Raw genomic sequence first — 57,671 nt, 5'->3', positions numbered from 1 at the left:
ATCCATGGGATGGCCGTACACTTGAATGGGCAACTCAATCTCCTGTACAACATTACAACTTCGCGAAACTTCCTGAAATCAAAGAAGCTGATGCTTTCTGGTTCATGAAAAAACGCGGAGAAACAGTTATACCAGCAGCAGAAGATATCAAACCAATTCACATGCCAAGTAACTCTGGCGTGCCTATTATTGCGTCTGGATTCTTCGGTCTTGCAGGTTTTGCATTAGTATTTAGCTGGTTCTGGCTTGCAGCAATCGGTGGTATTGGTATTTTAGCTTGCTTAATCTATCGTTCATTCGATTATGACGATGGTTACTACGTAAGTGTTGATGAAATTAAAGAAACAGAACATATAGCATGAGAGGTGAAATGACATGGCGGCTTTAGATAAAAGCTTACCTTTGGAATATCAATCCGAACAAAGCAGATTGAACATCCTAGGATTCTGGATTTTTCTTGGGGCTGAAATTATGCTGTTCGCAACACTTTTCGCCTCTTATCTAGTCCTTGCTGGTCGTACGGCAGATGGCCCAACACCAGCGCAACTGTTTGAACTTAAAACGCTTTTAATTCAAACATTACTACTTTTAACAAGTAGTTTCACATGTGGTATCGTAATTCACGAAATGCGTAAGCATAACCAAAAAGCAATGCTTGGATGGTTCATCCTTACATTACTTTTAGGTGCAGGCTTCCTATTCTTTGAAATTGAAGAATTCATTTTGTACGTTGGTGAAGGCGCAACAATTCAAACAAGTGCTTTCCTATCTGCATTCTTCGTTCTTCTTGGAACGCATGGTGCCCACGTAACAGGCGGTATCATTTGGGCAACTTGTGTTATTATCCAAATTTTAAAACGAGGTTTAACACCAGTTACAGCTCGTAAAGTATTCATTATCAGCTTATACTGGCATTTCCTTGATCTTGTTTGGGTCTTCATTTACACGCTAGTTTACTTGAACGGGATGGTGGCGTAAATGGGTCAAAATAACAATCAAGCAAACGGGCACGCGCATAGCGGATTCCCTTGGTCACACGTTTTCGGATTTATTTTATCGCTTGCATTAACGTTTCTAGCGTTATACGTGGCACTTTATACAACCTTGCCACTTTCAACAGTCTTAACAACTATTATCATCATGGCTGTTGCGCAAGCTTTATTACAATTAATTATGTTCATGCATTTAAAAGAAGGAGAAGGAAGAGTTCAAATTCTTACAATGATATACAGTTTCTTCGTTGCAACTGCAACAGTTGGTTTAACTGTATGGATCTTCTTCTCAATGTAATGTACATGAAAAAGACTGCTGAGGAATCTCAGCAGTCTTTTTTTATTCTCCTCCCCTATTACATCCACATTACGGAATTAACAACAGAATCATGAAAAATATACTTATTATGACAAATGTTAAGAAAACTCTTTCTTTATGAAATCGAATCCATATGCGTTGCTTTTCTACCTATTATATGGCTAAATAGGTACTATATTTATTTGAAGGGAGAGAACGCAATGGAACATCATACTTCTGTTCTATCACTTATGGTTGTCGTTGCAATCGCGTTTTTCGTTCCCCTTTTGTTACAACGCTTTAAATTAAAAGCACTTCCTGTCGTTGTTGCAGAAATTATCGCAGGAATCTTTGTAGGTAAAAGTGGATTTAACATCATTGAGCCAGATATGTGGCTTCAAGTCTTATCAACACTAGGATTTATCTTCCTAATGTTCTTAAGTGGTCTAGAAATTGACTTTTCGATCTTTAAACAAAAAGGGAAAAAGAATACGACAAACGAACCAAACACATTCCAAGCAGCAAGTATTATCTTCTTCTTTATTTTCATCTTATCTTATGCCCTATCATTACTATTCGTATGGCTAGGATTTGTAGATAATGCAATGTTTATGACTTTAATTATTTCAACAATTTCTTTAGGTGTTGTCGTACCAACATTAAAAGAGAATAACTTAGGAAAAACAGCAATTGGACAAATCATTTTACTAGTCGCGGTTATTGCAGACTTAGTTACAATGATTTTACTAGCTGTATTCGTCGGATTAAATTCCGAAAGCGGCCAAAGCATGTGGCTCCTTCTCCTTCTATTCGGCGCTGGTATTGTTATTTACTTCATTGCAAAACGCTTTAAAAACATTCCATACTTAGATAGCTTAAAAGCTGGTAGTGTACAAATTGATACACGAGCTGTTTTTGCACTCATCTTAATATTAGTTGGTTTATCTGAATCGGTTGGGGCAGAAAACATTTTAGGCGCCTTCTTAGCAGGTGTACTCGTATCGTTATTATCACCAAATGAAGATATGGTAGAAAAACTTGATTCCATCGGATATGGTTTCTTCATCCCTATTTTCTTCGTAATGGTTGGTGTAAATCTAGAAGTTTGGTCTATTTTCAAAGAACCTTCAAGTATGCTAATGATTCCAATATTAATTGTAGGGCTATTTATCTCAAAACTATTACCATCACTCGTTTTACAAAAATGGTATCCACGTAATATCGTACTCGGAAGTGCCATCTTATTAACATCAACACTTTCTTTAGTTATTGCGGCTGCACAAATCGGTGAAAAATTAGAGATCATTAGTCCAAGTTTATCAGCTTCTCTTATTTTAAGTGCTGTTATTACTTGTATTTTTGCACCTATATTATTTAAAAAGATGTTTCCAAAAGTAGAAACACCAAAACCAAAAGTATCTATTATTGGTGCGAGCCGAATTACCCTTCCGTTATCACTTGATTTAAAACGCGAGGACTATGACGTAACACTATATATGATACGCCAAAACAAACTAAATGATGAGGAAGCGAAATCTCATGACTTCCCTATCGTTAAACTTGATAAAATGACAATTGAATCATTAACTGAACAGACAGCCTTTGATGCAGATCGTGTTGTTGTTGCAACAAGCGATGATGAGCAAAACTTATTATTAGCAGAACATGCAAAAGAGCTAGGTGTTGAACATGTCATTGCGAGCGTAGAAGATCCTCTTCTACAAGAAAAAGCAACGCAAGAACATATTGCAGTATTCTCAACAATTAACTCTACACGTATTTTATTACGTGCCCTTATTGATAAGCCAAGTCTCGTTCGTTTAATTACAACAGCGAATGAAACAGTACGTGAAGTTGAACTGCGTAGTAATACATATAACGGTGTTGCACTACGTCGCCTTCCGTTTTTAGGTGATGTACTCGTCATTCAAATTTATCGCGGTAATAAAGCATTAATCCCGCATGGTGATACGAGACTACAACATGGTGATACATTACTTGTAACAGGTTCAAAAGAACATATCGATACATTGAAAAGCATATTAGAATAGAAAAATGCCCCTCATATAATTGAGGGGCATTTTTTTAAAGTTCCATATGGTAAAATGTTACTATCACATATTATGGGGATGGATCACATTATGTCTATTGCAACTTTAGCTCTCTTATTATTAGCGGAAGTACTCGTTGCCATTATTCTAATCGGTGTTAGCATTGAAATTTGTAGTTACGGCTGGAAAAAATCCAATGGAGTCAAATACACTTGTCTCTTGCTTTCACTCCTTCTTGGAACTGCTAGCATACTCGGGCTTTTCGCCGCACCTGCCTATTTTTTTATACAACTAACAGAAAAAGGATTATAAGAAAGGATGTTAATATGATTACGGTAAAACATATTGATGGATCTGAAACTTACGTATTACGTCAAAAAATTTTGCGCCCAAGTCAAACATTAGCAGCTTGTAAATATTCTTCCGACTACGAAGCAGACACCTTCCACTTAGGCGCTTTTTCAAATGATGAACTGATTAGTATCGCTTCCTTCTCAAAAGAAATATACCCTGACTTACCAGCTGGTAGCCACTATCGACTACGTGGAATGGCAACATTACCAAACTTTCGAAACAAACGCGCTGGAAGCTCCCTAATCCATGAAGCCGAGACAATTTTACAAGAACGTAACGCAAATATTTTATGGTGTAATGGCCGAATTACTGTAGCTGACTATTACAAACGATTAGGTTTCCACGAACACGGTGAAATCTTTGAAATTGAACCGATTGGCCTGCATAAAGTTCTGTATAAAAAACTATAAGAAAAGCTTTCCTCAATGTAGGGAAGCTTTTCTTATAGTTTAATCTTCACTTTTTATCTTTTTCATATATATGTATATAAATAAACTAGGAACTAAAAAACAAGCAAACATAATAAGTGCTGTTATACTAATTTCCTTTATCGAAATATCTGGTGTTACAATGATACAAATAGCTAAAATCCCAATAACAACCCCTACCGGAATTAATAGTAGCTTCATGAAATAACGACGCGATACTCCCCCTGTATGCTCATATACTTCCACTGAATTTTTTAAATTTAAAAAGTTAATAACTACGATCCCGCCCATAAATACCATTAATAAGTCCGAAACACTTTCATATCCCGCCCCTTGCAAGACATAGCGGTAAAAAACAATACATAATATTACGATATTTTGTAAGATGAAAGCTAATCTAATGTGTTTTAGTCCTTCAATCATTAAACGTTCATCTTTCACGATTTTCACCTTATCACTCCTTTTCCTCCCAAAATAAATCATTCAATGTTTTATCTACCGCATAACAAATTTTCAAACATAAATCTAAAGACGGATTGTATTTCCCCTTTTCAATTAAACTAATCGTTTGCCTTGTAACACCTACTTTTTCTGCTAATTGTTGCTGTGTTAAATCTAACTGAACACGCGCGACTTTTATTTTACTTACAGCCATTCATGTTCCTCCTTCGCCCTTATTGTAACATATATATTCCATTAAGTAATTTATATTTTACGTAATTAATTTGATTTTCACCTTATTATACACAAAAAAGGAGCCTCTCATCAGAAGCCCCTCTCCCAATATATTATAAAAATAAATGACATCCAAATAAAATTGTAAATAAGTATAGTAACGGATGTACTTCCATCCCTTTCCCTTTCACAATCTTTAAGACTGGATACACTAAAAATCCAATTGCAATTCCATTCGCAATACTTGATGTTAACGGAATACCTACGAAAATTAAAAATGCCGGCAACGCATCTTCAAACTCATTCCAATTAATATCTCGAATGCTTTGTGCCATTAAACTACCTACTATAATTAATGACGGAGCTGTAATAGCAGCTACACTTGATAAAGACGCGATAACAGGACTGAAAAATGCCGTTATAATCGTTAAACCAACAACTACAATACCTGTTAATCCAGTTTTACCACCTGCAGCAATACCAGCTGACGACTCAATCGTCGCTGCTGTTGGGCTTGTTCCAAAGATAGAACCTGTCGTTCCGCCAATTGCATCTGCGATAAATGCTTTACCAAAACGTTTCTCGGTATTATCTGTAATTAAACCTGCTTGTTTAATTAAACCAAGTAATGCACCTGTCGTATCAAATAAAAGCACGAGTAAAAACGAAAATACAACACCATATAATCCGTATTCAACTACATCTGAAAATGCATTGATTGGATTGGAAACGATAATTCCTTCTGGTAAATGAGGCATCGCAACAATTTTATCGGCAAACTTCAGTTGCCCTGTAAAGAAGGCGATAACTCCCGTCACAAGCATACTAATAAATAATGCACCACTCACACGTAATGTCATTAATACCGCCGCTAAAATTAAACCAATTAAAGTTAATATAACGGCTGGAGAATGAAAATCACCAATCGTAACTAAATTAGATGGATGATCCACGATAATTCCAGAAAGGCGTAATCCAATAAAAGCAATAAATAGCCCAATTCCACCTGCAATTGCATGCTTTAAACTATCAGGAATTGCGACAATTAGCTTCTGCCTAAATGAAGTGAAAGATAATAAAAGAAAAATGATACCTGTTACAAATACTGCTGAAAACGCAATGACATACGTAATCCCCTCTGCTTGTTGAACAACAGAATAAGCAAAATATGCATTCATTCCCATAGCTGGAGCAATAACAATTGGATAGTTAGCTAAAAACGCCATACATAGCGTCCCAATAACTGTCGCAATAATAGTTGCCGTAAAAGCTTGATCAAATGGTACACCTGCATCAGATAATATTTTCGGATTGATGACAAGAATATACGCAAATGTAAAAAAAGTTGTGATGCCAGCTAAAAGCTCTTGCTTCACAGAAGTGTTATATTTTTGTAATTGAAACATGCTTATGTACCCTTCCTACATCTGAATTATTATTACACATTCTTTTCTTACTAGTATGTGAGAAAATATAATACTTAATCTTAACAATCAATAAAAAGAAGAGTCAATATATTCTCTAATAGTGAGAATTTTAAGTTTAAGTCTGACAAGTACAGATGTAGTACAGTTAACTATGTTTATTTTTGTAGCATAACAGATGAAAATGTTTTATAATTTGAAATAGTTAAATATTTAGTAAACGCATTCAAATATCGTTCACTCTACAAGGGGGATTCTTCTTATGCAGCACACAAACAAATCTGGAACTTTAAACCGCGGTTTAAAAGAAAGACATATTACTTTAATGTCACTCGGTTCAGCTATTGGCGTTGGACTATTTTTAGGATCCGCTTCTGCTATTAAACTAGCTGGTCCTTCTATTTTACTAGGCTATATGATTGCCGGACTCGTTATTTTTTTCATTATGCGAGCACTTGGAGAAATGGCAATTGAACAGCCTGTTGCTGGTTCTTTTAGTAAATATGCAAATGATTATATCGGACCACTAGCTGGCTATATTACCGGTTGGAACTATTGGTTCTTATGGGTTGTTACTTGTATGGCTGAAATTACGGCAGCAGGAATTTATATGCAGTACTGGTTCCCAGATATTCCACGCTGGACTTGGGCATTACTCGCTCTATTATTAATGAGTGCTTTCAACTTCTTATCCGTAAAGGTATTTGGAGAACTTGAATTTTGGTTTGCTCTCATCAAAATTGTCACAATTATCTGTATGATAGTAATTGGAGCTGGCATTATTTTATTCGGATTTGGAAATGGTGGTATCGCTACTGGTATTTCAAATCTTTGGTCACATGGTGGATGGTTCCCTAATGGCTTTTCTGGATTACTACTCTCCATGCAAATGGTATTATTCGCTTATTTAGGAGTTGAACTAATCGGTGTTACAGCTGGTGAAGCTCAAAATCCAAAGAAAACACTCGCAAAAGCAATCGATAACGTATTTTGGAGAATCTTAATCTTCTACGTTGGAGCATTATTCGTGATGATGGCAATTTACCCGTGGAACGAACTTGGTGAGAAAGGAAGCCCATTCGTATTAACATTCCAACAAATCGGTATCGCAAAGGCAGCGGGTATTATCAACTTTGTTGTTTTAACAGCTGCACTTTCTTCTTGTAACGGCGGTTTATTTAGTACAGGCCGTATGCTATTTACATTAGCACAACAAAAGAAAGCCCCTGAACGATTCGGCCGTTTAAATAAAAACGGTATCCCAAGTCAAGGAATTGTAGCAACAGCAATCGTTTTACTTGTTGGTGTTATATTAAACTATCTTGTTCCTGCAAAAGTATTTACATGGCTTACTAGCATTTCAACTTTCGGCGCAATTTGGACTTGGGGCATTATTTTAGTCGCTCAAATTAAATTCCGTAAAGGCTTGCCAAGTGATAAAAAGGACAAGCTAACATATAAAATGCCTTTACATCCATTAAGTTCATATTTCTCACTCGGTTTCCTCGGACTTGTACTAGGTATAATGGCTTATTCGGAAGATACACGAATCGCATTAATTGTAGGTCCGATTTGGCTTATCGGCTTAGCTATCGTGTATTACATAAAAGGGTTTCATAAAATTGATGAAGCACCTAATTCAAAAATAAGTTAAACCTGTGATCTCTTCCTATTTACTAGGAAGAGATTTTTTCATTATTCACATAAATATTTATCAACTAAATTAACGTTATTTTTACATTATTTAATATTTTCTATCTTTCTTTCCTAAAAAAAATAGATTACATTATGAAAGCACATATATTTATTATTAGGGGGATTCTTCTATGAAGAACAAAAAATGGATTACATTTTCTTTAGCAGCAACAATTACACTAAGTATAGGAGCTTCGTTCATTCCATCTACTTATGCCGAAAGCTCCGCAGATCCGGCTCCTGAAATCGCCGCAAAAGTTGTAAATCAAAACAATGGGAAGAAAGTATTATTTGATAATACACACGGTCAAACGGCTGGAACAGCTGACTGGGTTATTGATGGCGGCTTTTCTGACTTCGGAAACGGCATTGCCCAAAACGGATATCATGTAAAGGAACTCCGTAAATCAACATCTATTACGTACGAAGATTTAAAAGATTACAATGTATTTATCGTTCCAGAAGCAAATATTCCTTACAAAAAATCTGAACAAGACGCAATGTTACAATATGTGAAAAATGGTGGAAGTATTTTCTTTATTGCCGATCATTATAATGCAGATCGTAATAAAAATCGTTGGGACTCTTCTGAAGTATTCAATGGATATAGACGCGGTGCTTGGGATAATCCGGCAAAAGGAATGTCAAACGAGGAAGTAAATTCACAAGCTATGCAAGGAGTAGAAAGCTCTGATTGGCTAGCTGATAACTTCGGTATTCGTTTCCGCTACAATGCAATTGGTGATGTTGCAGCTAAAAATATCGTGTCACCTGAACAATCATTCGGAATTACAGAAGGAGTTTCATCTGTAGCAATGCATGCTGGTTCTACTCTAGCAATTACAAATCCAAAACTAGCAAAAGGACTTGTTTACCTTCCAGAAAACCCGTCAAAATGGAATAATGCCGTTGATAGTGGTGTTTATAATGGCGGTGGTGTTGCAGAAGGACCTTACGCTGCAATCGCAAAAGTAGGACTTGGAAAAGCAGCCTTTATTGGGGACTCTTCTCCTGTTGAGGATGCATCGCCAAAATATGTTCGTGAAGATTCTGGTCAAACAAAGAAAACTTACGATGGTTATAAGGAAGAAAACGATGCGATCTTACTAGAAAATATCGTAAATTGGTTATCGAAGAAAGAGACATTTACAAGCTTAGATCAAGTTAACGGTTTACAGCTTGATGCACCTACAGCTCTACAACCATTCGAACAACCAAGTTTATCAACAGAACCACAACCAGAACCTTGGAGTGCGCCAAACGCAGGTTACCAATGGTTCAATACAAATACTTTTAAACCAGGTTCATACGGTTATAACGGTGCGGTAACAGCAAACGACTACGTAGTTACACACCCTAGCACTCTACCAAACAATGAAGTGTTCCAAATAAAGATTCAAGTGAATAACTTACTACCAAATACAACTTACAACAACTATTCTTTAGGTATATTCACTACTGGCGGTACACAGGTAGCAAAAGTTCAAAATGCAAACGGCACTTGGCCATCTACTTTCGGATATAGTAATGCATTTTCTTTCACAACAAACAGCTTAGGTTCTGCTGAAAAAATTGTAAATGTGCAAATCAATCCAACTACAACTGGACAAGCAACACTTCGTCTACGCCAAAACACAACAGCGAAATATAATGAAGCTGTCACGATTAACAAGCAATAATGAAAAAGGCAATCCGCATATGGATTGCCTTCTTTTCATTTCTCTTCTTTTGAGAAAAACATTCTTGAAATAACGATACCTATACTACCTACTATTAAGAATAACACTGCCCTGATCATCATTGATACTTCTGGTAAGTCTAGAAGGAATAGCTTCCCTATCGTTACGATTAATACGACTAAGCCGGCATACAATATTTCATTCATATTTTTATTCCGTCCAAGCCAAACTGCAAATAATGCATATATCATCCATAATAACGATACCGAAACACTAATTATGCTTCCATCTGTAGATAAAACCTCACCGATTCTCGTAATTGTAACGAATACAAGAACCATAAATGAATAGAGCGCTATAGAATAAACATATTTTCCAAAACTTATTAACACTTCTTTCGATTGTTTCATGCAGTAATAAAATGTCCCTATTAAAATAAGGTGAGCAACAAACCCCGCTGAAATAAATTGATCAAACGGACTAAAGATCGTTTGTATCATTCCAATCGCGTAAATCGTTGCACTAACATACAATTTTATCTGTTGTTTTACTTTAATAGCAGTCATCATCCCTAGGAAACCTTGCAACAATAATACGATCGCTGCATTCACTAAACTGTATTCATATAAAATTGCTAAACTAAATGCTCCCATGGCGAAACCAAATAACAGATTTGTAAATGTAGAATTTCTATTCTTCCTATATTCAAATACAAACATAACAGCATGCACAAGTGCACTAATGATTAATCCCCATGTTGTGAATTCTGGAATTTTTGCAATGGCTAATATAAAGAAAACGGCATTCGCACTAAATATCGCCAAGCGTGGTTCTAATATAAAACTTCTCTCCGTAAACATATGCCAAAATAATAGTAAATGAATCAAGCCATAAACAAACGTTAATTGTATTTGCAAATTCTCTACTAACATTGACATAACCGCAAAGAAAACAAAAAGGACAATTGCAGCAACAGCATAAGAAATCATATATAAGTACTTATAACGATTTTTCAAGGCATACCATAATAAACTAAGCGTTAATATCGTCTCATATCCAAAGAAAATGTACGAATTAGGAGTCGTACTATTTAACAAGAATGGCACGAAGAACGCTCCGACTGCTACGAAAATAGTAAGATATTCCGATTGATATCTTTTCGCTAAATAAATGCCTAAAATAACCCATACAATATTACAAATAAACGCGACACTTGCTGGAATGAATCCATATAAATAATGTGCCGCAAACGTCGTTAAAACAATACCCGTAATACTTCCTCCAGCTAACACTAACCCTAACGCTTGCCGCTCTCGTTTAATTTGAATGTCCCCTATATAATACAAACCGATAGATAGGGCGATACCAAACACAATTCGTATCGCTGGTGTTAATAAACCAGCATCTACCCCTGCTTTAAATAACCAAATAACCCCGAGTAACATAATACCGACAAATATGCGCGGCAACCATGTTTGGCAAAACTTAATAATATTGAATGGTTCCGGTTTAAAAGCAGATATATTGACTTGTTTTTCCTCAATTTCTTGCATGGGCTCTTTAATTGCAACTACACTTTCTTGTGATTTTTCATCCACTATCGTTTCCATGTATACTTTCTTTTCCTTACGAACATGTTGCTGAGCGTTTTCTACTTCTATTTCTCTTTGTTTCGCTTTCAAGTCAGAAAGTGCTTCTTGCATCGTTTCTATTGCCGTTTCGAGTGCTTCTATTTTCTTATCCAAATCTTCCTTCATACGCTCCCCCCTCATCATCCTTTCGAAACCTATATATTACCAATTACCTTTATCATACTCTTAGTCTATTCATTTTCAATACTATTTTTCCCAAAAAAGAAAGGTGTTTTCCGAAATTGGAAAACACCTTTCTTTTATTTCTTCTTATTTATAGCGATACTAACAATTACACTAGGGCAGGAACCTACAAGTGCTGAAGCAATGACACTTGGCCATCTACTTTTGGATATAGCAATGATTTGCTAAAATAAATTATTGCTTTTCATGTATACAAAAGCCTTTTTACCTGCTTATCTTTTATCAATTTTTGCAGCAATTCGATTTCCAATGAATTGGACAGACTGGACAAGAATAACAAGCATAAGTACTGTAACTACCATAACGTCGGTTTGAAAACGATAATATCCAAACCGAATTGCTAAATCACCAATACCGCCTCCCCCGACAACACCTGCCATCGCAGAATAAGAAATAAAACTTACTGTTAAAACCGTTAAGCTTAATACAAGACCCGAACGTGCTTCAACGAGTAATACTTTCCGTACAATTTGAAGCGGCGTTGCTCCCATTGCTTCCGCGGCTTCAATTACTCCTTTTGGAACTTCACGTAATGCCTGTTCTACAAGTCTTGCAAAATATGGAATTGCCGCTACTGATAAAGGAATCGTTGCTGCAATTGGACCAATTGTTGTTCCTAATATCGCTCGTGTAAGAGGCACAAGAGCCACTAATAATATAATAAATGGGAATGAGCGGATAATATTTACAATCCCGTTTAAAATACGATGAACAATGTTCTGTTCCAGAATTTGTCCTTTACTTGTAAAATATAAAATAACACCTAAAGGAACGCCTAAAATAATTGCGGCTCCAACAGAAAGTCCAACCATTAACAATGTTTGCAAAAGTGATGTCCCAATCTCCGGAAGCAATGGGATAATGTTATTGAACATGTGCAATACTCCCTTCTTGCTCTACACCTAATAAGAGTTTTGCAATTTCTGATGTTGGTTTTAATTGTTGATCATACAAATCAAATGATTCCACAACTTCTCCCTCTTCCATAATTGCGACTTTATTACAAATTTGTTTAATGACATTCATTTCATGTGTTACGATTACGATTGTAACGCCTAATTCTCTATTGATTTTTTGTAAAAATTGCAAAATAGAAAGTGTTGTTTTCGGATCAAGCGCCGATGTCGGTTCGTCACAAAGTAGTACTTTAGGATTATTTGCTAATGCACGAGCAATTGCTACCCTTTGTTTTTGTCCGCCACTTAGTTGTGAAGGGAAATGATGTGCTTTATCACTTAAACCAACAATCTCTAAACATTCCCTTACACGATTTTCTCTTTCTTCTTTCGAAACTGATTTTAGCTCTAATGGTAAAGCGACATTATCTAATACATTTTTATTATGAAGAAGATGAAAATGCTGAAATATCATACCAATCGATTGTCTTGCCGTTCGCAAATCTTTCTTAGATAACTTTGTTAAATCATTTCCGTTCACAATAATTGCACCTGAATCTGGCTTTTCTAATAAATTCATTGTACGTAACAATGTAGACTTTCCGGCACCACTTAATCCGGCAATCCCGTATATATCATATTCTTCAATTTGCAAAGAGACTGATTTCACCCCGTGAAATAAACCTTCTTTCGTTTGAAAGGTCTTATTTACATCACGTAACGTTATCATTTCACTCACTCCTTTTCACTCGATTTAAAAGCATCTTCCGCCAGTAACGAAAACGTTACATCATCCATAGGAGGATTGTGCAAACCAGCTCGAACATTCAAATAATAGCGGTGTAATGGATTTGTTTCAGATAAGCTTTTAGCCCCTACAATTCGCATTGATTTATCAACAACTGATATCGCTGTATTTGTCGCAATATATTTTGCTGCTGCTAGTTCCGCTTGTAATGATTGTTTATCTTCTACATCGTCATATTTTTTTGCGATTTGATATACAAGCGTACGAGCTTGCAAGAGTTCTAGCTCTAACTCTCCTACTAACCTTCTAACATTAGGAAGCAAACTAATCGGATGAGTTAAACTATTCGGTTGATATGATTTTGCAAAATCAATTGCATAATTTCTTGCGGCCTGTGCAATTCCTAAATAGCATGCTGGTATATGAAGTAACCATCCAATTCCTTTTGGTTTCGTCTTTGAATCCTTTATATCAGTTAAACACTTATCAGCAATCTCTACATTTTTTAATACAAGATCATGACTAGCGGTTCCACGCATCGCAACGCTATCCCATGTTTCTTCAATAAAAACGCCGTTTTCATGTCTTGGGATTACAAATTCTCCAATTTCTTCGCGCCCTTCTATGCTGGCTGATATGATGAAATAATCAAGTACAGGAGCCATCGTTGTAAAAGTTTTTCTCCCGTTTATTATCCACTTATCACCTTTTTGAACAGCTAACGTTTCTGGTTTTCCACCACGCGTAGGACTCCCTGTATTTCGCTCTGTTGCAGCTCGGTTAAAAAGAGCACCCTTTTTTACTTCTTCACAAAGCCAGGAAAACATGTCAGGTTTCCACGACCGATTTTCAGCAAGTTCCTTAATAATTCCAAGATGCCACCCAATTGATAAAGCTGTCGCACCATCTCCTTCGGCAATCTTTTCTTGAAATAAAACAAAATCATATAAAGAAATAGACTCTCCTCCAACATCTTTTGGGAGCGTTAGTTTTGTATAGCCAATATCCTGTAAATCTTTCATATTTTCAAAAGGAAAAGAACCAAGCTCACTTAGCTGATGCTCTCTTCCTGCAAACTGTGGAATTAACTCCTTTAACTTCTCTAACACAAGCAGTTGTTTTTCTGTTTCTACATACGAGATTGCCATATTGAAGCCTCCTTTTACTTTAAATAATCAGGTAAAACAAAACCGTTAAACTGTTCTTCAGATTCAATCATTTTTTTAAATTCTGGTGAATGATATGCCTCAATTAAATCTTTAACAAATGCTTTCTCTTTATCCTCATCACGAACGGTAACGATGATTCGGTGTTGTGATGGTGTTTTTTCTAATTCAAGTGCCTCTTTTAATTTATGTCCTGATGAAATAACAAGATTTCCGTTAATAATACCGTAATCTAAATCCTTCATAGCTCGTGGAATTTGCGGCGATTCAAGTGGAACCAGTTTGAAATTTTTCTTTTTATACGTCACGTCTTTTTCAGAAATCGTTAAAATATTTACATTGTCCTTTAACTTCACCCAACCAATTCCTTCTAAAATTCGTAATGCACGCTCTAAGTTAACAGGATCATTTGGTACTCCTATTTTCATACCATCTTCCAAATCATCTAGTGATTTATGTTTTTCAGAATATACACCTTGAGGTGCTGATGGGACTTGTATTACCCCTTTAATTTTCGCATTATTTTCTTTTGCGTAAGATTCCATAAAGGCAGTACTTTGAAATATGTTTGCATCAATATCTTTATTTGTTAACGCTGGATTTGTTTCGTTTGGTGAATTAAACTCAACAATTTTAACTTTATACCCCTTTTTCTCTAAGTACGGCTGTACTGCTTTTTTCACTTGATCACTATACGGACCAGGTGTAAATCCTAAACTAATTTCTTTTTGATCCCCCGTTGATGTTTGTGTGCAACCAGTAATAATAAACAAACTACATACAATACTTACAAGTGCTAAAAATAAACGCTTCATCTCTTTTCCCCTCCTAATAAAAAAACAACCTTACATATAAGAAGGTTGTCGTTTTCCCCTCTTATCTACTCGGAATTAGCACCTTGTCATTTTTCAGGTTGCTGAAGTTTCATTGGGCCGTTCCCTCCACTTCTCTCGATAAGATTATATTGAATTGTTCTTCCTATTGTGTCACTATTCCGATAAAAATACAATGTTTTTTTACGTTTTTTTCCACATGATGTAGAGCAACGCATCCCAATAAAATATATTAATCCTACAGGAAAAAGACTTCTGTATCATTCCAACCTAGTAAGTTGTTACACGCACATACACTTTTACCAATTGTTTTACTTTAATAGCAGTAACATTAGTCTATTCATTTTCAATACTATTTTTCCCCAAAAAAGAAAGGTGTTTTCCGAAATAGGAAAACACCTTTTACTTATTTCTTCTTATTTAAAACAACACTAATGATAACACCAATACAAGCACCTATAATAGCTGGAACAATCCACCCAACACCTTCTGTATAAAAAGGAATGTATTTCAATACTGACGTCCACTCATTCATCATTACATTTTTATTAAAAATATCAATTGCACTAAATACCGCTACAGTCCCAACGGTTACTGTATATACGTATACATACTTTCCAATATACTGATGGAATAACCCTAAAATAATAAGCGTTAATGCAACTGGATAAATAAATCCAAGGATCGGTACTGATACTTTTAAAATTTGCGTTAATCCTAAATTCGCTAAGAGCATACTAACAAAACTTAGTATAAACGCCCAAATTTTATAAGATACTTTCGGGAATGCACTTGCGAAAAATTGACTACAAGATGTAACGAGTCCGATTGAAACACATAAACATGCGATAGTAAAAATAAGACCTAATAAAACGACTCCGCCTTGTCCAAATAATACCGTCATAACTTGTGATAACACTTTCGCGCCATTATCAAACGTACCTAATGAACCACTAATTGAACCAACATACCCAAGGATGACATAAATAATAGATAATAAAAGACCTGCTCCAATACCAGCAATACTCATATATTTCGCTAAACCTTTATCACCTTCAATACCTTTTTCACGCAGCGCATTGGCAATCACAATACCAAAGATTAAAGCCGCTAGCGCATCCATCGTTAAATATCCGTCTAAAAACCCTTGGAACATAGGAGCTTGTCCATAGTTTCCAGCAGGTTCTTTCACACTACCTACTGATGTAAACATGCTTTTTATAAAGATAAGAGCAATCATACCTAATAATAACGGTGTTAAAACCTTTCCGAACAACCCCATTAATTTAGACGGTGATAAACTTAACCAGTACACAATACTAAAGAAAATAACCGTGTAGCATAATAAAACTACGCTTCCCGCTTCTGGGAAGAACTGACCTGGCCCCATTTCAAAAGCTAAACTTCCTGCACGTGGGATACCAAGACCTGGTCCAATAAATACATACACGATACACGGAAAAATAATGGCAAATGAAGAATGAACTCTACCCGCTAACGTTTGAAAACTTCCCGCTTTCGCAATAGCAATAACTCCCAATATAGGAAGACCTGTTGCTGATATAATAAACCCTACTAATGAAATCCACACATGTTCTCCTGCTTCATAACCAAGAAAAGGCGGGAATATAAGATTCCCTGCTCCAAAGAACATTGAGAATAACATAAGACTAATAAGTAAAATTTCTTTTTTCTGTAACAATTTCATTTCTTTCCCCTTCTTTAATTTCATCTTCCATGAAATCAATTTCACATATAAAAAAAGTGCAATAATCCGCTTCCTTACAAAGAAAACATAGTCCATAGTCTATCACAAAAGAAACGCTCCTTCTATAGCTATCCCTCTTTTCCAATTTCTTCTGAAAAATCAACCTTTATTGACTTATAATAGTTAATAAGGTAAAATATTAAATGTACAAAATTATTAACTTTGTTTTTGTTTGTGTCAGGAGGAAAATAACATGGAATCAGCGATACAACTAGAAAGAGAACAACAAAGAAAAAAGAAACATCCTCCAGGTTTATACTTACTCTTCTTTACAGAAATGTGGGAAAGATTTAGTTACTATGGATTACGAGGATTATTAACATTATATTTAACGACAGCTTTAGTAAGCGGTGGTCTTGGGTTTAGTCCCGCATGGGCACTCTCTATTTACGGATTTTATACTGGAGCCTGCTATTTCACACCAATGATTGGTGGATACTTAACAGACCGTTTTCTAGGTAAACGAAAAGCGATCACAATTGGTGGTATAACAATGGCAATCGGTAACCTTACACTATTTGCCTTGCAAAACCAATTAGGCTTATACCTCGGATTAGCGCTTATTATTATTGGTAATGGATTCTTCAAACCGAACATCTCTACACTGGTTGGGGAATTATATGAAGAGAACGATCCAAAACGTGATAGTGCGTTTACCATTTTCTATATGGGTATTAACGTCGGGTCATTTTTAGCTCCACTCGTTTGCGGATTTTTATCAGAAAATTTATTCAAAACAACAGTTGATGGAGTGGTACATTACGGATTCCGTTACGGTTTCTTAGCCGCTTCAATCGGAATGATCATTGGACAAATTTTATTTACAACACTATCAAATCGCTTCCTTGGTGATATTGGTAAAAAACCAACTCGCGATTTGCAAACAGCTGCTGGACAACCATCAGTAGGAGATACACCGTTAACAAAAAAAGAAAAACAACGTACCGCAGTTATCGTCATTTTAACATGCTTTGTTGTCTTCTTCTGGGCTGGCTTTGAACAAGCCGGTAGTTCATTAACATTATATACAAACAAATTTGTAGACCGCTCTGTGTTCGGATGGGAAGTTCCAACATCTTGGTTCCAATCGGTCAATCCATTATTTATTATTTTACTTGCTCCAGTCATTTCAGCATTATGGGCAAAACTTGCAACTAGAAAAAAAGGGGACTTAAAAATCCCAACAAAAATGGGACTTGGTATGATCCTACTCGGTATCGGCTATATCATTCTCGTTATGGCTACATTAAAAACAGGTAGTGATGAACATAACATTACAGAAAAAGCAAACCTACTATTTATCGTCTTTACGTATCTTTTCCATACGTTAGGTGAGCTATTCTTATCACCTGTTGGACTATCAATGGTTAGTGCACTCGCTCCAGTAAAACTTGCTTCTTTATTAATGGGTGTATGGCTAGCAAGCTCAGGAATCGCCAACATTTTAGGCGGACAACTTGCGAGCTTTACAACTTCACTTGGATATTCTGAAGTATTTATAGTAATTGGAGCTGCCGCGATTGTCTTAGGTTGTGTTTTATTATTAATTTCTAAGAAATTAGTGAAATGGATGGAATAAAAAAAGATGAGGAATTTCTCCTCATCTTTTTTTATTCTTTCTTACCCTTTTCTATAGCTTGCTCATACAGCTCTTTATGTTCTTTATATTCACTTGGCACGAAATTTTTATAGAAGAATGAAAGCCAGCTATCTCCCTTTTTATATCCTTCTTCTCGAATTTCCGTTGCCTTTTTATTTGATTTAAATCCTTCAACAAACCATTTCTTTAATGATTCATTCTTTTCATACTTAGCAGGAACTTTCAAATCATAGTTTTCAAATGCATACTTATAGCCAGCCTTTTCTACTGCCTTTTTTGTAGACTTATAGCCTTTTTCATACGCGGTTTCATATGCTTTCACGTATGCATCTTTATCACTATTCCCAGGATTCTTTTCTGCTAACTCTTTACCAGCCTTTTCCCCTAGTTCCGCTTGCTCTTTTTCAATTTTTTCCGTTCTTTCTTTATTTCCTACTTTGAATCCCTCTTCAAAGTTTGGTTTAAACTCTGGGGCAACTTGTCTATCGTCCATTACCTCTTGTGCTAACCCCTGCTCTTTCCCTTTTTCAAAATGCGTTTTTTTCTGTTCTTCTAACGACCATACCGCAGCATAAGCAGTTGTAAATGCTTGTTTATATGTATCCGATTTTCCAGCTACATGTGCTTCTGCAGCATTTTTACCAGCTTTAAAATCAGTTTCTCCATTTTTTTGGCCTTCAAGTTGACCTTTTTCCATATCAGCTTGGCGCTTAGCTTCTTCTTGCTTACGCGCCTCTTCTGCTTTTCTTTGTTCCTCAGCTACACGTTGTCTCTCTTCTTCAGCTTTACGCTGCCTCTCTTCCTCTGCTTTACGCTGTGCTTCGGCAGCACGTTGCTTTTCAACCTCAGCATTGCGCTGTGCTTCTGCTTGTCTTTCAGCTTCTACAGCGCCATTATTATTTTGGCTAGGTGCTGGGCTCGTTGCACCACTACCAGAAGCTGGTTTATTATGATAATGATATTCCCCGTACTGTAATCCCCATTTCTCACAATTTGTACGACACGTATGTCCACCATTAGCATCTGTACGCCCTGGATGCGCATAAGCTGAAATTGGAGCTATCAATAACGCTATACTTGTTGTTAAAAGAAGTTTCTTCACCTGTTGTTTCACTGTTGTTCCTCCCAAAATCTAGAATTCTAACTTTATTATACATAAATAGAAAAATACTTAAATACCAACTAAAATATTCTATTATTTCTCAAGATTAGTAAAAAAGAAGGTCAACTCTTTAAAGAGTTGACCTTCTTTTTTATTTCTTCGCCTTCGTTCCTACTAAATCACCAGCAACAACATAACGCTTAGAATTATCCTTCACAGATACACATGTAATAAGCGTTATCTCATCTTTCCCATGATCCTCTACAACTTCCCACTTATCAGGAGTTACTTCAGATACACCCGTAACTGCATACTCATATTCATTTTCATTATCATACAAATAAATTTTATCGCCCTTTTTCAAAGAGGCTATATCACTAAACAAAACACCTTTTTTAGACATGTTATGTCCTGCTAGTGCGTAATTCCCTTTTCCCATTACTTGATTTTCTTTTACTGTCGCTGCACCTGATAATAGGTTTTTCTCAGTAGAAGATTTTAAAACAGGGAGCTCTACTGAAACACTTGGAATCGAAATACGGCCAATCACTTGTTTCTTATCTAATGATGCATTCGCTACTTCCGCCAAGTCTGGTTGATTAATTTTTGAAGCATCTACAAATTCCGTCTCATGCTTTTCATAATCCATCTTTTGAACAGCCTGTCCATTTTCAGTCTGTTTCTTTTCAGCCTGATATCCATCATAAAATGGCTTTCCGATTAAAACACCACCTACAACAAATAGAAGGATCGCTACTATACTATAAATTCTTTGCTTATTCATATACAATTCCTTTCCGTTACAAAATCTTACTCTATATAAAATGATAAGATAATATTGCTGTATGTACAAGTGTAAGCTTAAAAAGAAACCTTCTTGCTAATGCAAGAAGGCTTTTTTTAAGCTAATTTATTTCTGTATAGGGATATATGGAAAACTGTCATTTGAATAAAGAAAATAGAAAATAGAATATATAACGGGTATCCAGGAAGGTATTCATTAATAATAGGTGAAAAGGTTAAAAATCCAACTGCACAAGGTAATACAAACCATAATGATACAAATGTTGTTCGACAGGCTTTATCGGTAATCGCTTTTTCACGCTCATCTTCTAGTGGAAATAATAATGGATACATCCAAAAAGATAAATTCTTGTATTTTTTCTTTTGAATTCTATAAAAAATTGTAACTATAATAGCTCCAATAAATAATAAAATAAATGGTACTCCATTAAACCATACTTCAAATGGAAATTTCTCGTTTTTAATTATATCTGCTAATTCTGTAATCACACTATAAAATTCAACAAATGTCCAGCATGCTAACGCAGTATAGAGTACATTTATGATATAAGAAAAACCAATTCTATTCATCCTCTTCCCCCTCCTTATTTAAAACAAATACATCTTCCATCTTTAGCTCGAACACATCACAAATCGTAAGTGCTAATAACAAAGAAGGAACGTAATCTCCTTTTTCAATTGCAGCAATTGTTTGTCTCGTTACTCCAACCTTTTCTGCTAATACACTTTGCGAAAAATTAAAACGAGCTCTTAATTCTTTCACTCTGTTAAAAATGGTCAATTTTACCACCTCTCACCACCATTGTATGCCATCCTTAACAAAATGTAAACTCAACTTAACATTATTCTCACAAAAAAATCCAACTTTACAAATTGTAAAGTTGGATTACGTGTTAATTTAAAATAGTTAATTTAACATTTTTTCTGCCCCAATTACTAGATGAAGCTTTATCAGGCATTAAAACATCGATTTTGTGACCTTTAATCGCGCCACCAGTATCTGCTGCAATTGCTTCTCCATATCCTTCAACATATACACGAGAACCTAATGGAATAACAGATGGATCCACCGCAATTAATTTCATTCCTGGGTTTGCAGTTAGATTATAACCTTTACCACCTGGGCCCCATGCAGAATATACTTGTTGACCTGGTCCATAACCATTTTCAGCTGGGTCTGCTGTATAAGCTGTTGCATGTACATAAAGTTCTTTTCCACCAGCAGCTGGTTTAGAAGGTTGTGCAGGTTCTACCTTCGAATTATTATTAGCAACAGGTTCAGCTGGTTTATTAGCTTTTTCTCGCTTTTGCTTTTCTGCAATTTCTGCTTGCGCTTTCGCTAAGGCCTCTTGCTCAGCCTTTGCAGCTGCTTCTGCTTTTGCACGCTCTTCTGCTGCAATTCTTGCTGCTTCTTGCTCACGAGCAATTGTTTCTTGCACTGCCTTCATATTTGACTCAATTTTAGCTTTTTCTTCTGCTGCTAAATTAAGTTGGCTTGCAATCTGATTATATTTAGCTTGAACCGTTTGTAAGTTATCTTGACGCTTTTTCAAGTTATCTTGCAGTTCAGCTTGTGCTTTTGCTAATCTTTGCTTGTCTACTACTAATGATGCTTCTTTTTCATCAATTGTTTTCTTATCCTCTTCAATTTGACGAAGATCTTGTTCTTGTAGACGTAAAATTTCTTTATCTGCTTCTAGAATAGTAGTAACTGCATTCATACGTTGTATGAAATCTGCAAAGTTTTTTGACTCTACTACAACTTCTACTACTAAACTTGTATTTGAACTGTTTTGAACAGAAATCATACGTTTTCTCATAATATCCTTACGAGCAAGGACTTTATCTTCTAAAACGACAATTTCTTCCTTTTTTTGTTCAATCTGCTTATGTGTTTCATCGATTTTACGTTGAATAGCAGCTTGATCCTCTTTATTTTTTGCAATTGTATTATTTAAATTATGTAGTTCGCTTTCGATACCTTGAATTTCTTTACTAACAGCTTGCTTCTCTTGCTCTTTCTTCTGCATATCTGCATCGTTTTGCTGCAATTGCTGTTGCATGTTGTTAAGTTTCTCGTCGTTTGACTCTGCTTTTACAGCGACTGTACTAGAAAGACCGATAATTCCTGCTAATACTAGACTACTGATTCGCTTAAAATAGTTCATAATCCGACTCCCTTCTTATACAGTTATACATGATTTATTTTACAGTTTGTTTACAATACCATTAAATACAGTTTATTTTTCATGACGAAAAAAAGGGAATTATGAATAAAATGTAATAGATTCTTAAATATTTAACAATTCCTATATTTATAAATTATAAAAGATGCTAAAATCCAAATATAGAGAAAATATAACTTCCAAAGGCGGTTGAATGAAATAAAATGTTTACTCAAAAGAAAACACTCCAACATAAAATTGAACAATTAGAAAATCGTATACATGAGCTAGAGACAGAATTAAAACAAAAAGATATTGAAAAACGAGAAATAATTTCCACTATCCACGATCGTGTACAAAGCGTCGTCCAAGAGCATCAACTTGTAAATAACCAACACCATACACTTCAAAATTTAGTTCAACAATTAAACTCATGTTTTGAAAATGTTTCAACACGTACAACACATTCCAATGAATTGAACAGTGAAATGTTACAAAAAGAACATAGCTTAATTCAGTCTATTGAAGAAATTATTGACTGCTCTAATGAAGGAAAAGAATCTGTTCACCGTTTACTTATTGTTATTAATAAATTAGGTGAACAATCTCAGCGTACATCTAACAGCATGAATCATTTAAGTGAACGCTCAAAAGAAATTGAGCAAATTGTAGAAGTCATTCAAAACATAGCAGCGCAAACAAATCTACTAGCGTTAAATGCAAGTATCGAAGCTGCACGTGCTGGAGAGCATGGTAAAGGCTTCGCTGTTGTTGCCAATGAAGTAAGAAAACTAGCAGAAAGTACGGCAGAGAGTACAAAAAATATCGGCAACTTAACGAAAAAAATTCAAGAAGAAATTGAAAAAGCATACGAAAACACAAAGGATAATTTACATTTAGTCGATGAGGGTGTCGAAATGAGTGCCGATACAAACGCTAGAATCGAAAATATTTTAATCATGATTCAAACGTTACAAAATGGTGCTACAAATGTTATTCAAGCGATTGAAAACCAAAAATCTTGTAATGACGATATATTACGAGAATTTGCACATACACAACAAATGTTCCAAAAATTAAATACTACTATTATGAGCCATATTCATGACGCTGAAAAAATCGATGTTCAATTGACTACAAGTCTTCAAGAAACAGCGGCTTCTCATTAATAATAAAGTGAAACTTTAATCAGTGGGGGTTTTCTTCATCCCCCACTGATTATTAGTTGAACCAATCGGACTTTTATGGGCAGTTGATCCCCCACCTAAATTCTTTGCTTTCGCTGAATTTTGAGGTGGGGGTCTTACTGCCCATTAAAGCGGGATAAAAATCCCCTATAGCGCTATAGGGGATTTTTACTATATTCCGAATATTTTTTTCTTCCCAATATTCATCCATATCTTTGTTATAATGGAAAAGTTGTTTCTTTATACTAATTAACAAGGAGGATGTTATGGAACAATTTTACTACATTTTAAAATATTTAATTCTTGGTTTGTTCCAAGGACTAACAGAACCAATTCCGATTTCTTCAAGTGGTCACCTCGTTTTAGCACAACATTTGCTAGGACTAAAAATAGAAGGGTTTAGCTTTGAACTACTTGTTAATTCAGCTTCATTATTAGCTGTATTACTTATTTATAGAAATGATTTAATTCGTCTAACGAAGAATGGTATATCTTATATATTTACAAGAGCAGAAGATACAAAATCAGATTTCTTCTTTATTATTTACCTTGTAATTGCCACGATTCCAGCAGGTGTTATTGGTGTTTTATTTAAAGATTACATCGATCAGTACTTAAAAGGTGTGAGAATGGTTGGGATTTCCCTTCTCATTACTGCTGTCGGCCTTTGGATTATTAGAAACTTGCGTGGACGTAAAAATGATGGCGATCTTTCTATGAAAGATGCAATCATCGTCGGATTAGCACAGGCTTGCGCACTAATCCCTGGGATAAGCCGATCTGGTGCCACAATCGTAGCAGCGATGTTACTTGGTATGAAGCAAGAAACTGCTCTTCGCTTCTCATTCTTACTATACATTCCAGTTAGCTTAGGTGGTTTATTACTAAGTATTACAGACATTGCAAACGACCCAAATCTAGACACGTTATTCGTACCATATGTCGTTGCATTCATCGCAACATTTATTATGACGTATATTTCGTTAAAATGGTTTATGAACATTATGGCAAAAGGAAATTTAAAATATTTCTCCTTCTATTGTATTATCGTAGGTGTACTTACTATTATTTTCTTGTAAGGCGACGGCTTTTACGGGCAGCCCCGTCCACCTAACTTCTTTGCTTTCGCTGAATATTGAGGTAGGGGGCTTACTGCCCGCAAATATCGGGATAAAATAAACTTACAAATTTGAAGCGAGTCATTCTATTAATATAGAACGACTCGCTTTTGTATAATCCGATTAAAATAAAACCTATCATTATAAGAGAATTCATCTAGTATGCCCCCTCTTACCTTTGTCATAGGATAAGATAAGAGGGCTTTCTTATGCATAAACTTTCTTTTCTTGACAATACAAACGAATAACATGCTTATTTTGTTGAAATACATCATGTGTTAAGCGAATAATAATAAAGTTTCGTTTTATTTGATTGTCATGAACAAAAATCTGTTCCCCCTCCTGAAAATGCCATGCACTTTCAAAAGTCGTAATATGCCCCCCACTTACAGAAAACAGCTCATATTGCATCTCTTATACCCTCTCTCAATTTATATAATCATAATATCTTTATATTAAACTTAGTATAGCTTAATCCCTCTAAAGTTTGTAATTTTTTCTATTTTAAACTATTATAATTTTGTTTTAAATTCTTTTTAGCGCTATAATGATAAACGAAATTTCATTGAAAGGAGACTTCATTTTGACTGCATATTTATTTCCAGTAAAAACAGCTTTTATTTTATTTCCTATTTTAGCAATGTTTCTCTTAATCCCTTTTTTAATATTTAATTATCGAAAATACGGTTATTTAAATAAATGGCGCTCATTTATTTTATACTCATTATTACTCTACTTATTAAATGCCTATTTTCTTGTTATTTTGCCATTACCACAAACGTACGATACTTGTAGCCTACAACCGGCTAATACACAGCACATGCAACTCTCACCATTTTATTTCATACAAGAGATTAGCAATCATACATCGGCAATTTTAACGAAACCAGCTACTTATTTCTACTTATTAAAAGAATCTGCATTTTTACAAGTTGCATTTAATGTTCTATTAACCGTTCCATTCGGTATTTACTTACGTTATTATTTCCGACGTAGTTTATTACAAACCATTTGCATTTCTTTTTGTTTTTCACTATTTTTCGAACTAACACAAGTGACTGGGCTATATGGTATTTATAATTGTGCCTATCGCTTATTTGATATCGATGATTTGTTTTTAAACACACTAGGTGGCGTAATTGGTTTTATCATTGCACCGATATTTACGTACTTCCTTCCGAAAGCGAGCGAATTAGATAGTCATATTGATTTAGAAACGAAACCAGTTGGATTCGTTCGTCGCCTGATTGCGATGCAAATTGATTGGATTTTCTTATCTATCGTTGTACCTGTAATTAAAAACAAAGGAAATTCTATCTTCCTTTCTAATATTCAATCTTACACCAATATGTACGAACTCATTTTCATTACGTGTTCGATCTTTATTTACTTTATTATCATTCCATACTTTACGAATGGAAAAACAATTGGAAAAGCATTGCTTCGCATTTATGTGAAAGGAAAGTCAGATCGCATTACAATGAAGGAATTATTCATCCGTTACGGTATATTCTATTTCATTTTAGGTGGAATCAATTATATTCTTTCTAGTAGCTCTATCTTAAATCTTACAGAACCTTTAGTATTACTAGTTATAGTATTGTTCCAATTCGTCATTAACGGCCTATTTATTATCCATGTTTTATTACATGTATTTAGCCGTGATAAGTTACTATTTTATGAGCGCATTAGTCAAACAAGGCATGCAATTATACTAAAAAAAGCTGACAAATAATTATTTGTCAGCTTTTTTTCATACTCATAAATAACTTTTCTGCGTAAGGATTTAAAAACATTCCCATTTCATCTAGCGACTTCCTCACATGTAAAAACGAATGAAATTCTGGATATATATGTTGTAATTGCTCATACGATAAAGTATGCATTTTCCCCCAATGCGGGCGCCCTTCATATTTCAGAAAGATCTTTTCCACTTCACCAAAATAAGCTGCATATTTCATACCTTTATACATATGAACAGCGATATAAGCTGAATCTCTTCCGTGCGCTGGACTCAGCCATATATCATCACCTTTCACATAGCGACATTCAATTGGAAAATGCACCTTATACTTTTTCTTTTCAATAAGTTTTGAAATCTCCTCTACAGCATCCCTCATATACTTCGATGGGACACTATACTCCATTTCATAAAATGGAACCGTACGTGATGTAGCGAACACTTCATAGCTTGGTCCAATTATTTTTGTGTTTGGTACAGCCTTAGCTGATAATCGACTTACCCTTTTACTTATGGAAGGGAACCATTTACAGCCTTTAGATAATAAAGAGAACATCCTATTTTCCAGTAACTCCACCTTTAGTTTATGCCATTTCAAATCACTTTCTTTACTCATTGTTTCATTTGTAAACTTCACTTGTACCTCCTCTGAATAAGGAAAGACAAAAAATTCAAAGTGACGATTCTTCTTATATTCTTCTAGCTTGTTCATTACAGTAGATAATGACTGTTTTTCACTTTCATAAACGAGCGAATACGCTGGAATAACCTTCAATTTTATCTTCACAATTATACCTAGCATCCCAAGCGACAACTGAAATGCTTTCCAATATTCGATGTTTTCGGTTTCTGAACACACTATACTCTCTCCTGTAGATAAAACTGCCGTAATCTCCATAACTTGTGTCGATAAACTCCCAAAAGTAACACCCGTCCCATGAGTTCCCGTACTAATCGCTCCTGCAATAGATTGTGAATCAATATCTCCTAAATTTTCTTGCGCATAACCTTTCTCTTCAAGTAACTTCCCTAAATCATGTAGTTTTGTTCCTGCCCATACTTCGACTGTCATATTCTCTATATCAACATCCATAATCCCTTTCAGTTCATCTAACGAAACTAAAATTTCTTCCGTTTGCACAAGAGGTGTAAACGAGTGTCCGGAACCGACGACACGAATTTTCTTTCCTTTTTTTCGTGCAAGCCCCACAACTTCTACTACATCTTGTATACTTTCTGGGTACATCGTATAATGCGGCGTTCCTTCTACATTCCCTGTCCAATTTCTCCATTTTTGTCCCTTTATAGAAAGCATTGACCATCCCCCCGATATGTTGAATACTCCCCAACGATTTCTCCTTTTTTAACACGATATAAAAAAGGAAACCGCTCACATAACTCTCCAGCTTTACTATGGCGAAACAAGATGGAATCACCTATATCTACTCGTTCCTCACCGTTATAAAAAATTGGTGTTTGTACCTCACCGGCACCTTCTAAAGGTAATAGTTTTGCACCATTCGGTCTCCAAACCTCAGGCTCTTTATCTTTTCCAACTGCCCCTGAAGCAATGTACCCACCACCGAGGCAAGTATAAATAGACAGGTCTGGTTTACGCACAACTGGTAAAGCAAATCCGACAGCTGGCTGAAATTTCACTTCTTTATAGTAATCAAACAGTTTCGGCGAATAAAAAGCAGAGCCTACCGTAATCTCTGTAACTGAATTATCTTTCTCAGTTGTTTTTATACTTCCTGTGCCTCCTCCATTTACAAATCTTAGATCAATACCTAGGTTTTGTATTTCTTTTACGATATGTCCTCTTCTTTCTTTAACTTCTAACACCGATTTCTTCTTTAAATACGAAATCGCTTTACTTTTCATCCATTGATTCGGTATATGATCCCCCACCCCGGCAATTTGAGCTTCATATCCCATTACACCATCTAGTATTAAATATAATGAATCCTTCACCTTTTTTACTATTTTCAAAGCGCCCTGTACATCTTTTACCGGAGATCTTTTTACACCAAAATGAAATTGAAAAAAACGACTACTCATATCAATATCCAAACAAACACGAAAACAGCCTTGAGACTTCTTCGCAATTTTTTCTAAATAAACAATATGCTCTTCACAATCTACCATACAAGTTATAACGAGCCCTTGCTTCGTCAGCAGACTAATTTCATGTAAAGCTCTTTCATCATAAGCAGGATACCCTAGCAATACATCATTAAATCCTTGTTCAATTAAAAATAAAGCTTCTCTAGGTGAAAAGCACATAATACCTTGAAACCGATTATTTGCAGCTAAAATCTTTTTCATAATCGGAACGGAGCGTAATGATTTACTCGCTATACGAATATTCTTATTTCCACTTAACTCTGTAATCGATTGAATATTTTCCTCTAAAGCCACTTCATCTAAAAATGCACACGGTAATGGAACTTCCTTAAAAATTCCTCTATCCACATTCTTCTCTCCTCTTCTACATATGTCTTATACATATTGGAAAGAAAGTTTGAATTTCCTCTTACAAAATAAAAAAGTTTCTTCATATTAAGAAGAAACTTTTTTCAGGACTACTTCATAGAAATAATCGCCTCTACTGGATAATGATCCGAATAATCATCATACGTATATTTTTTGAACCATGATGTAACAGACCACTTTGGCGATTTCACTTGTAATACTTTATTCTCTACATATGATGGAGTTGCATGTTCTTTACTTGTCATGATGTAGTCCAAATGTTCCGCAGGGCTATCGGGATAATTGTATTTCGCAATGCTATTTGTCGTTGCATCCCAAGTTGCTGTATGTCCAGTATAAGATGGTACAGAAGCGTTCAATATTTTAAACATAGATGCATACTCTGAATCACTCTTATTCTCTGCATTTATTTTATTTACGTTCATATCACCACCAATTAAAACATACTCGTTATTTGGTATATTTTTATTTTTAATAAAACCTTGAATTTCTTTTAACTGGTTTGTACGTACAGATGCCGGTGAAGTTTTTCCACACATACTATCTTCAGCCTGCAAATGCGTCCCAATTACATGAACGAAACGATCATCTTTCTTGATTTTCGTGTATACAAATCCTTTATTTGACAAATTATCTGGCCCGCATCCTTTTGTAAATACATATTGAATCTTTTCAACGATCGGCCATTTACTCACGATTGCAACGCCCCCATCTTCAGGAGTTGAAGATGAATAGTTCCCTAACGTTTTATCCCATTCATTTCCGTTACTACGACCTAGTACCGCTGTTTGATTCGGATATTCTTTCTTCAAGTTTCCTAATAAGCGATTTGAAGCACTATTATCAAACACTTCATTTAATATAACAACATCTTGATTCTTTATATAATCCGCTGCCCCAATTAAATCAGCACGCTGGCTTTGTCCCCAGTTCGGATATAAGTTTGTTGATAGCATGTACACATTATGCGTCATTACCTTTAATGTATTATTTTCATTTATGGATACATCCGCTTGAGCAGGAGATCCGCTATATAAAGCTCCTAAGCCAATGCCAAAGCTAAGTACACCTTTTAGTAATCTGCTTTTCATATTTCATATCCCCCATGTGTTGTATAGTAATAAAAAGGCCAAATGCTCTATTTTGACATTTGACCTTCTTCAAAGACTTAACGATTTCCGTACGTATCAAACCAAAGCTGAATATATCCAGCAGTTACACGTTGTGCTTCCATTAATCGCTTACCAGTCGTTGGTGTAACTTCAGCACGCCATTTATCCGCATAACTTTGTGATACAGCCGCTTTCACAAACCAACTTTTCGTATTACTATTTACAATACCAGAGTAATCTTGCTTCGCAGCTACTGCCGCTCCATGAATCCATTCTTCTGGATTCATACCTTTCCAATTCCAATATCCATTTCCGTCCGTTACTTTATAATTATCTTTAATTGTATCTACAAAGTTTTCATATTTAGAATGGAACCCTTGTGGATACGAAAGATTCGTAAAGTTTGCCGCATGCATTGGCTGATTTACATCTCCTAAATAATGAAGAGATAGTCCTAAATAGAAGAATGCTTGTTTCATATCTTTATTTTTGTAAGACTCACCAGCTAATTTAAAATATTTATTTCCTGTTTCTTTCGCCTGTTTTGCAAGTCCAACATATGTTTTCCCAGTATCAGGATCATAGAAATGAGAAGTAAATGTACTATTATCATAATAAGGATTTTCATAATCAGCAGCATAAATACCTTTCTCTAAATCTGTACGCCATGCATTTAATAGCGCTACTTCATCTTGCCTTACAAGAGTTGTATTACGAGACATAATATCAATAGCACGGTTTACAATCCATAAATGAGAATTTACACCTTCTGAGTGTGTATCTTCCGCAGACCAATACTGAGTAATAATTGGTACATTTCCTTCATTCTTTTCATGTGCAAAAGCTACATTTTGTAATGGTGCTACTAACGTAATCGCAGCTGCTAAAGCAAGAACTTTCTTTTTCATATGAAATCCTCCATTTTATAATTAAGTTATTGTAAATATTTTGTTAGGATCCTACGACGTCTTTCAGTTAACCTATAATTAGAATATCCCACCTTTCACCGAACTTCTATCATTTAATCAAAATATGCAAATGTTCATATCATTATACCTTTATACATAGTGAACGCAATGAATGAATGAATGAATGAATGCACTTACATTGTAATAAAGTATTATTAAGCTACTGCAAATACTTGTCTAAAATAATGTAAAAAAAGAGTAAAGCAATTAATGCTTTACTCTTTTTTTCTCTTCGATAGTATACTTGGCAATTGCACGTTAACTGCCAACTTATGAATAAATCCAAAAACTAATCCGATCCCGATAAATATGTATAATATCGTAAATATCTTTCCAAAGTCAGTTTGAGGACTGAAATTTCCATCCCCAACAGTAGTAAGGGTCACGACGCTAAAATATAAAGCATCAAGAGGACGTAATCCCTCCACTGTGCTATAAAAGATCGTACCAGATATTAAAGTTAGAATTGTTAATACGAATAACACTTGAAATTCTTTATCTTTCCACGCTCGTAAACAAGCTTTTAACATCCGTTTCAATGTCAACATAAATGAAAGCATTAAACTTCCCCTTCCAAACAAAATACCTTTAGTTAAAGGAAAGTCTATCACCTTTCTGTATAGAAAAAAAGTAGCCCTCTTCTATTTCTAGAAAAGAGCTACTTTTTACTATTCTCTACTATTTAGGTGAAACAAGAATTTTCACTTGTGTTTTATCTTTTACAAGTGCTTCAAATCCTTCTTCAACAACTTGATCCACTGTGATTTTTTTCGTAATTAATTTCTCTGCTTGAATTTGGCCAGAGCTAATTAATTTAATAACAGCTGGGAAGATATGGCGGTATCCAAGAATACCGATAACCTCTTTTTCTTTTAATACAAGGTTATTCGGAGTAATTGTTGCATCTTTTTCCCATACACTAACAATTACAGTTTGTCCTTCGAAGCTTGTACTTTCAATTGCTTGACGAAGTACTACTTCAACACCTGTTACTTCAAAGCTCACATTTACACCTAAACCATTTGTTAAGTTACGAATTTCTGCTAGTACATCTTGAGTAGCTGGATTTAATACATAATCCGCACCTGCTAATTTTGCTAACTCTTGACGTTCTTTAGAAAGTTCAACTGCAATAACAGGAGTTGCTCCCGCTGCTTTAGCTGCTTGAATAACAAGAAGTCCAATTGGACCACAACCAAATACTGCTACTGCTTCCCCTTCTTTTAATTTACTTTGACGCACTGCATGAACTGCTACTGCTGCTGGTTCTACAAGTGCACCTTGTTCATACGTCATTTCATCAGGAATATGGTGAACCATATCTTCTGGTACTACTGTATATTCAGAGAAACCGCCGCCATCTCCGCCAAGACCATGGAAAACAAGTTGTTCACAAACATTGTAATGTCCATGTTTACAAGCTTCACATTTACCACAAGAATAAATTGGTTCTACAACGACGCGATCTCCCACTTTATGAGAAGTAACGCCTTCACCGATTTCAACTACCTCACCGCTAAACTCATGACCTAAAATAACTGGTGCTTTTACATGTGTTAATGGGTGCTCTTCTGTTGGAATAAAAATAGGTCCTGCTAAATATTCATGCAGGTCTGTCCCGCAGATACCACACCATTTAACTTTGATCTTAACTGCTCCTGGTCTTACAGTTGGTTCTGGTACTTCTTCTACTCGTACATCACGTTGATTATGCCAAAGTAATGCTTTCATTTTATACATCCCTCTCTATGTATATACTTAACCTGGTGAAGTTTACAAATCTATTATAATACTTCTATCCATATATTTCAAAAAAACAATCTCATTTCCACTAAATTTTAACAAATAATGTTCAATATTTTGTCACTTTGTACTTTTTTCCACATCTGTTAATTCAATTTCATTGCGGTTGAAATTAGCATTATGCCATAATAGCATAGGAGAGGTGAATATCGCTTGAAATATTTTATTTACTTTATTGTTATCGTAGCGTTTCTAGATACATTTTCACAATTACCTATTATGAGTACGTTCGCTCAAAGTCTTGGAGGATCTCCTCTTATTATTGGGCTAGTTGTCGGTATGTACTCATTCGCTAATATGATTGGTAATATTATTGCTGGCGCTGCTGTCGATAAATTTGGTGCAAAAAAAATACTTTATATAAGCATGGGACTTACGAGTTTCATAGTCTTGTTATACACCGTTGTTCAAAGTGGTGAACAACTATTAGTTGTGCGCTTTATGCACGGCTTTAGTGACGGATTTTTAATTCCTGCTGCCTTTACGTTTTTATCAAAACAAACAAATTCAGCAAGACAAGGTAAGGCAATGGCTCTATCTGGCGCTGCTGTTGGAACAGCTGCAATTGTAGGCCCTGCTTTCAGTGGTATTATGAAAGCTACTGCTGGTATAGAGTGGGTATTCATTACCATTTCTATTTTAATGGTCCTTGGTACAATCGTATCTCTATTCTTCTTACCAAATAACGTATCAAGAAAAGATACATCAAGAACGCAAATGATGAACAAAGAAGATATGATTGAACTGTTAAAATCAGAGCCGTTATTGCAAGCATACATCGGTGCTTTCACATTAATGTTTTCACAAGGAATTGTCACATATATGTTACCAGTAAAAGTTGAGGCATTAGCGCTTAAAGCGTCTACTACAGGTATGATGTTAAGTGTATTTGGCATTACCGCTATCCTCTTCTTCTTACTACCAACAAATCGTATTTACGATCGATTTAATCGTTCAAAACTAATGTTGATTGGTATTGCCGTTATGGCATTAGCACTATCTTTACTCGGATTATTCACAACAAAAGGTATGCTCTTTATCGTTATGATGATTTACGGTATTGGATTCGCTATCCTTTTCCCATCGATAAATGCATTACTCGTTGAAAATACGACAGATGATAAACGCGGAAAAGCATTCGGATTGTTTTATGCTTTCTTCTCATTAGGAGTTGTTGCTGGCTCCTTTACAGTCGGAGCAATTGGAGCATCACCTAGCGCTAGCTTCGTTATCGGAAGTGCATTCTTAGTAACATTTGCTGGAATGATTTATGTCCGAAGCAAAATAAAAGACAAAGGCAAAGTAAAAAAGACAATGATAGGCTAATTCCATCATTGTCTTTTTTTCGCCTAATATATTACTTTTGTGTATAACTAAGTAATACTGTAAATAAGCTTATGTATAAAATCAATACTACCTTCTTCCTTTAAAAAAGAAACTAAATAAATACCGACGATACTTCGACAATTTCCTCGGAAATATTTCTTTTCCCCACATAATTTGATAGACTACATGTGAACAAACACTTGTATTTCATAAACTAAGATAATAACTTACTGTACAAATTAAAAAGCACAATCTTCATATGAAGATTGTGCTTTTATGTTATTAACGTTTAATCCATACAGCGCCTGCTGATTTATCCTCTGCTTGTCCAACAACTTGGAATTTAAGTCCAAGGTTTGGAACTTTTCTTCCCGCATCAGCAATTTGTTTATTACTGTATACTTTTGAATCATCAAAAGTTGTCACACCTTGTAATCCAGAATAATTAAACTGTCCGCGTGTTAACGAATTTGCACTCCATGCTGGCGTTTGATCAAATGAAAATGCAGCGTCCGCAATTTGCATGCCTGTATTACCGTATGCTGGTTTCCCATTTAAATTACCAACAAACGCTTCTGGATGAGAGTCGACAACCCCAAGGAAGCCTTCACCTGGATGCACCCCAACCCAGTTATCTTTAAAACTATCATCTGCATACCAAACGACAAGACCTGTATTATACACTGGACCTTTTCCTGCTTTTAATCCATTATCTGATCCCGCATAGTTTCTCCATTCTAAATAATAATAATGAGGTTTTTTCTCTGTCCCATCAGAAACAACGAATCCATTTAACTTCATTTTAGACGGTCCTTCTACATCATCAGAAAATACTACTTGTCCATCAACTGTTACATTTACATCATCCATTGCGAAACCTTTATATGTTAAAGCTGGATCGGTAATATAGTCAAATTGCAGTTTCACTTTCTTTCCTTTAAATTGACTTAAATCGTATGATTTATCAATCCACTTTCCATCTGTTGTATCTTTATCATCTTGTACTATCTTTTCTCCTAATCTATCAATCAATGTTTTCGTTCCATCTTCTGTTACTGCATGCACTTCGACAAAATCACACTCTGCTTCTAACTCATAATTTGCTTTATAATCAAATTTTGCATTTGTTCCTTTTGTTAAATCAAGGAACGGTGTTTCTAACGTTGTATGCATATCATCGCCTCTTGTACTATAATATGCATGCTTTCCAAATTCCGGTTTAATCGTTTCTACACTCTTACCTGGTAAGTTAACACGTACAACGCCTGGACGATTAGATTTCGTAACACTTTGATCAATATATGTAGGAACGCCTACACCACGCTTAATTTTATCGTAATCTACTTCTAAAATTTTTGCCCAGTTTCCACCCATATTTTTTTGCAAGAAGTCTTTATTTTGTGGCGAAAAACTAGTTGGCTCTGTTCCTGCAATTTTCCCTGTCCAACTACCTCCGCTCATTAATGACCAAGCTTCGACAGGTGAACCAGTTCCAGTATATTTCGTGTCATATTCATCCGGTAAGCCAAGGTCATGTCCAAATTCATGCGCAAATACACCTACTGCTCCATCTTCTGGTTCAATTGTGTAATCATGCGCTGTTACTTTTCCACCAAAGTAATCTACATTTGATTTTGTACCTTCAATCGCTACTGGATCTACCGCTAATTTTGAACGGTGTGACCAGATTGCATCATCACCTAATTTTCCGCCACCTGCCTCTTGACCAACACCAGCATGGATTACCATTAAATGATCAATTACACCGTCAGGCTCATTTTGATTTCCATCACCATTTGTATCATATCTATCGAATTGATCAAATTGAGATAAATCTAACCCTTTCTCAGCAGCTGCATGTAAAGCTTCTTTCACTAAATCACGTGCACCTTTTGGACCTTTGTTATCATGACCACTGTTACCATCAGCACCGTAGTCAGATGCTTTCCCTGGAACAGTTAGCCACTCAGTTACATATCCATCTGTCGTATAACTACCGCCAGACTGCTCTTCGTAATATTGCTTAAATGTTTTTACTTTCGAACCGTCAAATAATGTGTATGGTTCATTACCAAATAACATCTTTTGATAATGCTCTCTACTAAAGTCTTTCGAATACATATAACCTGGTGTTTGATCAATATTATTATGTTTATAATCACTAAATTCAACGAGTAACACTAGTACTTTATCAGTTCGAACAGATCCCTTATATGGAGCTTGCTTTGCCTTAGATGTTGGAACTTGCCCATTCAATTGTTTTTTATTTGGTTCTGGCCTTTGCTCAGGGCTAACATTTTTTTCAGGTTTCTTTACCTTTTCCTTTTCTTCCATTTTTTTCTCTTTTACTTTTTTCACGAAATCAGATGCCTCTTTAGCAGTATCAGCTGGAAGAATTTCTTTATTTGCCTGATCCCCTTGTTTCTTTTCAATATATTTCTCTACAGCCTTTTTCGTCTCTTCTTTAGAAGATGCTGGATTAATTGTTCCTCTTTCTTTCAGAGCTTCCGCTAAACGATCTTCTTGAATTAAATTGTAATCAATTGGTGTTGTAGACACATTATCTTTCTCTTTTGCTGGCGTTTCTGCGTATGCTAATGGAGCACTCATTACAGATGTGCATCCGATAATTGCCGCAATTGCTAATGACGATAACACTTTAAATGGCGCTTTTCTTCTCATTCCATTTCTCTCCTTTTATAAAACTTAAAATTCAGATAAATAGTTGCATTTTTGTCGAAATCCCTGTTTACTACCTCCCTATATAAAAAGGCATAATTCTATAAACGTTAAACTTTCTGTTATAGAATCATGCCCTCCAGTTTTCTGGTCAGACCCTCTATCTGTTTATCCCGCTTTAACGGGCAGTAAGACTCCCACCTCAAAATTCGGTGAATGCGAGGAAGTTAGGTGGGAGATAACTGCTCGTAAAAGCCCGATTGGTAAAGGCTAATAATTAGTCGGTGGATGAACAAAGCCCCCCACTAATTAAAGTTTCACTTTATATCAAAATATAAAAAATAAAGAGTGATTTGTATATATTAAATAGTTTATATAACAAATTTAAAAGACAATATGCAAAATTGCATGAAAATTCTTTTAAAATACAAAAAAAGAATCCTAGTCAATTAAACTAGGATTCTTGATTTTCTATTATTTCTCTTGTGTTTTTTCCCAATCAGCTAAGAATTTCTCAATTCCTTGATCTGTTAATGGGTGCTTCACTAATGAAGCAATTACGTTTGCTGGGATTGTTGCAATATGTGCACCATTTAATGCTGCGTCAGTTACGTGAACGCTGTGACGTACAGATGCTGCGATGATTTCTGTTTCGATTCCGTGAATTGCAAAGATTTCTGCGATTTGGCGGATTAAGTCCATACCGTTATGACCGATATCATCTAAGCGACCTAAGAATGGTGAAACGTATGTCGCACCAGCACGAGCTGCAAGTAATGCTTGAACTGCTGAGAATACTAATGTAACGTTTGTACGAATTCCTAAGTCAGAGAATGCTTTTACTGCTTTTAAACCTTCAGTTGTCATTGGTACTTTTACAACAACGTTTGGAGCAATCTTCGCTAATTCTTTTCCTTCTTCAATCATTTTATCAGCTTCTAAGCTAATTACTTCTGCGCTTACAGGTCCTTCTATAAAGCTGCAAATTTCACGAATACGCTCATGGAAATCTACGCCTTCTTTTGCTACAAGTGATGGGTTTGTCGTTACTCCAGCTACTACGCCTAATGCATTTGCCTCTTTAATTTCGTTAATGTTTGCTGTATCAATAAAAAATTTCATTTGTTATTCTTCCTTCCTAATTTTCAATTTATATTTATTTGTTTTTCTTAATAAGCTCTAATTCAATCGGAATAGATTTGTCCACTTTTTTACCTTGCGTTATCTCTTTTGCTGTTTGCATCGCCTTCTCCCCGATTAATTCCGGTTTTTGAGCAACTGTTGCAGCCATACGCCCATCCTTAACCGCCTTCACAGCATCTTCTGTTGCATCAAATCCAACAACTACTACATCCGTTTTTCCAGCAGATTTCAATGCTTCAAGTGCTCCTAATGCCATTTCATCGTTATGCGCAAATACGGCTTTAATATCACCATTTGCTTGCAAAATGTTTTCCATAACAGATAATCCTTTTGCTCTATCAAAATCAGCCGCTTGTTTGGCAACTACTTTTAAAGACTTATCAGCTACGTTATGGAATCCTTTCCCGCGCTCACGAGCTGCTGAAGAGCCAGGGAGCCCTTCTAACTCCGCAACGTTTGCTCCCTCGCCAACTAATTCACGAATATAATCACTAGCCATTTGACCACCTTCGATATTGTTAGAAGCGATGTGAGAAACAACTTTACCTGCATTCGCAACGCGATCTACTGTAATGACAGGAACATTCGCGGCATTTGCCGCACTGACTGCTGAAGCAACAGCATCTGAATCGGTTGGATTAATAACAACTACATCGACACCTTTTTGAATTAAATCTTCAACATCATTTGTTTGCTTTGCTGCATCATTTTGCGCATCAACAGCAATCAATTCAATGCCGCTTTCTTTCGCTTTCTTTTCTGCACCCTTTTTCAAAGTTACGAAAAAGGGATTATTTAAAGTTGAAACCGAGAATCCAACTTTAATAGTTTTATTTCGACCTTTATCGCTAGAATCCTTTGCCCATTCTGGCGGTTCCATTGAACAACCAGCAGTAATGACCATAATACATGCAACGAGTATAAGTAACCATTTCTTCATGAACTGCCCCTCCATTACGCTTCTTTTCGACGATCAATTAATACAGCTAGTAAGATTACAAGTCCTTTTACAACTTGTTGGAAGAAAGAAGATACACCTAATAAATTTAAACCGTTATTTAGTACACCGATAATAAGTACACCGATAAATGTACCAACAATCCATCCTCTTCCTCCAGAAAGACTTGTCCCTCCTAATACAACTGCTGCAATTGCATCTAATTCGTAAGAAGTACCCGCAGTCGGCTGTGCAGAATCTAGTCGTGATGTTAAGACAATACCTGCAAGCGCTGCCAAAATCCCGGAAAGACCGTAAATCATTACTTTAATTCTCGTAACATTAATACCTGATAATGCTGCTGCTTCTTCATTTCCACCAATTGCAAATGTACGACGACCAAATGTCGTTTTCTTCAAAATGAAGTACAGTACTGCGAAAGCGATCATCATTGTAACAGCTGGTACGGGAATACCAAGAAAATAACCGCGGCCAAACATTTGGAACATTAAATGATCACCAAGACCAGTGATCGGACGTCCGTCCATATAAACAAGCGTCAACCCACGAAAAATAGTCATTGTTGCTAAAGTTGCAATAAATGGAGCTACCTTTCCCTTCGCAATGATGATACCGTTTACAATTCCCATTACAAGACCTGCTAATAATCCAACTGCCATTGCAAGAAACGGATCCATGCCACTTGCCATCATTCCAGCAACAAGTGCACTTGATAATGCTAAAATAGAACCTACCGATAAGTCAATACCCCCTGTTAAAATTACAAAGGTCATTCCGAATGCAATGAGTGCATTAATCGATACTTGGCGCAGTATATTAAATAAATTTGGAATTTCAATAAATGTCGGATTTAAAGCTGTAATTACTACGATAATTAACACTAAACCGATTAAAGAACCAAGTTGTTGTAATACATTCCCCTTCTTAGCCATATCTTACTCTCCCCCTGTAGCTAGTGCCATAATAGACTCTTGTGATGCCTCATCTTTCTCTAAAATACCTCCGATTTTCCCTTCATGAATGACAAGAACGCGATCACTCATTCCTAAAACTTCTGGAAGCTCAGATGATACCATAATAACGGCATCGCCTTGCTCGGTAAGCTTATTCATAATAGAGTAAATTTCTTTTTTCGCTCCAACATCGACACCTCTCGTTGGCTCGTCTAAAATGAGTAGTTGCGGATGAATACCTAACCATTTCGCGATTACAATCTTTTGCTGATTTCCACCAGAAAGAGATTTCACTGCTTGCTCTCCGCTAGATGCTTTCACATTAAGAAGCTTCATCATATCCTCTGTAAACTGCTGTTCTAGTTCGTTACTAAGGACACTTCCCTTTGAAAGACTTTCTAAATTCGGTAACGCTAAATTTTCTCGAATTGAGAAATCTAACACTAATCCTTCAGACTTTCTATCTTCTGTAATGAAAGCAATTCTTTGTCTAATTGCATCTATCGGACTATCAATCTTTACTTCTTGTCCATTTATAAAAATTTGCCCAGAATCTAACGGTTCATATCCAAATATCGCTTTCATAATATCTGTGCGGCCAGCTCCCATCAAACCAGCTACACCAAGGATCTCACCTTTTCTTACTTGAAACGAAACATTTTCAAATTTCCCCTTTTTCGTTCCATTACGCATTTCAAAAATCACTTCGCCAATTTGACTATTTCGTTCTGGGTAGCGTTCACCAATGCTGCGCCCCACCATCATACTCACTACTTCGTCAAATGACGTTTCTGGAATTAACCTCTTTCCTACGTATTCTCCATCACGTAAAATCGTAATGGCATCACATATTGAGAAAATCTCTTCCATGCGGTGCGAAATGTAGACGAATGAAACACCTTCTTTACGCAGCTTGTTTATCACTGTAAAGAGCGTTTCAATTTCACGATCTGTCAGTGCTGCAGTAGGTTCGTCCATAATAATAACGCTCGCGTTCGTCATTAAAGCTTTCGCAATTTCAATAATTTGCTGTTGTCCAACCGACAGCTCTCCTGCTAACATAGCACCTTTTACATGTAATCCTAACTCCGCTAGTTGCTGCTGAGTAATTGCATTCATTTGGCGAGTGCGTAAAATGCCTGTTTTACCGTACATTAACTCTTTACCGAGAAACATATTTTCAGCTACTGTTAAATTCGGTAATATGTTTAGTTCTTGATGTATAAATGCGATTCCGTACTCTTCAGCTTCTTTTGCATTTTTAAAAGTTCGTTCTTGCCCATCGATCGTGATTGTTCCACCATCTCTTTTGTATACACCTGTTAAAATCTTCATGAGCGTTGATTTACCCGCTCCATTTTCCCCCATCAATGCGTGGACTTCCCCTGTTTCAATCATAAACTGTGCCTTCTTCAAAACAGGATTGCCATTGAACGCCTTTGAAATGTTTTTCATTTCAATATGCATTCTCATCACTTCCCTTTATTAAAAAATCACGCCTGCATGTAAAATTACATTGGCATAAGGCGTAGCCTCGCCTGTACGAATAATCGCCTTCGCTTTCTTTGTATGCTCTTTAAATTGTTCATGAGATACATATTCAAATGCTGGCTCTATTAATTTCAACTCGATTTCTTTATTTACTTCCGCATTATTGTTAATGACTTCTTCTGCTAACGTCACTTTTTCAATTGCCATATCATCAGCTACCACTTGCAATACATCTAAAAAACTTGGTTTTCCAATCTCAACGGCTAAATCAATTCGCTTTACTCCGTCAGGAATCGGTAACCCGCAGTCTGCGATCACAATTGTATCTGTATGCCCAAGTGAAGCAAGGACTGATGCAATCTCACTGTTTAATACACCGTGCTTTTTCATCCGACAATCACCTGTACTTCACGTACTTTATTTCTCGTTGGCATACCACCTTGCGCCCCAAGCTTCGTTACAGAAAGACCACCAGCAATATTTGCAAAACGAATTGCTTTTTGAAGTGTTTCTCCTTCAGAAAGCGCAACTGCTAGCGCACCATTAAATGTATCACCAGCTCCAGTCGTATCTACTACATCAACAGCAATGCTCGGAACATGTACAATCCCCGTACCATTATGGAAGCGTACACCGTTAGAACCTTCTGTCATCAATAGTTTATTTGGATATTTAGCTAATAAATCTTCAATTGGTGATGTGAAATCATCTAATACGATGCGACACTCATGTTCATTTGGTGTAATATAAGTTGCCTTTTCTAAAATATCTTCTGATAATACTTGCGCTGGCGCTGGATTTAACATAACTGGAATATTATGCTCCTCACAAATAGCCAATACATATTTTACTGTTTCAAGTGGAATCTCTAGTTGAAGAACAACCATATCTGCTTTTATAAGAAGATCTTTAGAACGATCTACAACCGACTCATTTACAAGAGCATTCGCTCCTTGCACAACAACAATACTGTTATCCTCTTCTGCTAAAACGATATGAGCAATTCCTGTCGCCGTATCTGTAACCGGTACCACATAGTCGATAAAAACGCGTTCGTTCTCTAAATTTTTCCTAACGACAGTTCCATAATTATCGTTTCCTACCGCGCCAACCATCGCTACATTTGCGCCTAATCTTGCTGCCGCAACTGCTTGGTTCGCCCCTTTTCCTCCTGGGATTGTATGAAATGCTTCACCAATTACTGTTTCTCCTGCTTTTGGTCTTTTTTTTGAAACAGCCACTAAGTCCATTGAAATGCTACCTACTACTGCAATATTCGGCATCTGTTCCATCTCCTTACTTCGTTGTATTTCTCTCTATAATTTCAATCGGTAAACGATAGTGTTTCTCTTCTAACGGACTACCTTCCATCTGCTTTAACAGTAATTCTGTCGCAATTTTCCCCATTTCATAAATGGGTTGTGCAACCGTTGTAATAGACGGATACATCATTTCAGTTAAAGAAATTCCATCAAATCCGATAATTTGCAAATCATCTGGGATAGCAATGCCCTTTTGCATTGCTGCTTTTACGATACCAATTGCAATTAAATCGTTCCCTGCAACAATACCATCAATATGTGGGTATTCTTCTAATAATTCCATTGCTACCCGTTCACTATTAACTGGATCAAATGTACTCTCTGCAATCATATATGAAAGATTATTTTGCGTAATAACATCTATAAAACCTTCAAAACGTTCATTCGCTGTACTCACATCACGAGGTCCACGAATATGTGCAATATGTTTGCACCCTTTATCTAACAATAACTTTGTAGCAGCCTGACTCCCCGCATAGTTATCTGCATACACAGTAGGTATACGTTCATTAAACATACGGTCAATCGCAACGACTGGAACTGATAAATTCATGTAATTAACACTATTTTGTGGATTTGTTGCTACAATAAATCCATCCACATTATTTTGCCTAAGTACATCAATATATTGCTTTTCTTTCTCTAAACTCTCATCAGAATTACAAAGTACAACTGTGTACCCTTGCTTATGCGCTACATCTTCTACGGCACGTGCAACTTCTGGAAAGAATGGATTCACGATATTTGGAACAACTAAGCCAATTAAACGAGATTTTTTATTATACAGTGAACGCGCTACCGTACTAGGCTTATAATCTAACATCTCAATTGCACGCTCTACCTTTTTTAACGTATCCTCGTGAACATATCCATTTTTATTTAACACTCTGGAAACGGTCGCAACAGATACTCCCGCTAATTTTGCAACGTCTTTAATCGTACTCATGCTCTTTCCTCTCCATTTCATGTAACCGTTTACAGAAAATAATATAACGCATTTCGAAAAATACGTCAATCATTTCTCATTAAAAAGCTTTTAAGGTTATACTCAAAAAGCATCGCCCTAAGGCGATGCTTTTTCATTACGAATATGATACAGTTTGTTCTTTTTCTTCTACAGCAGGCTCTTCAGCACCTTTTTTACGATCAGACAGTTTAATTTTCTGTAAGAAAATCGTAAAGATAGCACCTACTACGATGAATACTAATCCTGTTAAAAATACAGTATGCAGCGAGTCTACTAACGAACTTTTCAAGATTGGTACAATGCTATTAGAGAATGCTTCTGGCATTTGTTTTAATGCCTCAGGACTAAATAACATTGAATATAAACCTTGTGGGTCTGTATGAATCATATCTTTAAATTTTGTTACCATTTCTCCCGCTTCTTTCGGGAATGTATCTAATACAGGTACTAATTTATTTGTTAATGTTGTACCTGAAGTGTTATTCATAATCGATCCTAAAATTGTAATACCAAATGTTCCCCCAATTTGACGGAAGAACTGACTTGATGATGTTACGACACCAAGATCTTTTTTCGGGAAGCTTTCTTGTAACGCCAATGTTAATGTTGGCATAACAAGACCCATTCCTAAACCGATAATCATCATATAAGAAGTTGCAGTAAGCTTCGTTGTGTGCATATCCATCGTTGTTAATAACCAGAATCCACCGGCCATAATAAGCATCCCTGTAATAATTTGTGGTTTTACCCCAACCTTTAATACAAGTTGCCCACCAATAATACTCATCACAATCATTGTAATCATCATTGGCGTCATAATCGTTCCTGATTCAGCTGCACTTACTCCTACGATACCTTGCATAAAGAATGGTACGAACATAATAGCACCGAACATTCCGATACTCATAAAGAATCCAATCGCATTCAGTATTGTAAATGTGCGATTTTTAAAGAAATGCATCGGTAAAATTGGTTCTTCTGCTTTCGTTTCAACAATAACAAAGCTAACAATACCAATTAGAGCTAATGCAAACAACCCGATAATTTGCCAAGAATCCCACGCGTAATCTTTTCCACCAAACGTTAACGCAAGTAATAAGCTTACAACACCGAGAATCATCGTAAAGATTCCAGCGATATCAATTTTAATTGGTCCCGTTTGTTTATGTGATTTTAATCCCATTGCAATAAAGATTGTCGCTAAAATACCAACTGGTAAGTTAATGTAGAATACCCATCTCCAGTTCACCGCATCTACAATCCAACCACCAACTTGTGGTCCAATTACAGAAGCAAGACCGTATAATGCCCCAAAAATCCCTTGCCATTTCGCACGTTCTTTTCCTGAGAACATATCACCGATAATAATCATTGCCATTGGCATCATAATACCGCCACCAAGACCTTGAATACCACGGAAAATAATTAATTCTGTCATACCATTTGCCATACCACATAACGCCGAACCAATCATGAAAATAACTAGTCCTGTTATATATACGTTACGACGACCAAGTAAATCCGCTAATTTACCTGCAATTGGTACAACTGTCGTTGATGTTAACATATATGCAGTTGTTAACCATGTCATTAAGCTTAATCCGCCTAGATCACCGACGATACGCGGCATTGCTGTACCTACGATTGTTCCATCTAACGCAGCAAATAGCATCGCGATTACTAAACCAATTAACAGCAACTTTCTATTTATATTGTCTTGTTGCTCCATGTAATCTCCTCAATTCCTCTTAGTTATTCTCTTTTTTCTCTTGTGTCCCGCAAATAATTGTTTCTAACTTCTCAAAGAGACGTAACAAATCTTCTCTTTCTTGTAATTCTAAGTGTGAGAAATATTTTGCAATATGCTCATTGCGAGCTGTCATTGCCTCTTCCACCCTAGCTTTCCCCTTTTTTGTTAACTCAATGATGACAACACGACGGTCATCTTTGTCGTGATAGCGCTCTACAAGCTCTTGGTCAATTAAGCGATCAATCATCACTGTAATTGCACTAGGCTTTACATACATCTTTTTTGCTAATTTTGTCGCCCTTGAAGCTCCATAATGATCTAAAATCTTTAAAATATAAAACTGCGGTGGTGTAAGTCCTGTTGCTTGCATTTGTTCTAATAACTCCGTCTGCATTTTCTTTCCAATCGAAAACGCAAGAGCTTGAATTTTATCGATATGCGTCATATCATTTGGCATGTTATCCACCTCTTATTTAAACAATAAAATATTTAACGTATTTAAATATTAATCCCACGAACAAAATCCGTCAACACTTTTATTCATAAAAACGTTTACATTTCTGTCACAAAGTTGTATAATTTTCGACGAAGTTAATATTGACAGTCACGGAGAATCGGAGTATACGGCTATGAATCATAAAAAAGGAAACTTTTTTATATTTCATGGCCTTTTTGCATTCTTCCTGTCTTAAAACGCTTTTAATTTATTAGGGGAGGATTTTCATTTTATGTTTTTCACACAATTATTTAAACCTGCGCCCCACGCGGAACGCTTACCAGCTGATCGTGTTGATAGCGAATACCGTAAATTACGTTTACAAGTATTCTTAGGTATCTTCATCGGTTATGCAGGTTACTACTTTGTTCGAAAAAACTTTTCACTAGCAATGCCATATTTAATCGAACAAGGATTTAGTAAAGCGGAACTTGGGGTTATCCTTTCAGCAGTATCAATTGCTTACGGATTAAGTAAATTTCTTATGGGTATCGTATCCGATCGTTGTAATCCTCGCTACTTTTTAGCGGCTGGGCTATTTTTATCAGGTATCATTAATATTATTTTCGGCTCATTTTCTTTCATTACAACAAGCATCATACTCATGTTTGTACTTCAATTTTTAAATGGATGGGTACAAGGTATGGGCTGGCCACCTTGTGGTCGTACAATGGTTCACTGGTTCTCTGTAAGTGAACGTGGTACAAAAATGTCTATTTGGAACGTCGCTCATAACGTCGGCGGCGCACTTATGCCTTCCCTCGTTACATTAGGCTTATATTTCTTTGCAAATGACTGGAAGAGTATATTTTACTTCCCAGGTATTCTTTCAATTTTAGTTGGGATTTATGTATTAATTACGATGCGTGATACGCCTCAATCTTGCGGATTACCTTCTATTGAGGAACATACTGGTGAATACCCATCAGATGAAAAAGTGAAAGATCGTGAACGTGAACTTTCAGTAAAAGAAATTTTATTTAAATACGTGTTAAACAATAAGTTTTTATGGTATATCGCTATCGCTAACGTATTTGTTTATTTCGTTCGTTACGGAGTTGTAGACTGGGCTCCTACTTATTTAGTAGAAGAAAAAAGCTTTACTCATAGTAGCTCACGTACCGCTTATGCGCTATATGAATGGGCTGGTATTCCTGGTACGCTTCTTTGCGGATGGATGAGCGATAAACTATTTAAAGGACGCCGTGCACCTGCTGGTATTTTATTTATGGTCGGTGTATTCATTGCCGTTCTCGTTTACTGGCTAAATCCTGCTGGTAATCCAATGGTTGATAGTATCGCACTGGTTTCAATTGGATTCTTAATTTACGGACCTGTTATGCTAATTGGTCTTCATGCGCTTGACTTAGCACCAAAGAAAGCTGCTGGAACTGCAGCAGGCTTAACTGGATTCTTTGGTTACCTAGGTGGTGCTACTTTTGCTAGCGCAGCTATGGGCTTTATTGTAGATGCATTTGGATGGGACGGCGGGTTCATTTTATTACTTGCTTCTTGTGTACTTGCAATGTTCTTCCTTGCTCTTACTTTAAACACAGGATCGACAAAAACAAAACAAGCTTAAACAAAATATAATATATAAATAAAGAATAGCTCTTAGCGTTTATATACATGCTAAGAGCTATTCTTTATTTACAGCACTTTTCTTACTATTTATAACAACCAATTCCTTCCCTACTATAAAATTAGAAAATTTGATGAAACACCTTTATTAATACAGCTAACGTAACAGATGTAGCAAATCCCCCTAAGCAAATTAAGCTTACCCCTTGACTATATGATAAATTTTGAAATGATTTCATTACTTCCATCCTCCCTATCTCCCCTTTGATACTTTTATTTTACCAATGGGAAAAATTTCATAACATCGATTTTTCTGACACCTAACTTACAAATTTGTAAGTTAGCAATTTTTTTTAAACTTATATATTTAGTATGTCCATACACTCTCCCTTTATACGTCAAAAAAGACCTCGAATTATATCCAGGTCTTGCTTTCGCTACTACATATTTCACTCAATTTATTTTACAATCATCACCGGGCATTTCACACGCTTTGCTATTTTATGACTTACGCTACCAAGTACCATTTCTTGCAATGTATTTAACCCTCTACTCCCAGCAACAACAAGATCTATATCCCCTGTATTTACATACTGAACGATTGTATCTCCAGGATCACCGTGTAGAATCGTAATTTTGTAGGAAATGTTCTCTTTCTTTAATAAACCCTCAATCTCTTTTAATTTATCTTTTCGACTAGCGGATATTGTTTCTAAATCCGTTTGTCCTTGTATAATATCCGACTTTGCCGTTCTATTATCTACTACGTACACAACTTCAACATTTGTTTCTTCGTTAAATTTCGCAATATATGTTGCGTGCTCTGCTGCTCGAAGTGCATGTTCAGAACCATCACATGCTAATATAATTTGTTTATACATATGCTGAATCCCCTTTTCGTTATCCTACTCGTATTATAATACAAAAGCCCCCTTTTTTGTCTTTCAAAAAAGAGGGCTTACACATGAATATAAAATTAAAAAATTGTAGTTCTTTAACCAGCAATTCTTTTATTATAAATAGCTAAATTTGTAACAAGTTTTGCGCTACGTTCATTTAATCCAGTTATACTTACTTTCACACCGCTTTGCTCATACTTCATGATAACTTTATCTATTGATGCCACTGCTGAATCATCCCATACGTGTGCATGAGTAAAGTTCATTTCAATTTCTTTTACATCTTCATTAAATGAAAAATTATTTATAAAGTCTGCTGTAGATACAAAGAAAAGTTGACCATGAATTTCGTATATTTTCTTATTTTCAATATATAAATGTTTCACGTGAATCTTTGCCATATTGAATGCAAATAAAACTGCACTAATTACTGTTCCGATAATTACACCTAATGCTAAATTATGTGTAATTAGGACAATCACAACTGTTACGATCATAACAAATGCGTTTCCTTTTGGTACTTTATGAATCGTTGTTACAGAGTTCCAATCAAACGTTCCGATTGAAACCATAATCATAACCGCAACTAAAGCTGCCATTGGAATATGAACGACATAGTCACCTAAAACGAATAGTAATACGATTAAAAATCCGCCCGCTACAAATGTTGATAAACGACCTCGTCCACCTGATTTAATATTAATAACAGATTGTCCAATCATTGCACATCCTGCCATTCCTCCAAAGAAACCCGCCACGACGTTCGCAATACCTTGCCCACGTGCTTCCCTATGTTTATTACTTTCCGTATGCGTCATATCATCTAAAACTGAAGCTGTTAATAATGACTCTAGTAAACCGATAATTGCAAGCATAACTGCGTACGGTAAAATAATCCCTAATGTCTCTAATGTAAATGGCACATCAGGAATACTAAAAAACGGTAACTCTTTCGGTAAGCTTCCCATATCCCCTACTGTTTTCAACTGTAATCCGCTCATAAGTGCAATACCCGTCACAATGATAATTGAAATAAGTGTAGACGGAACAGCCGTCGTAATACGTGGAAATACATATATAATTGCAAGCCCTAATGCGACAAGTGCATACATTTGCCAAGTTGCATTTTTAAAATGCGGCAATTGCGCTGTAAAAACTAAAATTCCAAGTGAATTTAAAAAACCACTCATAACTGATTTAGGAATAAACTTCATAAATGAGCTCAGTTTGAACACACCAAAAATAATTTGGACAATACCGGTTAATATTGTCGCGGCAAATAAATATTGCAAACCATGATCTTTAACGAGCGTTACCATTAATAATGCCATTGCACCTGTGGCAGCTGAAATCATCCCTGTTCTTCCGCCAACAAATGAAATAGTAACTGCAATACAAAAGGCTGCGTATAATCCAACGGTCGGATCCACGCCTGCAATAACGGAGAACGCGATCGCTTCAGGAATTAAGGCTAAAGCAACAACAATCCCTGATAATACGTCCCCTTTCACGTTGGAAAACCAATCATTTTTTATCGTTTGAAACAAAATACCACTCCTCTACTCTTTTATCATTTGATTTTCTCCATAAGAAAATCTAGCCGACTGCACGAAGGCTATTATATAACGAGGAGAGATATTTTTGCTATGTAAAAGTTTCCTAAAGAAAAAACGCTACCTTAGCAGCGTCTTCTCTCATTTCATTAATGTCCACCATGTCCTTGACCACTTTCTTGCACAATCTCTAATCTCTCATCTAGTATACCTTGTGTTTCAAATGAAATATCACCCGTACTTCCTAATAAGAAGCCGTGATTATACGGTCCAAGTGTTGGATCATCTTTAAACTTCGGTTGAATACTAGCGAGGAAGTCATACACTGGTTGTGAAGCTTTTCCTTCTTCTAACAATACAACAGGCGCGTGTTTACCCATATGTGAAAAGGGTGCTCCAGCAATTGCTAAGTCTGGCGTTTTGTTTGAAACAAATGACACACCATGACCGGGCTTTTTAAACCCCCACCCAAATTTCGTCTTTTCATCTTTAAATTTCGCAAATGCAATAGAATTTTCTGTTGGAGTCTCTCCACTAATACGCGTTACTTTTCCGTATTTACTTAACTCTTTTTCCACTTCTTTTGAAATGATTTTTTCTGGTCCTAATACATATATATTTGCTTTATCTTTTCTCATCTTTAATGCCTCTATCGTAGACTCTGGTACTTTATTTTTCTCTACATATAAAAGTGGCTCTGGCATATGAGAGATCCAGTTTGCAGCCGGTGTTGTGTATAAACGACCTTCCTCTTCGGACGAGCCGATAATGATGCTATTTGGATAACTTCCTGTTATATCGGCGTATTCTTTATCAACCTCTTTTGCAAATATAGATGCATCTGTTTCTTTTATTTGTTTTATTTTATATTCTTTTAATTGTTCAAGAGCAGCTGTCCCTACATCCCCCATAACCATAATTTGTGTTCCATCTTTCGTTCCGAGCGGATTTAGTCGTTTTATTTCTTTTAACGTCATTTCAGGTACCCGTTCTTTTTCTATAAATAAAATCGGTCCGTTATTCGGATGGTGAATAAGATCCGCACTCGCAATCCCTAATTGCCACTCGCTTACTGGCACTAAAATAACTGCGCCTGGCTGATTCTCCTTATGAGTTGCTGGCCATATCGTTTGCGAAGTTAATACTGCCATTTGCAGAGGGTCGTTTGTATTTAATCTCGTTACATTTTTTAAACTTGTCGTTAATACATCATTCGATGCACCTTCGTTTATTTCTTTCGGCGCAGTTACCTCCTGATTCATTTTCATTTCCTTTTTCTCTGTTTCCTTCTCTTTTGTAGATTCATGCTTTGTATGATCCATATTATTCGTTTGTCCACAGGCTGCAAGACCAACTGCTGTAATTATCGTTACGCCCAAAATGCGGGTTGTTTTTTTCATTATATCGCCTCCGTATTCGTCGTTATTGAGCCAATATCCTTACCTAAAGTAGAAGTTCAACTAAACAATAACAAGCAATTCTGAAGAAATTATGCAGATGCATTATAATCTGCACCATTTCTTCATGATTTTGACTTACAATTTAAATAATGACTACAAAGGCGGAGGTACTCTATGATCGATATACTACTCGTAGACGATGAACCGAGAATGCTTGAATTATTAACGCTTTATCTCACTCCAATTGGATATAACTGCGTATGTGCAGTATCTGGAGAAGAAGCTATTTCACATATAGAGAATCGAAACTTTAAGTTTGTTTTACTCGATATTATGATGCCAAAGATGGACGGATGGGAAACATGTAAAAGAATTCGATCATTTAGTAACGTTCCTATCATTATGGTAACTGCTCGTGATCAAACGTTAGATGTCGTCCAAGGGTTAAAACTCGGAGCGGATGATTACGTAACGAAACCTTTCCATGAAGAGGAGCTTTTCGCAAGAATTGAAGCTATTTTACGGCGTACGAATCAACATGCGCAAATCGAATATCACGGCATTTTATGGGATGAGGCAAAACATTTTGTGTCTGTCCATGATGAAGAACTTCTTCTCACTCCAATCGAATTCTCTTTGCTCGGATTATTTTTACGCCATGTGAACTACGTATTAAGCCGTGATCAGCTCATTGAACGAGTTTGGGGATTCAATACAAATACAGAAGATAGAACTGTCGATTCACATATTCGTAATTTGCGTGATAAATTACGGAAAGGAAATTTCCCTATTGATCATCATTTAAAGACTGTATACGGAGTTGGGTATCGGTGGATTGATATGGAAGAGTAAGGAGCAAAGTGATGAAACGAATCTCTATTCAATTCGGATTTTATTTCTTAATTGTTACACTTTTAATCGAAAGTGTTCTATTTGTCTTGCTTTATTATAGCCTTGTCAACAATAGAGTAAATGAAGAAATGACAGCTTTATTAAAGCGCGGCAATAGTCACCGAGATGTCCTTGAAAAATATTTTGATAAGCAAACAATCTCCCATGTTGCACTAATGGAATCCGAAGCCGAAACCACGGTTGTTATTACAAATGCAAATAAGGATGTACTAGCTAAATCGAATGAAATAAATACTACTATAAAAAAGCATATTGAGAAGATGCAAACACGGACAGATCATGGCGGAGCAATTATAGAAAATCATTGGAAAACATCTAATTATATATGTACAGTTAGCCCCATTATAGTGGCAGAAAAAACGGAAGGCTATGTATATATGTTTCTCGGAACGGAATCAATCGAGGAAATGGTTAACGGGCTAACAAGACAATTCATTATTGCTGGAATCATTACTTTTCTATTAACAGCCATCACCATCTTTCTATTATCACGGTCATTAACAAAACCATTGTTACACATGAAACATGCTACTGAAAAAATGAGTAAAGGCGATTTATCTGTTTCATTAACAACTAGTCGAAATGACGAAATTGGGGAACTTGCATCATCTATTCAAACGCTTGCTAATGATTTACATTATATGAAAACAGAAAGAAGTGAATTTCTAGCAAGTGTTGCTCATGAATTACGAACACCGTTAACATATGTAAGAGGTTATGCGGACATTGCTTTAAAAGAAAGCACATCTCCTGAGCAACGTTTACGATATTTATCTATTATAAAAGATGAGTCTGATTATATTACAAATTTAGTTCAAGATTTATTTTTACTTGCACAGATGGAAAAGCATAACTTTTCTATTGTAGTAACAGAAGTTCAGTTACACCCTTTTCTTACTCGTATAACTGAAAAAGTAAACGCCATGTATAAGGAAAGACACGTTAAAGTTTCTCTCTCTTGTCCTTCTTCCCTGCTAATAAACTTAGATGAACAGCGATTCGAACAAGTTATAATGAACATTTTAAGTAACGCTTATAGACATTCAAAAGAACATTCTCATATCAACATTTCTGTTACAGAAGAAACTAAACGTATTTCCATTACAATTGAAGATGAAGGCGAAGGTATTCCACCTGAAGACCTCCCTCACATTTTCGATCGCTTTTATCGTGTTGATAAAGCAAGAACACGTGCTACAGGCGGAACTGGTTTAGGGCTATCTATCGTGAAAGAAATTGTAGAACTACACAGCGGGAATATTATCGTAACGAGTAAAGTCGATCACGGGTCTTGCTTTATAATTTCATTACCATCTATAAAGAAACACGACTATCATCAGTAGTCGTGTTTCTTTATCATTTTACTTTATAGTATAAATTTACAAATTGCCCAAAACGTTTCGTATCCGTTAAAGTTAAATGAATTTCTGGATTCTTTTCTTTAAATAATGGAACGCCCGAGCCTAATATATGGGGTGTAATCGTAACAACATATTCATCAATTAGATTATTCTTAAAGAATTCTCTCAGTAGCTCGCCTCCACCAACCATCCATATTTTAGATCCTTCCTGTGCTTTTATCCTTTTCGTAAACTCTACTACATCTTCATTTACAAACTCCACGTTTCCATCTGAACCTTTTTCTGAACGAGAAAAAACATAACATTTTTTATCTAGGTACGGGAATGTTTCCGTATGCTCTACTACATAATCGTACGTTTTCTTTCCCATAATTATTGTATCAATCGTTTCATACATTTCTGTATAACCGTTATCTCCCTCTCCTTCTGTTTCCATTAACCACTGTAAATCATCATTTTCTTTCGCAATATATCCATCTAAGCTCGCTGCAATAAATAAAACTATTTCACGTGACATATCTTTTCCTCCTTGCATCTCATCTTGATAACATATGATGTAAACAATATACTAACAATAAAACATGACACTTTATGTCATGTTAAAAAGAAAAAGGTGATACATTTGTCAAAAGCTAAACGCTTATTAGATATTCTTATATTTGCTTCTGCAAAAAAAACATTTACAGCTCAAGAAATAGCTGATGAATTTAATATTTCCGTTCGTACGGTTCATAGATACATTTTAGATTTAAGTGATATGGGGTTACCTATTTATGCGGAACAAGGTCGCAACGGCGGCTATAAAGTATTAACGAATAAAGTAATTCCCCCTATTTTATTTACGGAAGAAGAAGCTGTCTCCATCTTTTTTGCCTTTCAATCTTTAAACTACTACCGAGACCTACCTTTTAATACAGAGATCAATTCTGTTACGCATAAACTATATAGCTCTCTACAACATGATGCGAAAGCAAAAGTTGATAAAATACATTCTTATATCGCCTTTTGGAATCCGAAGAGAACAATTGATACACCTCTATTAAACGAAGTGTTAACCGCGGCTATTGAAAATAAAAATTTACACTTTCAATACGAATCTAAATCGGGGATAAAAACAAAACATGTTCATCCTATCGGTGTATATGCTCATGACGGGCTATGGTACTTACCATCCTACGACTTTAGTAGAAAAAAAATATTACTGTATCGCGTCGATCGTATTCTCTCTATATTATCCACAGAAGAAAATGAAGATACATTCATAAATTTAGAAGCGTGGTTTGCCTCTAACTCTAACGTAGTACACAGTCCTACTCAGTTACATGTTTTACTGACGACAGAAGGTGTACGCCAATGTAAAAGCGTGCCTTACCTTGAAGAATTCGTTGTAGCAAACGAAGACGGGACAGGATATATACATTCAACAATTGATAAAGGTGAAGTCAATTTTATTACGCCTTTATTTTATAGGCTTGGAAAAGATGCACGGGTTTTAGAACCAAAAGAACTAATAGATGGTTTACGTCTACGTGCGAAAGAAATTTTACATATGTATGAAGACGAAAAAAGCTGCTAAATATAAGCAGCTTTTTTCGTCGATTTATTTCTATTATTTTGACTGTTGACGAATATCGAACCACCAACGATTTTTCTCATTCATATTTTCAGTGCCACTAGACCCACTGTAACGGAAAGCATCAAGGAAGATTGAATCTAACTTATCCTCATCTACAAAATAACCTAGGTTAACCTTTACCGTTTGTCCTGGTGTGATACTACCAATATTGTAAAAGCTTTTCCCGTCTCCGTGAGGTTCTAAATAATCAACTTCGCCCGTCATAATATTTTTTTCCGTAATTCCAGCTCTTTCAGCGTAATTCCATACATTCCCCTTACTTTTAAGCACTTGTATGGATGGATGCATATAGATTTCTTTTGTTTCCTGTTTACCTATATTTTTCACTGTTGTTGTCAAGTAGACAAATTTAGGCTGAATTAATCTTGACTCTATTAATTGATCAATTGAATCTTTACCATTTCCAAATTTATATTCATCCCGTCTATATGGTATCAATTGTCCAGCTTGATCCAAAGCCTGATTCTCGCTTAGTCTCCCTAATCCCGTTTCATTAAAGTTTTCATGCTTAAAATCTTTAATGGAATCAAAAACTTCAACTTTTTCTATCACATATTCAATTTTACTGTTATCCATGATAATCGTTACTGGAACCTTTTGCCCTATATGAAATAGTCGTTTACTATCTTTTTTCAAAGGAATCACCTTAGTTGTTTTACCTTCTTGGCTAAAATACTTTTTATCATAATCGCTTATATATGATGACTTTTCTTTTGACGTGGGCTCAAGTGAAATGCTCCCTAGCACATCCACCATTTGTTCTTCGTTTATATCGTTTCCAATATAACTTTGTAACATGATCCCCTCTTTCTCAAAAAAGAGAAAGACCTCTCTGTTAAACGCTAAATTGTTGTTTCCATTTTCTTTATTAACAATCACTGCTTTCTTGCCATTTATCTCTTTCTCTTCGTAACTTTTTGAGTACAGTGTTTTAAAATTCGAATCTTTTCCTACTCTCCAAAGAATGAATGAAAATCCACCCTTTGCGTAGTTATCTTTAAATGAATATTTCATAGCAGAGTCATCAATTGCTTCCATATTTTCTGGCAATTTACCAACCTTCAACTTATACCACTGATCACTCTTTTTCGAATCCTTATTTGTTAAGAAAACATTTACTTCGTAATTTTGTTTTTGAACAATCATATTATAGACTTTCACTGCACCAAAAACAGTTGTCGGCATACCAATTAATAAACAGGCAGCAGCGATTAACATACGATGTCTTTTATGCTTTTTCTGTGGTCGCTCGCCCTTCAGCTTCATTTCTTCCATAAACAATTTCTTTTTGCGCGTATATGTATGTGAAAATTCATGTTGTTCTTCGAGTTTATCAAAATCATCTAAAGCAATTTTTTCAGCAAGGTCATACATTTCTTTGGAGTTCTTTGAATTCGTCATGTTGTATACCTCCTATCATATTTTGAACTCGTTTTCGAGCACGCTCAAACTGCTTACGGACATTAGCCTCCGTTATCCCCATGACACTTGAAATTTCTTGATACGTTAAGTTATAGAAGACTTTGTACTTAAATACCTGTCTATTAGATTCATTTAACTCTTTTAGCAATGTATCAATTTGAACCTCAGACATTGTACGTTTTTCCCACTCTTCAATATTTTCATCTACTGCTTCTGTTGATTCTCTTTCATATTCTTCTAAAAATGTTTCATGTCGTTTATTTTTCCGGTAACTATCAATCGCCTTGTTTTTCGCAACCCTCAAAATGTAGCGTTTAAGCTCTTCAGTAGCCAAGCTATGGAGCTTTTCCAAGTTCTTATAAAGAGTAATAAACGTCTCTTGAACCGCATCTTCAGCCTGTTGAATATTATTTAAAATAGAATACGCTACATAATAAATCTTTTGTTCATACAACTCATATAGCTCTTCCATCTTTTCATAATCGTTGTTTGTAACTTTCATATAATTCCTCCTCTCACTCTATATAACGAATGAGCACCATACTTTGTGACACTGCGAAATCTTTTTATAGATAAAATTTAATAATAGAATAAACAAAAGCCCAATTTCTCTATTTTAACTGAGAAATTGGGCTTTTGTTTATTAGAATTTTCCTGACTGTATCTCTAAGAAAAATTCTTTTACACCTTTTCAATATGCAGTATTTGCTCTATCGCTTCTTTTAACAAATACTTTGTCTCTTCCAAGTTATGATTCTGCTTTTCTCCTGGTTGTGCCGTATAAAACTCAGCAAACGAGCGCTCTTTATATCTCGGTACGACATGCATATGATAATGTGTTAACTCGTTAAAGATTCCACCATTTTGACAAATTGTAATTCCAT

At 35.7% G+C, this 57,671-nt stretch carries 55 protein-coding genes, 1 pseudogene and 1 riboswitch (2 of these 57 cut by a window edge); of the genes and pseudogenes, 17 read left to right on the top strand and 39 right to left on the bottom strand.

The genetic code is table 11. The features are described from left to right. The 6 genes from qoxB to BAQ48_RS05335 all read left to right on the top strand — a co-directional run. Nucleotides 1–362, top strand: partial view of a cytochrome aa3 quinol oxidase subunit I gene (gene qoxB / locus BAQ48_RS05360; RefSeq protein WP_000762381.1) — the end only. 1,573 nt of this gene lie to the left of the window's left edge; 362 of the gene's 1,935 nt are visible here — the last part of the coding sequence; its start codon lies off the left edge, out of view; it ends in the stop codon at nt 360–362. Nucleotides 363–375: 13 nt separating this feature from the next. Then, nucleotides 376–978 carry a cytochrome aa3 quinol oxidase subunit III gene (gene qoxC / locus BAQ48_RS05355; RefSeq protein WP_071710300.1) on the top strand — a complete coding sequence of 201 codons (603 nt, stop codon included), beginning with the start codon at nt 376–378 and terminating at the stop codon, nt 976–978. Further along, a complete protein-coding gene (gene qoxD / locus BAQ48_RS05350) occupies nt 979–1,290 on the top strand; it encodes a cytochrome aa3 quinol oxidase subunit IV (RefSeq protein ID WP_000531386.1) in 312 nt (103 codons plus the stop codon). A 221-nt stretch (nt 1,291–1,511) separates the two neighbouring features. Further along, nucleotides 1,512–3,341 carry a monovalent cation:proton antiporter family protein gene (locus BAQ48_RS05345; protein ID WP_071710299.1) on the top strand — a complete coding sequence of 610 codons (1,830 nt, stop codon included), beginning with the start codon at nt 1,512–1,514 and terminating at the stop codon, nt 3,339–3,341. A gap of 54 nt (nt 3,342–3,395) precedes the next feature. After that, nucleotides 3,396–3,653, top strand: coding sequence for a DUF4022 family protein (locus BAQ48_RS05340; protein WP_071710298.1), 258 nt, complete (start codon nt 3,396–3,398; stop codon nt 3,651–3,653). Nucleotides 3,654–3,667: 14 nt separating this feature from the next. Then, nucleotides 3,668–4,105 carry a GNAT family N-acetyltransferase gene (locus tag BAQ48_RS05335; RefSeq protein WP_071710297.1) on the top strand — a complete coding sequence of 146 codons (438 nt, stop codon included), beginning with the start codon at nt 3,668–3,670 and terminating at the stop codon, nt 4,103–4,105. Nucleotides 4,106–4,144: 39 nt separating this feature from the next. Here BAQ48_RS05335 and BAQ48_RS05330 read toward each other — a convergent pair whose 3' ends face one another. The 3 genes from BAQ48_RS05330 to BAQ48_RS05320 all read right to left on the bottom strand — a co-directional run bounded on the left by BAQ48_RS05330 (nt 4,145) and on the right by BAQ48_RS05320 (nt 6,204). After that, nucleotides 4,145–4,573 carry a hypothetical protein gene (locus BAQ48_RS05330; RefSeq protein WP_071710296.1) on the bottom strand — a complete coding sequence of 143 codons (429 nt, stop codon included), beginning with the start codon at nt 4,571–4,573 and terminating at the stop codon, nt 4,145–4,147. A 4-nt stretch (nt 4,574–4,577) separates the two neighbouring features. Continuing rightward, nucleotides 4,578–4,778, bottom strand: a complete 201-nt coding sequence (locus BAQ48_RS05325; RefSeq protein WP_000301182.1) for a helix-turn-helix transcriptional regulator — start codon at nt 4,776–4,778, stop codon at nt 4,578–4,580. Nucleotides 4,779–4,911: 133 nt separating this feature from the next. Next, entirely contained in the window at nt 4,912–6,204 is a 1,293-nt protein-coding gene (locus BAQ48_RS05320) for an NCS2 family permease (RefSeq protein WP_071710295.1), read from the bottom strand. 280 nt (nt 6,205–6,484) lie between these two features. Here BAQ48_RS05320 and BAQ48_RS05315 point away from each other — a divergent pair, with 280 nt between their 5' ends. Together BAQ48_RS05315 and BAQ48_RS05310 are read left to right on the top strand one after the other, a co-directional pair. After that, on the top strand, nt 6,485–7,876 hold the full coding sequence (locus BAQ48_RS05315; protein ID WP_071710294.1) for an amino acid permease: 1,392 nt from the start codon (nt 6,485–6,487) through the stop codon (nt 7,874–7,876). Nucleotides 7,877–8,048: 172 nt separating this feature from the next. Next, a complete protein-coding gene (locus BAQ48_RS05310) occupies nt 8,049–9,596 on the top strand; it encodes a DNA-binding protein (protein ID WP_071710292.1) in 1,548 nt (515 codons plus the stop codon). Between the two features lie 35 nt (nt 9,597–9,631). On the opposite strand, the gene BAQ48_RS05305 is transcribed toward BAQ48_RS05310, so the two are convergent. The 6 genes from BAQ48_RS05305 to brnQ1 form a co-directional block, all read right to left on the bottom strand. After that, nucleotides 9,632–11,353: a DUF2339 domain-containing protein gene (locus tag BAQ48_RS05305; protein WP_071710290.1), complete on the bottom strand. Its 1,722-nt coding sequence runs from the start codon at nt 11,351–11,353 to the stop codon at nt 9,632–9,634. Nucleotides 11,354–11,643: 290 nt separating this feature from the next. Continuing rightward, nucleotides 11,644–12,306 carry a methionine ABC transporter permease gene (locus BAQ48_RS05300; protein WP_017560983.1) on the bottom strand — a complete coding sequence of 221 codons (663 nt, stop codon included), beginning with the start codon at nt 12,304–12,306 and terminating at the stop codon, nt 11,644–11,646. Further along, the gene (locus BAQ48_RS05295; RefSeq protein WP_071710288.1) at nt 12,296–13,057 is read right to left on the bottom strand and encodes a methionine ABC transporter ATP-binding protein; all 762 of its coding nucleotides are present in this window, start codon (nt 13,055–13,057) and stop codon (nt 12,296–12,298) included. Before BAQ48_RS05295 ends, BAQ48_RS05300 begins: the two co-directional genes overlap by 11 nt. A 5-nt stretch (nt 13,058–13,062) precedes the next feature. After that, a complete protein-coding gene (locus BAQ48_RS05290; protein ID WP_071710286.1) occupies nt 13,063–14,223 on the bottom strand; it encodes an acyl-CoA dehydrogenase family protein in 1,161 nt (386 codons plus the stop codon). 14 nt (nt 14,224–14,237) lie between these two features. Then, nucleotides 14,238–15,056, bottom strand: a complete 819-nt coding sequence (locus BAQ48_RS05285; RefSeq protein ID WP_029437491.1) for a MetQ/NlpA family ABC transporter substrate-binding protein — start codon at nt 15,054–15,056, stop codon at nt 14,238–14,240. Nucleotides 15,057–15,114: 58 nt separating this feature from the next. Beyond that, a riboswitch (SAM riboswitch) is annotated at nt 15,115–15,201 on the bottom strand. Nucleotides 15,202–15,480: 279 nt separating this feature from the next. Then, nucleotides 15,481–16,782, bottom strand: a complete 1,302-nt coding sequence (brnQ1, locus tag BAQ48_RS05280; RefSeq protein WP_071710284.1) for a branched-chain amino acid transport system II carrier protein BrnQ1 — start codon at nt 16,780–16,782, stop codon at nt 15,481–15,483. 253 nt (nt 16,783–17,035) lie between these two features. Here brnQ1 and BAQ48_RS05275 point away from each other — a divergent pair, with 253 nt between their 5' ends. Beyond that, nucleotides 17,036–18,421 carry a peptide MFS transporter gene (locus BAQ48_RS05275; protein WP_071710282.1) on the top strand — a complete coding sequence of 462 codons (1,386 nt, stop codon included), beginning with the start codon at nt 17,036–17,038 and terminating at the stop codon, nt 18,419–18,421. Nucleotides 18,422–18,452: 31 nt separating this feature from the next. Here BAQ48_RS05275 and BAQ48_RS05270 read toward each other — a convergent pair whose 3' ends face one another. The 5 genes from BAQ48_RS05270 to BAQ48_RS05250 form a co-directional block, all read right to left on the bottom strand. Further along, on the bottom strand, nt 18,453–19,556 hold the full coding sequence (locus BAQ48_RS05270; protein WP_071710281.1) for a YHYH domain-containing protein: 1,104 nt from the start codon (nt 19,554–19,556) through the stop codon (nt 18,453–18,455). Nucleotides 19,557–19,695: 139 nt separating this feature from the next. Next, the gene (locus tag BAQ48_RS05265; RefSeq protein ID WP_001041716.1) at nt 19,696–20,328 is read right to left on the bottom strand and encodes a class A sortase; all 633 of its coding nucleotides are present in this window, start codon (nt 20,326–20,328) and stop codon (nt 19,696–19,698) included. A 116-nt stretch (nt 20,329–20,444) separates the two neighbouring features. Next, nucleotides 20,445–20,918 carry a DUF2178 domain-containing protein gene (locus tag BAQ48_RS05260; RefSeq protein WP_001079696.1) on the bottom strand — a complete coding sequence of 158 codons (474 nt, stop codon included), beginning with the start codon at nt 20,916–20,918 and terminating at the stop codon, nt 20,445–20,447. Next, nucleotides 20,911–21,129: a helix-turn-helix transcriptional regulator gene (locus tag BAQ48_RS05255; RefSeq protein WP_071710279.1), complete on the bottom strand. Its 219-nt coding sequence runs from the start codon at nt 21,127–21,129 to the stop codon at nt 20,911–20,913. The genes BAQ48_RS05260 and BAQ48_RS05255 overlap by 8 nt, the downstream gene beginning before the upstream one ends. Nucleotides 21,130–21,241: 112 nt before the next feature. Then, complete coding sequence (locus BAQ48_RS05250; RefSeq protein WP_071710277.1) at nt 21,242–22,516, bottom strand: 3D domain-containing protein; 1,275 nt, start codon at nt 22,514–22,516, stop codon at nt 21,242–21,244. Between the two features lie 632 nt (nt 22,517–23,148). On the opposite strand from BAQ48_RS05250, the pseudogene BAQ48_RS28535 reads away from it, so the two are divergent. Together BAQ48_RS28535 and BAQ48_RS05240 are read left to right on the top strand one after the other, a co-directional pair. After that, nucleotides 23,149–23,682: pseudogene (locus BAQ48_RS28535) on the top strand (methyl-accepting chemotaxis protein); the annotation flags it as partial. 284 nt (nt 23,683–23,966) lie between these two features. Continuing rightward, complete coding sequence (locus tag BAQ48_RS05240) at nt 23,967–24,779, top strand: undecaprenyl-diphosphate phosphatase (protein WP_071710274.1); 813 nt, start codon at nt 23,967–23,969, stop codon at nt 24,777–24,779. 246 nt (nt 24,780–25,025) lie between these two features. Here BAQ48_RS05240 and BAQ48_RS05235 read toward each other — a convergent pair whose 3' ends face one another. Then, nucleotides 25,026–25,229, bottom strand: a complete 204-nt coding sequence (locus BAQ48_RS05235) for a hypothetical protein (protein ID WP_001199183.1) — start codon at nt 25,227–25,229, stop codon at nt 25,026–25,028. A 172-nt stretch (nt 25,230–25,401) separates the two neighbouring features. Between BAQ48_RS05235 and BAQ48_RS05230 the strand changes: the two genes are divergently transcribed. Next, entirely contained in the window at nt 25,402–26,553 is a 1,152-nt protein-coding gene (locus BAQ48_RS05230; protein ID WP_071710272.1) for a VanZ family protein, read from the top strand. Nucleotides 26,554–26,560: 7 nt separating this feature from the next. Here BAQ48_RS05230 and BAQ48_RS05225 read toward each other — a convergent pair whose 3' ends face one another. The 6 genes from BAQ48_RS05225 to bdhA all read right to left on the bottom strand — a co-directional run bounded on the left by BAQ48_RS05225 (nt 26,561) and on the right by bdhA (nt 32,866). Continuing rightward, complete coding sequence (locus BAQ48_RS05225) at nt 26,561–27,874, bottom strand: D-arabinono-1,4-lactone oxidase (protein WP_071710270.1); 1,314 nt, start codon at nt 27,872–27,874, stop codon at nt 26,561–26,563. Then, the gene (locus BAQ48_RS05220; RefSeq protein WP_071710268.1) at nt 27,862–29,034 is read right to left on the bottom strand and encodes an amino acid deaminase/aldolase; all 1,173 of its coding nucleotides are present in this window, start codon (nt 29,032–29,034) and stop codon (nt 27,862–27,864) included. The genes BAQ48_RS05225 and BAQ48_RS05220 overlap by 13 nt, the downstream gene beginning before the upstream one ends. A 110-nt stretch (nt 29,035–29,144) precedes the next feature. Beyond that, nucleotides 29,145–30,146, bottom strand: coding sequence for a sphingomyelin phosphodiesterase (gene sph / locus BAQ48_RS05215; protein WP_071710266.1), 1,002 nt, complete (start codon nt 30,144–30,146; stop codon nt 29,145–29,147). Nucleotides 30,147–30,223: 77 nt separating this feature from the next. Then, entirely contained in the window at nt 30,224–31,075 is an 852-nt protein-coding gene (cerA, locus tag BAQ48_RS05210) for a phospholipase CerA (RefSeq protein WP_071710264.1), read from the bottom strand. A 275-nt stretch (nt 31,076–31,350) separates the two neighbouring features. Next, nucleotides 31,351–31,695 carry a potassium channel family protein gene (locus tag BAQ48_RS05205; RefSeq protein WP_000948242.1) on the bottom strand — a complete coding sequence of 115 codons (345 nt, stop codon included), beginning with the start codon at nt 31,693–31,695 and terminating at the stop codon, nt 31,351–31,353. Between the two features lie 118 nt (nt 31,696–31,813). Beyond that, complete coding sequence (bdhA, locus tag BAQ48_RS05200; RefSeq protein WP_000645832.1) at nt 31,814–32,866, bottom strand: (R,R)-butanediol dehydrogenase; 1,053 nt, start codon at nt 32,864–32,866, stop codon at nt 31,814–31,816. A gap of 225 nt (nt 32,867–33,091) precedes the next feature. Between bdhA and BAQ48_RS05195 the strand changes: the two genes are divergently transcribed. Next, nucleotides 33,092–34,264: an MFS transporter gene (locus tag BAQ48_RS05195; RefSeq protein WP_071710262.1), complete on the top strand. Its 1,173-nt coding sequence runs from the start codon at nt 33,092–33,094 to the stop codon at nt 34,262–34,264. A gap of 282 nt (nt 34,265–34,546) precedes the next feature. On the opposite strand, the gene inhA2 is transcribed toward BAQ48_RS05195, so the two are convergent. From inhA2 to BAQ48_RS05140, 10 genes are all read right to left on the bottom strand, one after another. Next, nucleotides 34,547–36,946 (bottom strand): M6 family metalloprotease immune inhibitor InhA2, encoded by a 2,400-nt coding sequence (gene inhA2, locus BAQ48_RS05190; RefSeq protein ID WP_071710260.1) that lies wholly within the window; start codon nt 36,944–36,946, stop codon nt 34,547–34,549. Nucleotides 36,947–37,417: 471 nt separating this feature from the next. Then, entirely contained in the window at nt 37,418–38,065 is a 648-nt protein-coding gene (fsa, locus tag BAQ48_RS05180; protein ID WP_000667666.1) for a fructose-6-phosphate aldolase, read from the bottom strand. Between the two features lie 34 nt (nt 38,066–38,099). Next, entirely contained in the window at nt 38,100–39,026 is a 927-nt protein-coding gene (gene rbsB / locus BAQ48_RS05175; protein WP_071710256.1) for a ribose ABC transporter substrate-binding protein RbsB, read from the bottom strand. 14 nt (nt 39,027–39,040) lie between these two features. Further along, nucleotides 39,041–39,976 carry an ABC transporter permease subunit gene (locus tag BAQ48_RS05170; protein ID WP_071710254.1) on the bottom strand — a complete coding sequence of 312 codons (936 nt, stop codon included), beginning with the start codon at nt 39,974–39,976 and terminating at the stop codon, nt 39,041–39,043. A gap of 3 nt (nt 39,977–39,979) precedes the next feature. Then, a complete protein-coding gene (gene rbsA, locus BAQ48_RS05165; RefSeq protein ID WP_071710252.1) occupies nt 39,980–41,464 on the bottom strand; it encodes a ribose ABC transporter ATP-binding protein RbsA in 1,485 nt (494 codons plus the stop codon). 18 nt (nt 41,465–41,482) lie between these two features. Then, nucleotides 41,483–41,878, bottom strand: a complete 396-nt coding sequence (gene rbsD / locus BAQ48_RS05160; RefSeq protein ID WP_000716160.1) for a D-ribose pyranase — start codon at nt 41,876–41,878, stop codon at nt 41,483–41,485. Next, nucleotides 41,875–42,771, bottom strand: a complete 897-nt coding sequence (rbsK, locus tag BAQ48_RS05155) for a ribokinase (RefSeq protein WP_071710250.1) — start codon at nt 42,769–42,771, stop codon at nt 41,875–41,877. Before rbsK ends, rbsD begins: the two co-directional genes overlap by 4 nt. Nucleotides 42,772–42,784: 13 nt before the next feature. After that, complete coding sequence (gene rbsR / locus BAQ48_RS05150; RefSeq protein ID WP_071710248.1) at nt 42,785–43,756, bottom strand: ribose operon transcriptional repressor RbsR; 972 nt, start codon at nt 43,754–43,756, stop codon at nt 42,785–42,787. Between the two features lie 136 nt (nt 43,757–43,892). Then, nucleotides 43,893–45,506: an MDR family MFS transporter gene (locus BAQ48_RS05145; protein ID WP_071710246.1), complete on the bottom strand. Its 1,614-nt coding sequence runs from the start codon at nt 45,504–45,506 to the stop codon at nt 43,893–43,895. Nucleotides 45,507–45,525: 19 nt separating this feature from the next. Next, entirely contained in the window at nt 45,526–45,984 is a 459-nt protein-coding gene (locus BAQ48_RS05140; RefSeq protein ID WP_001132358.1) for a MarR family winged helix-turn-helix transcriptional regulator, read from the bottom strand. Between the two features lie 271 nt (nt 45,985–46,255). Here BAQ48_RS05140 and glpT point away from each other — a divergent pair, with 271 nt between their 5' ends. Beyond that, a complete protein-coding gene (gene glpT, locus BAQ48_RS05135; protein ID WP_071710244.1) occupies nt 46,256–47,605 on the top strand; it encodes a glycerol-3-phosphate transporter in 1,350 nt (449 codons plus the stop codon). A 121-nt stretch (nt 47,606–47,726) separates the two neighbouring features. Here glpT and BAQ48_RS05130 read toward each other — a convergent pair whose 3' ends face one another. From BAQ48_RS05130 to BAQ48_RS05115, 4 genes are all read right to left on the bottom strand, one after another. After that, nucleotides 47,727–47,843 (bottom strand): DUF4027 family protein, encoded by a 117-nt coding sequence (locus BAQ48_RS05130; protein ID WP_000834734.1) that lies wholly within the window; start codon nt 47,841–47,843, stop codon nt 47,727–47,729. A gap of 219 nt (nt 47,844–48,062) precedes the next feature. Next, nucleotides 48,063–48,485, bottom strand: coding sequence for a universal stress protein (locus BAQ48_RS05125; protein WP_000278005.1), 423 nt, complete (start codon nt 48,483–48,485; stop codon nt 48,063–48,065). A 113-nt stretch (nt 48,486–48,598) separates the two neighbouring features. Then, the gene (locus tag BAQ48_RS05120) at nt 48,599–50,050 is read right to left on the bottom strand and encodes a SulP family inorganic anion transporter (protein WP_071710242.1); all 1,452 of its coding nucleotides are present in this window, start codon (nt 50,048–50,050) and stop codon (nt 48,599–48,601) included. A 155-nt stretch (nt 50,051–50,205) separates the two neighbouring features. After that, nucleotides 50,206–51,456: an ArsR family transcriptional regulator gene (locus tag BAQ48_RS05115; protein WP_071710241.1), complete on the bottom strand. Its 1,251-nt coding sequence runs from the start codon at nt 51,454–51,456 to the stop codon at nt 50,206–50,208. A 174-nt stretch (nt 51,457–51,630) separates the two neighbouring features. On the opposite strand from BAQ48_RS05115, the gene BAQ48_RS05110 reads away from it, so the two are divergent. Together BAQ48_RS05110 and BAQ48_RS05105 are read left to right on the top strand one after the other, a co-directional pair. After that, nucleotides 51,631–52,308, top strand: coding sequence for a response regulator transcription factor (locus tag BAQ48_RS05110; protein ID WP_071710239.1), 678 nt, complete (start codon nt 51,631–51,633; stop codon nt 52,306–52,308). Between the two features lie 11 nt (nt 52,309–52,319). Continuing rightward, complete coding sequence (locus tag BAQ48_RS05105; RefSeq protein WP_071710237.1) at nt 52,320–53,711, top strand: sensor histidine kinase; 1,392 nt, start codon at nt 52,320–52,322, stop codon at nt 53,709–53,711. A 13-nt stretch (nt 53,712–53,724) separates the two neighbouring features. Here the strand turns inward: BAQ48_RS05105 and BAQ48_RS05100 are convergent, their stop codons facing one another. Beyond that, nucleotides 53,725–54,246: a dihydrofolate reductase family protein gene (locus tag BAQ48_RS05100; protein WP_071710235.1), complete on the bottom strand. Its 522-nt coding sequence runs from the start codon at nt 54,244–54,246 to the stop codon at nt 53,725–53,727. Nucleotides 54,247–54,351: 105 nt separating this feature from the next. Between BAQ48_RS05100 and BAQ48_RS05095 the strand changes: the two genes are divergently transcribed. Next, nucleotides 54,352–55,305, top strand: coding sequence for a helix-turn-helix transcriptional regulator (locus BAQ48_RS05095; RefSeq protein WP_071710233.1), 954 nt, complete (start codon nt 54,352–54,354; stop codon nt 55,303–55,305). 33 nt (nt 55,306–55,338) lie between these two features. Here BAQ48_RS05095 and BAQ48_RS05090 read toward each other — a convergent pair whose 3' ends face one another. From BAQ48_RS05090 to BAQ48_RS05080, 3 genes are all read right to left on the bottom strand, one after another. Next, nucleotides 55,339–56,766: a DUF4367 domain-containing protein gene (locus tag BAQ48_RS05090; RefSeq protein ID WP_071710232.1), complete on the bottom strand. Its 1,428-nt coding sequence runs from the start codon at nt 56,764–56,766 to the stop codon at nt 55,339–55,341. Beyond that, nucleotides 56,732–57,289 (bottom strand): RNA polymerase sigma factor, encoded by a 558-nt coding sequence (locus tag BAQ48_RS05085; protein WP_071710231.1) that lies wholly within the window; start codon nt 57,287–57,289, stop codon nt 56,732–56,734. Before BAQ48_RS05085 ends, BAQ48_RS05090 begins: the two co-directional genes overlap by 35 nt. A gap of 179 nt (nt 57,290–57,468) precedes the next feature. Then, on the bottom strand, nt 57,469–57,671 hold the 3' end of the coding sequence (locus tag BAQ48_RS05080; RefSeq protein WP_071710230.1) for an HIT family protein. It continues 283 nt past the right edge of the window; the window shows 203 of its 486 coding nt (coding positions 284–486); the start codon falls outside the window, past its right edge; it ends in the stop codon at nt 57,469–57,471.

Source organism: Bacillus luti (assembly GCF_001884105.1).
In the GTDB taxonomy this organism is placed as follows: domain Bacteria; phylum Bacillota; class Bacilli; order Bacillales; family Bacillaceae_G; genus Bacillus_A; species Bacillus_A luti.
Note: the sequence above shows the minus strand (reverse complement) of the source record. Positions and strands in the feature narration are given on the sequence as shown.

What these genes read in the sequence shown, in the direction of transcription:
- qoxC (WP_071710300.1), top strand. Translation starts at nt 376, where the DNA reads ATGGCGGCTTTAGATAAAAGCTTACCTTTGGAATATCAATCCGAACAA.
- qoxD (WP_000531386.1), top strand. Translation starts at nt 979, where the DNA reads ATGGGTCAAAATAACAATCAAGCAAACGGGCACGCGCATAGCGGATTC.
- BAQ48_RS05345 (WP_071710299.1), top strand. Translation starts at nt 1,512, where the DNA reads ATGGAACATCATACTTCTGTTCTATCACTTATGGTTGTCGTTGCAATC.
- BAQ48_RS05340 (WP_071710298.1), top strand. Translation starts at nt 3,396, where the DNA reads ATGTTACTATCACATATTATGGGGATGGATCACATTATGTCTATTGCA.
- BAQ48_RS05335 (WP_071710297.1), top strand. Translation starts at nt 3,668, where the DNA reads ATGATTACGGTAAAACATATTGATGGATCTGAAACTTACGTATTACGT.
- BAQ48_RS05325 (WP_000301182.1), bottom strand. Translation starts at nt 4,778, where the DNA reads ATGGCTGTAAGTAAAATAAAAGTCGCGCGTGTTCAGTTAGATTTAACA.
- BAQ48_RS05320 (WP_071710295.1), bottom strand. Translation starts at nt 6,204, where the DNA reads ATGTTTCAATTACAAAAATATAACACTTCTGTGAAGCAAGAGCTTTTA.
- BAQ48_RS05315 (WP_071710294.1), top strand. Translation starts at nt 6,485, where the DNA reads ATGCAGCACACAAACAAATCTGGAACTTTAAACCGCGGTTTAAAAGAA.
- BAQ48_RS05310 (WP_071710292.1), top strand. Translation starts at nt 8,049, where the DNA reads ATGAAGAACAAAAAATGGATTACATTTTCTTTAGCAGCAACAATTACA.
- BAQ48_RS05305 (WP_071710290.1), bottom strand. Translation starts at nt 11,353, where the DNA reads ATGAAGGAAGATTTGGATAAGAAAATAGAAGCACTCGAAACGGCAATA.
- BAQ48_RS05300 (WP_017560983.1), bottom strand. Translation starts at nt 12,306, where the DNA reads ATGTTCAATAACATTATCCCATTGCTTCCGGAGATTGGGACATCACTT.
- BAQ48_RS05295 (WP_071710288.1), bottom strand. Translation starts at nt 13,057, where the DNA reads ATGATAACGTTACGTGATGTAAATAAGACCTTTCAAACGAAAGAAGGT.
- BAQ48_RS05290 (WP_071710286.1), bottom strand. Translation starts at nt 14,223, where the DNA reads ATGGCAATCTCGTATGTAGAAACAGAAAAACAACTGCTTGTGTTAGAG.
- BAQ48_RS05285 (WP_029437491.1), bottom strand. Translation starts at nt 15,056, where the DNA reads ATGAAGCGTTTATTTTTAGCACTTGTAAGTATTGTATGTAGTTTGTTT.
- brnQ1 (WP_071710284.1), bottom strand. Translation starts at nt 16,782, where the DNA reads ATGAAATTGTTACAGAAAAAAGAAATTTTACTTATTAGTCTTATGTTA.
- BAQ48_RS05275 (WP_071710282.1), top strand. Translation starts at nt 17,036, where the DNA reads ATGGAATCAGCGATACAACTAGAAAGAGAACAACAAAGAAAAAAGAAA.
- BAQ48_RS05265 (WP_001041716.1), bottom strand. Translation starts at nt 20,328, where the DNA reads ATGAATAAGCAAAGAATTTATAGTATAGTAGCGATCCTTCTATTTGTT.
- BAQ48_RS05260 (WP_001079696.1), bottom strand. Translation starts at nt 20,918, where the DNA reads ATGAATAGAATTGGTTTTTCTTATATCATAAATGTACTCTATACTGCG.
- BAQ48_RS05250 (WP_071710277.1), bottom strand. Translation starts at nt 22,516, where the DNA reads ATGAACTATTTTAAGCGAATCAGTAGTCTAGTATTAGCAGGAATTATC.
- BAQ48_RS05240 (WP_071710274.1), top strand. Translation starts at nt 23,967, where the DNA reads ATGGAACAATTTTACTACATTTTAAAATATTTAATTCTTGGTTTGTTC.
- BAQ48_RS05235 (WP_001199183.1), bottom strand. Translation starts at nt 25,229, where the DNA reads ATGCAATATGAGCTGTTTTCTGTAAGTGGGGGGCATATTACGACTTTT.
- BAQ48_RS05225 (WP_071710270.1), bottom strand. Translation starts at nt 27,874, where the DNA reads ATGCTTTCTATAAAGGGACAAAAATGGAGAAATTGGACAGGGAATGTA.
- sph (WP_071710266.1), bottom strand. Translation starts at nt 30,146, where the DNA reads ATGAAAAGCAGATTACTAAAAGGTGTACTTAGCTTTGGCATTGGCTTA.
- cerA (WP_071710264.1), bottom strand. Translation starts at nt 31,075, where the DNA reads ATGAAAAAGAAAGTTCTTGCTTTAGCAGCTGCGATTACGTTAGTAGCA.
- BAQ48_RS05205 (WP_000948242.1), bottom strand. Translation starts at nt 31,695, where the DNA reads ATGCTTTCATTTATGTTGACATTGAAACGGATGTTAAAAGCTTGTTTA.
- bdhA (WP_000645832.1), bottom strand. Translation starts at nt 32,866, where the DNA reads ATGAAAGCATTACTTTGGCATAATCAACGTGATGTACGAGTAGAAGAA.
- inhA2 (WP_071710260.1), bottom strand. Translation starts at nt 36,946, where the DNA reads ATGAGAAGAAAAGCGCCATTTAAAGTGTTATCGTCATTAGCAATTGCG.
- fsa (WP_000667666.1), bottom strand. Translation starts at nt 38,065, where the DNA reads ATGAAATTTTTTATTGATACAGCAAACATTAACGAAATTAAAGAGGCA.
- rbsB (WP_071710256.1), bottom strand. Translation starts at nt 39,026, where the DNA reads ATGAAGAAATGGTTACTTATACTCGTTGCATGTATTATGGTCATTACT.
- BAQ48_RS05170 (WP_071710254.1), bottom strand. Translation starts at nt 39,976, where the DNA reads ATGGCTAAGAAGGGGAATGTATTACAACAACTTGGTTCTTTAATCGGT.
- rbsA (WP_071710252.1), bottom strand. Translation starts at nt 41,464, where the DNA reads ATGCATATTGAAATGAAAAACATTTCAAAGGCGTTCAATGGCAATCCT.
- rbsD (WP_000716160.1), bottom strand. Translation starts at nt 41,878, where the DNA reads ATGAAAAAGCACGGTGTATTAAACAGTGAGATTGCATCAGTCCTTGCT.
- rbsK (WP_071710250.1), bottom strand. Translation starts at nt 42,771, where the DNA reads ATGCCGAATATTGCAGTAGTAGGTAGCATTTCAATGGACTTAGTGGCT.
- rbsR (WP_071710248.1), bottom strand. Translation starts at nt 43,756, where the DNA reads ATGAGTACGATTAAAGACGTTGCAAAATTAGCGGGAGTATCTGTTGCG.
- BAQ48_RS05145 (WP_071710246.1), bottom strand. Translation starts at nt 45,506, where the DNA reads ATGGAGCAACAAGACAATATAAATAGAAAGTTGCTGTTAATTGGTTTA.
- BAQ48_RS05140 (WP_001132358.1), bottom strand. Translation starts at nt 45,984, where the DNA reads ATGCCAAATGATATGACGCATATCGATAAAATTCAAGCTCTTGCGTTT.
- glpT (WP_071710244.1), top strand. Translation starts at nt 46,256, where the DNA reads ATGTTTTTCACACAATTATTTAAACCTGCGCCCCACGCGGAACGCTTA.
- BAQ48_RS05130 (WP_000834734.1), bottom strand. Translation starts at nt 47,843, where the DNA reads ATGAAATCATTTCAAAATTTATCATATAGTCAAGGGGTAAGCTTAATT.
- BAQ48_RS05125 (WP_000278005.1), bottom strand. Translation starts at nt 48,485, where the DNA reads ATGTATAAACAAATTATATTAGCATGTGATGGTTCTGAACATGCACTT.
- BAQ48_RS05115 (WP_071710241.1), bottom strand. Translation starts at nt 51,456, where the DNA reads ATGAAAAAAACAACCCGCATTTTGGGCGTAACGATAATTACAGCAGTT.
- BAQ48_RS05110 (WP_071710239.1), top strand. Translation starts at nt 51,631, where the DNA reads ATGATCGATATACTACTCGTAGACGATGAACCGAGAATGCTTGAATTA.
- BAQ48_RS05105 (WP_071710237.1), top strand. Translation starts at nt 52,320, where the DNA reads ATGAAACGAATCTCTATTCAATTCGGATTTTATTTCTTAATTGTTACA.
- BAQ48_RS05100 (WP_071710235.1), bottom strand. Translation starts at nt 54,246, where the DNA reads ATGTCACGTGAAATAGTTTTATTTATTGCAGCGAGCTTAGATGGATAT.
- BAQ48_RS05090 (WP_071710232.1), bottom strand. Translation starts at nt 56,766, where the DNA reads ATGACGAATTCAAAGAACTCCAAAGAAATGTATGACCTTGCTGAAAAA.
- BAQ48_RS05085 (WP_071710231.1), bottom strand. Translation starts at nt 57,289, where the DNA reads ATGAAAGTTACAAACAACGATTATGAAAAGATGGAAGAGCTATATGAG.